Genomic DNA, 56,853 nt, shown 5'->3' on the forward strand with positions numbered 1-56,853 from the left:
TGCGGTCGGGCAACAGCGGCTCGATCCTGGCCCACTGCGCATCACTCAACGACACACCAGACCAACGATCTGATGATCCGAGAGAAACGGCCTAGGGGGCGAAGCCCCAAAGGGGGTCTGGAGCGAAGTCCCCGGTGGGGGTCTGGGGCGAAACCCCCGACGGGGGTCCCGGGGCGAAACCCCCGGCAGGGTCCCGGGGCAAAGCCCCCGACGGGGATCCGGAGCGAAACCCCCAGCAGGGATCCCGGAGCAAAACCCCCGGCAGGGATCCCGAGGCGAAACCCCGACGGGGATCCCGGGGCAAAGCCCCCGGCAGCGATCCGGGGCCGCAAGCCCCCAGTTTCGGGAAGGGGCGGGTCAGGGGAAAGGTCCGCTGGACAGGGCCTAGGGGCGGCGTTTTTCGGAGGGCGTGGCGCCCGCCCGGCTCAGCCAGCGCCCAGCGCACCCCTCAACCGCTGGGCCCGCAGGACCAGTTCCAGTTCGAAGCGGCGGTCCGGGTCGTCGACATCGTCGCCCCAGAGTTCCCGGATCTGGCGCAGCCGGTAGCGGACCGTCTGGGGGTGTACGCCGAGGCGGGTGGCGACCTCGGGGGCGCCGCCGCGGGTTTCCAGCCAGGCGAGCAGGGTCTCGGCGAGGCGGCGGCCGTGGGCCGGGCCGCAGTGGGTGAGCGGGGCGAGGCAGCGGCGGGCCAGGTCGTCGATGAGCTCCTCGGGCTGGAGCAGGACCAGGGCCTCGGTGTGTTCCGTGCAGGACAGGACCTCGCCGGAGGGCAGCAGCTCGCGCTCCATCAGGCCGACCGCGGCCTGAGCCCAGCGCAGCGACTTGGCCGCGTCGGCGAGCGGCACCGGCGGGCCGATGGCGCCGGACCAGCCCGCCATGGACCGGCGAAGCAGCTCCGAGCGGCCCGCGGCGTCCGGTTCGGGGACGACCATGCGGGGCTGTTCCGGCTCCATGTCGAGCAGGACATCCTGTCCGACGGCGGGTGCGACGGCCTCCCGGGCGGGCCGCAGGAGCACCCCGACGGCGACCCGGGCGGGCAGCGGCCAGCCGATCCGGGCGGCCCGTTCCCGGAGGGCCTCCGTCGGGTCCGTGCGGTGCTCGGCGAGCAGCAGCTCCATCAACTTGCGCTGCAGACGGAGGCGTTCGCCCGCACGTCGGGCCGCGGCCTCGGCGTAGCCGCGTACGGATTGATCCACCAGGCCGTCCAGATACTCGAAGCCCGCCTCGGCCAGCTCGTACATGGCGGGTGGCGGGATCTCCACCTCCTGGCCGAGCTCGGCCAGGCGCCGCCAGGCCAGGCGTACGCCGAGCCGGTAGACGGCCTGGAGCGAGTCGAGGGTGCGGCCGTGCAGGCCCTCGCCGCGGCCGAACTCCTGGAAGACCTCCGGGTGGTAGCGCGGCCGGTCCTCGGAGAGCGCGAGCTGCTGGACGAAGCCCTCCAGTGCGCGGCGGATGCCGATCAGGGCCATGGGCTCGCCGGAGTCGTCGAGGACGAGCGGCAGCTGCGGGTGCTCACGGCGGATCTGGCGCAGGATGTCCTCGGCGAGCTGGGGCACCTCGTCCATGGCGAGGGCCGCGAACCGCTGGATCTTGAGCCGGGAGACCTCGCGCCAGGCGGAGCGGGCAGCGGAGGGGGCAAGGTGGGCCGCGCGCATCCTCGTCAACGCTCCTGCTGCGCCGTCTCGTAGGTGATCAACGGTGTGTTGGGCTGTTCCGGGGTGGCGTTCAGGAGCGCCACGATGCCGACGGCCGCGCCCACGGCGAGGGCGGCGGCGCAGGCCGCGGTGAGCGCGGCGGCGAGCAGTCTGTGCATGGCGGGGTCAGCCTCTCTGCTGCGGCTCAATGGATCCTTGGTCATGGATCCTTGGTCATGGATCGCTGGTCAACGGATCCCTGGTCAACGGATCGTTGCGGATGACTGTGATCACTTGTCACGGCCGACCCCACTCGGCAATGGCCCAGTGTTGGCCTTCCATTGACAGCGCGTCAAGAGTGCGCCTAAGTTCCCGGGCCACGGTGCGTGTTCCCGCGGTGAGTTCGCTCGGTGGTTCCGTCCGGTGAGTTCCTTCGGTGGTTCTTCACTCAGGTCGCCACGAGCCCTTGGAGTGCCCTCATGCGCCGTACCGCCTCGCCGCTGTCTCTGATCCTGTTCGGCGTCGGCGTCTTTCTGCTCGTCCTGGCCCCGATGCTGGCGTGGTACGTCGAGCCACGCGCCAAGCGCACCCCGGTGGACGTCGACCAGACCACCGTCTTCACCGGCCGGGGCTCCTACTTCGACACCGACAAGGTCAAGACGGTGCACGACAAGCACCTCACCGTGACCCGGCAGGTGCGCGGCGACGTCGCGGACAGCACCAAGGAGCACGCGGTCTGGGACGTGTCCACCTCGGTCGACCCGGACAAGTCGCTGCCCGCGGCCGACCCGCACGACTCGTTGCAGTGGACCACGGAGCGCTGGGTCACCGACCGGAAGACCAACCGGCCGGTGCACTGCTGCGACGAGGAGCCCTACTTCGAGGGCGAGGCGTACCTGAAGTTCCCGTTCGACGTGGAGCGGCGCTCGTACCGCTGGTGGGACAACACCCTTGGTGCGACCGTGCCGTTGAAGTACCGCGGCGTGGTCGAGGTCCACGGCTACCCGGGGCTGCGCTTCACCGGCACCGTGAAGGCCACGAAGACCGGGACGCGGCAGGTGCCCGGCCGGCTCGTGGGGTCGAAAGCTGCCCAGGTCCTGGCCGAGGAGTGGTACGCCAACCACGGCATCGAGCTGGTCGCCGACCAGCGCACCGGCCGGATCATCTACGCCCAGATCGGCCCCCGCAAGACGCTCCGCAAACCGGGTTCCGACAAGGACGCCGTGGTGCTCCTCGACAGCGAGAAGATCGCGTTCACCGAGCGGACACAGAAGCAGCAGGTGGCGCTCGCGGACAACGACAGCGGCCGCCTCAAGCTGGTCGGCGAGACGCTGCCGCTCGGGACCGCCGGGCTCGGCCTGCTGCTCGCGGCGGTGGGGAGCGTTCTCGTCGTACGGGGACGAGTGCGGCCAACCGACCAGGAACACTCCACGATGTGATGACGCGTCAGTGCCAGAAGAGGGGAAAGTTGTCACGCCGGTGAGTAGCCGCAGCGAACAGTGCGGCGAAAACTATCCACCCCCACCGAATGAACACAGCGGATCCACAGCCAGGCACAGGCCCCACAGAACCCCACACCGACCGGCCCGGCACCGGATGACAGCGCACCTCCGCACGGCGGCACCACCTTGCGTACCACCCTGCACGGCAGCACGTTTACGTACGCAGTACCACCCTGCACGCCCGCACAACCGGCACCACCGGCACCACCAGCACCGCAGCACCACCGGAACGCCCAGCACCGCACCCCCCCACAAGTTCCGCACCCCGAGATCGAGTTGGAGCACGAATGCCCCAGCACGTACCTCCACCGCTGCGCACCACAAACCTCCCGGAGGCTCTCCCCCAAGACCCGCCCGGCGCGCTGCCCCAGCAAGGCCCCCCAGGCCCACAGCACCTTCCGCATCCGCGCCGCATCGTGTTCCTCTCCCGCCGCGACCTCGGCAACCCGGCCGCGGGCGGCTCCGAACTCCTCGTCGACCAGCTGGCCGAGGGCCTGACCCGGCGCGGCCACCAGGTCACGCTCCTGTGCGGCGGCCCGGCCGCGTACCGCGACTACCGGGTGGTGTCGGCGGGCGGCGATCTCGGGCACTACTTTCGGGCGCGGTCGGCCTTCGCCCGCCAGGTCGGCGACTGCGACCTGCTCGTCGAGGTCTGCAACGGCATGCCGTACCTCGCGCCGCTGTGGCACGACGGCCCCACGCTCTGTCTGGTCAACCATGTGCACACCGACCTGTGGGGGATGCGCTATCCGGGCCCCGCGGCCCGGCTCGGCAGACGCCTCGAACACTGGGCGCTCTCCGGGGCGCAGCGCGGCAATCTGCTCGTCGCCGTCTCCCCGTCCACGGCCGAGGCGCTGCGCGCCATCGGGGTCCCCGGCGACCGGATCCGCGTGGTGCACAACGGCGTCGACGAGCCGGGACCGCTCGAACCGCGCTCCGAGGAGCCGCTGTTCCTGGCGATGGGCCGACTGGTCGAGTACAAGCGGATCGATCTGCTCCTTCGGCTGTGGGAGCGGGTCAGGCCGGTCACCGGCGGGCGTCTCGTGATCGTCGGGGACGGTCCTGAGCGCGGCCGTCTGGAACAACTCGCCGGTCCCGGCGTGCAGTTCACCGGGCATGTGTCCGAGGCGGAGAAGCACCGGCTGCTCTGCGCCGCCTGGCTGCTGCTCCATCCTTCCGCCGTCGAGGGGTGGGGTCTGGTCGTCACGGAGGCCGCAACGCGTTCGACCCCGGCGATCGGCTTCGACGTGCCGGGCCTGCGGGACTCGGTCGAGGACGGGGTGACCGGGGTGCTCGCGCGCGGCGAGTCGTCCTTCGCCGCCGCCTGGTGCACGCTCGCCCTGTCGACCGAGCGCCGCGAGGCGATGGGCAAGGCGGCCGCGAGCCGGGCCGCGGACTTCCGCTGGGCGAACACCGTGAGCCGGTTCCGCCAGGTCGCCGCCGAAGCGGTCGCCTTCCGGCGGAGGTCGTGAGACATGTTCGCGCATCGCAGGCGCACCGCCACGGGGGCTCCGCCCCCGGACCGCCGGTCCTCAAACTCCCCCACTCTCGGCTCCGCTCGAGCGGGAGGTGCCCCCCGACAGGCTGGTTTCAGGGACCCGTCCCTACGCCGCTCCCTCACCCTGTTCCGCGCCTTCCTGCGCGAGCAGTCCGACCCCGAGCACTGCTACGCGCTACTCGCCCGGGACGCCGCCGACCAGGTCGAGCGGTACGTTCCGCTCGCAGGCCGCACGGTCGTCGACGTCGGCGGCGGCGCCGGGTACTTCACGGCGGAGTTCCGGCGGCGCGGCGCGCAGGGGTTCCTCTTCGAGCCGGACGTACGGGAGTTGGGCGCCAAGGCGCCTGACGGGACGGTCGTCGCGGACGGGTATCTGCTGCCGCTCGCGGACGGCGTCGCCGATGTGGCGTTCTCCTCGAACGTCCTGGAGCACGTCGCCGACCCGGAGACGTTCCTCAGCGAGATGGTGCGGGTCACCCGCCCCGGCGGCCTGATCTACGTCTCCTTCACCAACTGGTACTCGCCGTGGGGCGGCCACGAGTGGGCGCCCTGGCACTATCTGGGCGCCGACCGCGCGAAACAGCGCTTCGAGCGGCGTACCGGCAGACCGGCCAAGCACACCCTCGGCGAGAACCTGCACGCCATCCACATCGGGCCCACCCTGCGCCGGGTGCGGGCCCGCGACGACGTGCGGATCGTCTCGGCCCGATCCCGGTACTGGCCGTTCCTCGCCCAGGGCGTGGCCAAGGTGCCGGGCCTGCGCGAGTTCGCCACCTGGAACCTCCTTCTCATCCTCCGGCGGTGTTCATGACCAGCACGGCCGTCCAGGCCCCGCAACTGCCTCCGCAGACGCCCGACCCGGCCACGGGTACGCGCGCGGGGCCGCCGGAGGAGCCACGCTCGCGGCGGTGGCTGTTCGGCTTCTGGGCCGTGGTGTTCGTGGCGTTTCTCGCGGTGTCGCCGGGCCGGATGACGTTCGAGACCAAGCTGGGCGTGGCCGCCGATCCGTGGAAGTTCCTCGGTGACCTGGGCGAGTTGTGGCACGACCGGGCCGGGTTCGGCGGGATCTTCGACCAGTACATCGGGTACGCCTTCCCGTCGCTGCCGTTCTACGGGCTCGCGGATCTGGCGCAGCTGCCGGTGTGGCTGGCCGAGCGTCTGTGGATGTCGCTGATCGTGGCGACCGCGTTCTGGGGCGCGCTGCGGCTCGCCGAGCGGCTCGGCATCGGGAGTTCGTCGTCGCGGGCGCTCGGGGCGGTGGCGTACGCGCTGTGGCCGACGTTCACCATCGTCGTCGGGTCGACCTCGGCGGCCGCGCTGCCCGGGGCCGTACTGCCGTGGGTGGTACTGCCGTTGACGAACGACCGGGTGAGCGCGCGGGTCGCGGCGCTCCGGTCCGCGCTGATCATCCCGTGCATGGGCGGCGTGAACGCCGCGTCGACGCTGGCGTCGCTGCTGCCCGTCGGCCTGTATCTCCTGTCCCGCCCGGCCGGTCCGCGGCAGCGCAAGCTGATCGCCTGGTGGGTGCCGGGTGTGCTGCTCGCCACCGCCTGGTGGGTCGTCCCGCTGCTGCTGCTCGGCATTCACGGCGAGAACTTCCTGCCGTACGTGGAGTCCGCGCGCACCACGACCGACACCATGTCGGCGACGGAGACGCTGCGCGGCGCCGGGAACTGGGTGGCGTATCTGCACTTCGGCGAGGCCTGGCTGCCGGCCGGGTGGACCGTCGCCACCGGCGGCCTGGTCATCGTCTGCTCGGCGCTCGCCGCCGCGTTCGGCCTGGCCGGGCTCGCGCGCCGCGATCTGCCGGAGCGGCGCTGGCTGGTCCTGACCGTCCTCACGGTCGTCCTGGTCACGATGGCCGGGTACGGCGGGGCGTTCGGGGGGCCGTTCCACGAGACGATGCAGGACTGGCTGGACGGCTGGCTGGTGCCGTTCCGGAACATCTACAAGTTCCAGACGGGCCTGGCGTTGGCGCTCGCGTTCGGGCTGATGCATCTCGTGGGCGTGGCCGCGGTGGCGCGTGGTGCCAGGGCCCGTCTCCCCGATCTCCGTGGGCCCGCGACGCCTGGCACCGCACCCCGCCGCACTGCCGCATCACCCACGTACGCCCAGTACGAGGGCGATACGACAGCACGCCGATGCACGGCACCAGACGCCGCGGGCAGATCCACGAAGACCGGGAAGACGGGCCCTGGGCCGGTGCGCGGGCGGCGGTTCGCGGTGCTCGTCGCGGCCCTGCTCGTGCTGCCCGGGCTCGCGCTGCCGTACGTCAACGGGTCGATCCTCCAGCCGGGCGCGTTCAAGGAGCTGCCCGGGCACTGGAAGTCCACGGCGGCCTGGCTGAAGAAGTACTCGCCGGACTCGCGCGCACTGGTGGTGCCCGCGACCGCGCACGGCATCTACACCTGGGGCTCCCCCATCGACCAGCCCCTCGACGTGCTCGCCGACTCCCGCTGGGCGCAGCGCGACTACGTCCCGTTCGGCACCGCGGGCAACCGGCGCGCCCTGGACGCGGTCGAGCAGGCCCTGCTCACCGGCGGTGAAGTCCCGGGGCTCCAGGACTTCTTGAGCCGCTCCGGGCTGCACTATGTCGTGGTACGGAACGATCTCGATCCGGACCAGCTGGGGTACGTGCCGACGCCGACCGTGAAGCGGACCCTGGAGTCCTCCGGGTACCGGCGGATCACCGGCTTCGGCCCGAAGGTCACCGGCGGCCGGATCGCGGACGACACCCCGGTCCAGGTCGAGGGCCTGTATCCGCGCCAGCAGGCCGTGGAGATCTACGGCCCCGATGAAGACGCTGCCGAGGCACAGCGCCCCGGCCAGGCGGGCCTCAAGCCGGTCGCGGACACGGCCGTGGTCAGCGGCGGCCCCGAGTCCCTGCTGCCGCTCTCCGCCGACCCGACGCTGCGCGACCGCCCGGCCGTTCTGACCGGCGACAACCATCCCGGGCTCGGCAAGGCCCCGCTCCAGGCGGTCGGGGACGGGATGCGCCGCGCCGACACCCGCTTCGGCCTCATCACGTCGAACACGTCGTATCCGTACACACCCGACGAACGGAACCACCCCGAAAGCACCCAGAACCCGGGCGAGCCGCCGAAGCAGATCCTGCCCAAGGGTCTCGACGACATCGAACACCAGACGACGGCCGGGCTGCGCGGCGCGAAGTCCGTGACCGCGTCCTCGTACGGGCACTGGCTGTTCCATCTGCCGCAGTACGACCCGGTGAACGCCTTCGACGGCAACGGGGACACCGCGTGGGCCGAGGGCAGCGCCGCGTCCCCGGACGGCGAGTGGCTGCGGATCGGCTTCGACGGGCCGGTGGAGGTGCCGGACCGGTTCTCGGTGCAGCCACTGCCGCAGAACGGGGTGCGGCCCGCGCCCACCAAGGTGCGGGTGGAGACGGAGCGCGGCAGCGCCGTGTCGAACCTCCAGCCCAACGGGCAGCCGCAGCAGATCAACTCCCCCAGGGGCAGCACCCGTTGGCTGAAGCTCACCATCCTGGACACCGAGTCGCCCCGGCCCGGCCTGTCCGGCGCCGGATTCGCGGAGGTGTCCGTTCCTGATGTCCAGGTGACCCGGCTCCTCGACCTGCCCAAGGACGCCGAGCGCACGGGGAGGGCCCAAGACACCGATGCCGCGACGGCCACCCGCTACTCCCTGCACCGCTCGGCGGGCGCGGGCGGCCTCGACCCGACCGGTGCTGTGTTGTCGGCATACAGCCTGCACCGCCGCTTCGACACCGCCGCCCCGGACACGTACGACCTGACCGCCAAGGCGGTGGCCGTGCCCGGCGAGGCGCTCGACAAGCTGCTGTACGACGTGGCGCCGCAGCCGAAGAAGCGGCTCACCGCGACCGCCGACGCGACCGGCGGGCTCGGCCGCAACCTGTCGCCGCGCAACCTCACGGACGGCGATCTCACCACGGCCTGGATCGCGGGCGGCACCGGCAACTCGGCGGTGATCCACCTGCGGTGGCCCGACAAGAAGCCGGTCGGCGAGATCGTCCTCGCGGCGGCCGGTGGTCTGTCGGCGCGGCCCGAGAAGGTGGAGATCAGCTCCCCGGACGGCGCGGCCACCGCGGGCGTCGACGAGAACGGCCTGGCCCGCTTCGAGCCGATCACCACGGACCGCCTGGACATCACCATCACGAAGACGGCACCGCTGACCCTGCACAACCCGTTCGCCGACGCCAAGACGCAGCTCCCCGTCGGCCTGACCGAGGTCTATCTGCCCGCCCTGGCCGAGTACCGCACCGAGCAGCCCGACCCGGACCGCACCTTCGACCTTGCCTGCGGCGAGGGCCCGCCGCTCGCGGTCGACGGCACGCTGCACGCCACCCGCGTCAAGGGCACGGTCGGCGACCTGCTCGAACGGCGCCCCGTCGACGTGGAGTTGTGCGCGGGCGAGCAGAAGAACGGCCGGGTGAACCTGGGGGCGGGCACGCACACCGTGGAGGCGGGTGACGACGGCCCGCTCGCGGTCACCGATGTGACGCTGACGCGGGGTGAGGTTCCCGAACTCTCCGGTTCTGAACGGGACTTGACGGTACGCGACTGGGCGGGCGATCGCCGCGAACTGTCCGTCGAGGCGGGCCCGGCCTCGTATCTGACGATGTACGAGAACGCCAACGACGGCTGGAAGGCCACCCTCGACGGCGAGAAGCTCACCCCGGTACGGCTCGACGGCTGGCAGCAGGGCTGGCTGATCCCGGACGGCGCGAGCGGCACCGTGAAGCTGGAGTACGAACCGGCCCGCACCTACGAGGCCGGGCTCATCGGGGGCGGTGTGGCGGTGCTGCTCCTGGTGGGGCTCGTGCTCTTCCGGCGGCGTGCGGATGACCGCCGTCAAAGCACAGCCGCGGCCGCCGGTCCGGCTCCGGCGCCGCCCGCGCCCGGACTGCTGCTCGGCACGGTCGCCCTGACGGCCGTGGGCGTGGCGGTCGCCGGATGGTTCGCGGCGCTCGTGCCGGTGCTCGCGGTGGTGGCCTGGCGGCGGCGCGGCCTGCTCGTACCGCTCGCGTTCCTGGCGATGGCCGGGGCGGGGATCGCCGCGGCGCTCGGGGCCGGGGGTGCGGTGACGGCGTCCGCCGGGGCGTTCTCCGCGACGGCTCAACTCCTCGCGGTGGGCGGGCTGTTCGCGGCGCTGGTTTCGGGGCGGCTCGAGGGTGAGCGGGAGGTTGCGGCCCCTGTGGGCGGTGGCGCGACGGGCGAGCCCGGTGGCTCCGGTGCCGCCGAGGGGCCGCCACCGCCGTTGCCGCCGGACGCGCCCGGTGCCGTACCGCCTTTGCCTCGGCGGCAGCGCATTCAAGCCCGGAGTGGGCCCACCGTCTCGGCACGCGGGCCGGACGCCGCCCAGCCCGACCCGCCGACCACGCCGATACCTGTACCGCGTCGCCCGAGGCTCCGGCCGACCCCGCCGACAACCGACGGGGAAGCCGAGGGCCCGGAGGCGAACGAGCCGCGGGAGGGAACTTGAACCCTCCCCCAACTGAAGCAGGGGGCTTCCTGGCTCAGGAAGCCCCGCAGGTCAGCGACCGGCAAGGTCTTACTCCCTCAACACCAGCCGGGTTGGAACCAGCCCGGTTTGGCAGAGCAACGCTCTGGGTGCGCCGTCTTGGTTCTCGATCGGCGCGTGTACGGAGCTTGGTTCTCGCACCGCACGTCGGTCAGCTTAGCCGATGGAAGGAGACTCGGTGACGGCACTCGAACACCCCGCACCACAGCGGCACGGCGACGACGGCCCCGGCAGCCCGGTGCTTCGTGTCCCTTTCCCCGTGGTGGACGAGATCGCCCGGCACTGCCTCCAGGAGGACGAGCCGGAGACCGTCCACATCGAGGTGCACCTGAGCGGGCGCGTCGACGTGGACCGGCTCACCCGCGCCTTCACCGAGGCTCTCAAGCGCCACCCCCGCATCCTGATGCGCGAGGCGCCGGGCCGCTGGTACCGGCGGCGCTACGAGTGGGAGCTCACGCCCGGGCCGGACGTGCCGGTCGTCTCCGTGCCGGAGCCCGGCGCGGACGCCCTGAAACGGGCCCGCGTCCGTGCCCTGGCCGAGGCGCCGCCGCTCTCGCTGTCCCCGCCGGTGCGCCTGGAGGTGGTGCGGGACCCCGCACACGCCGAGGGCTGCGTGCTGTTCCTGGTCATCAACCACACCGCGCTGGACGGCCCGGCCTGCCTGCGCGTCCTCGCCACCGCGGCCGAGCTGTACGGCGGCCGGGACAACGCACCGGCCCCGCCCCCCGCCCGCACCGCCGAGGCCCCGGACACCCCGGTCGACCTGCCGTCCTCCTGGGCGCCGCCCGCGCACATCGCCCCCGGCACGCCGGAACCCTCCCCGGGCAACGGCATGCTGATCGCCGAACTGCCGGTGCCGAGGCGGCCGAAGGGCGCCCCGTACACCGTCAACGACCAGCTCATGGTCGCCACCGCGCTGACGCTCGCGCACTGGAACCGGGAGCGCGGCAGGCCGCCCGGACCCATGCGGATCACCATGCCCGTCGACGACCGGCCGCGCGACGCGCGCATGCCGATCGGCAACGGCACCCGGCTCGTCGAAGTCCCGTTCACGGCCGAGGAGTTGGACGAGGAGGTGAACGAGGAGCGGATTCCTCACCTGCTGCGCGTCACCTCCCTGCGCACCCGCGCCCTCAAGGCCCTGGACCGGCCCCAGCTCGGCCGCGGCGCCGCGCTCCTGACGACACCGGTCCTGCCGGTCGGGCTGCGTGCGGCGGTCACCCGGGGTGTGCGCCGGGCCGCCGCGCCGTGGACCTCCACGACGCTGCTCAGCAACATCGGCCGGGTTCCGTACCCGCTGGACTTCGGCGACGCGGGCCGCGCCCACGCCGTGTGGTTCTCGGCCCCGGCCCGGGTGCCGCGCGGCCTCACGGTGACCACCGCGTCCACGGCGGGCCGCCTCCACCTAGCGCTGCGCTGGTCGCGGACGCTGCTCGGGCCCGCCGACGGGGCCCGCCTGCGCGATCTGTTCGCGCACCACCTGCGGGCCACGGACCACGACGCGACGGAAGGCGAGCGCCGATGACCGCCACCGGCACCAGCGACACCACCGGCACGGCAACGTCCGACCGGCCCCCGGGCCTGCGCGACTTCTACGAGAACCCGGCCGTCCCGGTCGCCTCCGGCGACGCCCGCTCGCTGCGCCAGGCCCGGATGCTCGCCGCCGCCCTCGGCCCGGCCCGCTCCTCCCCCGCGACCGTCCTGGACATCGGCTGCGGCGACGGCACCGCGGCCCGTACCGCCGCGCCGCTGCTCGCCGGGCACCGGGTGATCGGCGTCGACTGGTCGCAGGACGCGCTGCGCCGCGCCCGCTCCCATCTGTCGTACGTCGTACGCGGTGAACTCACCGACGGCGGCCTGCCGCTGGCGACCGGCGCGGCGGACGCGGTCCTGTTCAGCGAGGTCATCGAACATCTCGTCGACCCGGACGGCGCCCTGGACGAGCTGCGCCGCGTGCTGCGCCCCGGCGGCCATCTGCTGCTCTCCACGCCGAACCTGGCCGCCTGGTACAACCGCGCCCTGCTGCTCGCCGGGGTGCAGCCGGTGTTCTCCGAGGTGAGCCTGCGCGGCATCCACGGACGCCCCGGCACCGAGGTCGTGGGCCATCTGCGCCTCTACACCGCCCGCGCGCTGCGGGAGTTCCTGACGGCCTCCGGCTTCGAGGTCGTACGCATGGCCGGGGCCCCCTTCCACGGCGTACCGAGACCCCTGCGGCCCCTGGATCGCCTGGCCTGCGCACGGCCAAGTGCCGCCTCCATCCTGCTGGTTCACGCCCGCACCCCGGCTCGCGGGAGCTGACGGTGTGGTGGGGTGTGGCGGCGGCACTCCTGGCGAACGCGCTGTCCAGCCTCGGTTTCGTCCTGGAGAAACGCGCCCTGGGGTCACTTCCGGCGCTGTCGACGCGCCGCCCGCTGACCCTGCTGCGGCACGTCCTCGGCTCGCCGCTGTGGATCGGCGGCTCGCTGGCGCTGCTCGCCGGGTTCGGGGCGCAGCTCGCCGTCTACCGGACGCTGCCGATCGCGGCGGCGCAGGGCCTCTTCGTCTCGGGTTTGGTCTTGCTCGTACTTCTCTCATCCGTCCTGCTCGGCGAGGAGACCTCGGGCCGGGAGCGGTACGCGCTCGCGGCGATCCTCGCCGCGCTCCTGATGGTGGTGCTCTCCCTGGACGAGTCCGCCGACAAGGTCAGCCTGCACGCGCCGCCCGCCCTGATCCTGCTCGTCTGCGTGCCATCGCTCGCGCTCGGCGTCTGGCTGTACGCCGCCGCCGAGCGCCGCGCGAAGCGGCAGCACCGGCTGCCGACGAACGGCGCCGCGTACGGGGTCGCCGTCGGACTGCTCTACGGCGTCAGCTCGCTGGCGATCAAGGGGATATCGAGCGCGCTGACGCATCTCACGGAGGCGGGTCTCACGGCGGGCCTGGGCCCGGCACTGCGGGACCTGTTCACGTCCCCGTACCCCTATCTCCTCCTCTTCACCTTCCCCTTCGGCCTGGTCATGTCGCAGGCCGCGCTCCAGCGCTCCCGGGCCTCGCTGATCGTGCCCGTGTGTACGACGGTGACGTCCCTGTTCACCGCCGTGCTCGGCACGGTCGCGTTCGGCGAGGCGCTGCCCGAGGAGCCGGTGCGGCTCGCGCTGCGGCTGGCGGGCACGCTGCTCGCCGTAACCGTGCTGATGGCACTCCCCCGCCACGACCCGAAATCCAAACCCTCTACAGAGACCCAACCCCCCGCATCTCCCAAGGAGTTGACCTCTCCATGAACGCCGACGACCCACTCCTGAAGATCCTCGCCTGCCCCCTGGACAAGGGCCGCTTGCTCCTGATCGCGGATGACGGGCCTGACGGGCCTGACGGTCCCACGCCCGAACCGGCGCTCTACAACCCCCGGCTGCGCCGCCGCTACCCCATCGTCGACGGCATTCCGCAACTGCTCCCGTCCTCCGGCGAGCAGGTGCCGGAGGAGGAGCACGAGCGCCTCCTGAAGCTCATGGAAGCCGACGGCACGACCCCGGAGGCGATCGAGACGTCATGACGCTCGCCGCTCGCATCGGCCCGCTGCTGCCCGCCCGGCTCGTCGGCGCGCTGGCGGCGTGGGTGTATCCGCGCTTCGAACCCGAACTGGCCCGGCTCGACGACTTCTGCCCGCCCGACTGCGACACCGCGCTCGACGTCGGCGGCTGGTACGGCCCTTGGTCGCGGCGGCTCGCCGCCCGCTCGCGCCGGGTGCTCGCCGTGGAACCGGTGCCGCACCTGGCCCGGCACCTGGCGGCGGCCACGCCCGGCAACGTCCGGGTGGTCGAGGCCGCCGCCACGGACCGCCCGGGCACGGCCCGCCTCTGGCTGCCGCCCGGCGACCGGGGCGACCGGGGCGTCTCGTCCCTGGTACGCCGGGACATCCACGGCCGCGCCCTGGACGTGACCTGCCTGACCCTGGACGCCCTGGGCGCAGGCGACATGGACAATGCCGGGTCCGGCCGGGTCGACTTCATCAAGATCGACGTGGACGGCAACGAACTGCCCGTCCTCCGCGGCGCCGCCCGCCTCCTGGACCGGGACCGCCCGGCCCTGATTGTCGAACTGGAGGCTCGAATCCAGCCGTTGGCCCCGGTGGTACGGCACCTGGCGGGCCACGGCTACCGGGGCTGGGTGCTGCCCGAGCGGACCTGGGTGCCCCTGGACGACTTCGACCTGGAGCACCACCAGAAGGGCACGGCCCACGTGGCGCAGCGCGGACTCCTGCGCCGGGTCGGCCCGTTCGCGGGTCCGCGCTACGTCAACTCGGTCCTGTTCCTGCCGGACGGGCGGCGGCCCGGCCGGCAGGAGCGGCGGACTCCCGCTGGGGCTCGGGCTGCTACCTGGGGCATTCCTTCCACGCCCAGTGGTACACCGTCGAGATATCACCGTCCGTCGAGTCCATCGTCATGAACGACGTCTTCGACGGGTCGGACGTCCCCGCGTCCACGCGCAGCTCGGTGTTGATGTTGAAGTTCCGCTCTTCGCCGCACGGCTTCCACACCAGCTGCGCCCAGTCCGTCTCGTCCGTGGCCTGCCAGTTGTCCCCGTACGGCCCGTCGAAGGAGTGCGAGATCGAGCCCGTTTCCGGTGACCCCTGGAAGTAGTACGAGGCCTTCTCGGTGCCCTTGGCGCCGGGCTGGAGCGAGGCGAAGCCCCGGTAGTCCGCGCTGGCGATCGCGTACGTGAAGCCCTGCGGCACGTGCACGATCAGGTTGAGCTGGCAGTTCTTGCGGAAGTCGGTCGGGGACGAGGAGCCGCCCGCCTGGGCCAGGTAGTCGCTGTAGGTCACGGTGAAGGCCGTGTTGTCCTCGGAGACGGCCACCGCGGCGGTGCCCTTCGGACAGCCCGAGCCGTTGACCGTGGCGATCTCGATCACGATCTTGTCCGGGGGCGGATTGGTGATCCCGGACGACTGCGCCGAAGCCATGCTCGACGCGGGCAGCGACGCGGCGAACAGAGCGGCTGTAGCGCCGCTCACGAAAAGTCCACGAGCCATGTTTCTCCCATTCCGGTGCATAGGGCCCGGACGGCCCGCCTGTACGGGGTACTTGGGCAGGGGGCAGCGTCAGGGGCGGGGGGTGGTGCAGAGGGAATGGAGCCGAGGTGCTGACCGGCCCCGCCGGAACGTGCATCGGCGGCACCGGACAGCCCGGATGGTACGGACCAGATCGGTTCCCGCCCAGGGCGAAGACCGGCCATTCCTGGGGGCTTCGCCCCGACCCCCGTGAACGGGGCTACAGCGCGATGCATGTCCGTACTGACAGGCTGGGCGCCACCACCGGATACCAGGACGCACAGGCAGGAGTGACGAAGCTTGAGTTCCGCACACGCGCCCCTCTTCCCCGGCCTCGCCCCGGGGGCGCCGGGTGGCGACCGCCCCGCCCTGCGCTTCGGCGAGCGCTCCCTGACGTACGCCGAACTCGCCGCCGCGGCCCGCGCCCTGGCCGCCGGGCTCGCCCCTGGAGAGCGGGTCGCGCTGTGGGCGACGCCGAGCCTGGAGACCGCCGTCGGCACGGTGGCCGCGCTGCTCGCCGGGGTACCGGCCGTGCCCCTGAACCCGAAGAGCGGCGAGCGGGAGCTGGCGCACATCGTGGCGGACAGCGCCCCCGCGGCCGTGCTCGCCGCGCCGGGCGATGAACTGCCCGCGGCCCTGGGCGCGTTGAAGCGTACGGATATCGCGGTAGGCGCACCCGTCGCCGCCGACCGCTATGGAGCCGGACCGGAACCCGGACCGGAACCCGACCCCTCCTCCCCCGCCCTCATCGTCTACACCTCCGGCACCACCGGCCCGCCCAAGGGCGCCGTGCTGCCCCGTCGGGCGATCGCCGCCACGCTCGACGCGCTCGCGGACGCGTGGGCGTGGACGGGCGACGATGTCCTCGTGCACGGCCTGCCGCTGTTCCATGTGCACGGCCTGATCCTCGGCATCCTCGGCCCGCTGCGGCGCGGCGGCTCGGTGCGGCACCTTGGCCGGTTCTCGACGGCGGGCGTGGCCCGCGAACTGGGCCCTGTCTCCCCGGGCGGCGGCACGATGCTGTTCGGGGTGCCGACGATGTACCACCGCATCGCCGAGGCCCTGCCCACCGAACCGGACCTGACCGCCGCCCTGTCCGGGGCACGGCTCCTCGTCTCCGGGTCGGCGGCGCTGCCCGTGCCGGTGCACGAGCGGATCGCGGCGGCGACCGGGCGACATGTGATCGAGCGGTACGGGATGACCGAGACCCTGGTGAACACGAGCGTGTGGGCGGACGGCACACCCGGCGCCGACACGGGCACGGTGGGGGTACCCCTGTCGGGCGTGGACCTGCGGCTCGTGGACGAGTCGGGCGCGGTACTGCCGGAAACGGCGGGACCGGAGGAGATCGGCGAGATCCAGGTCCGGGGCCCGAACCTGTTCACCGAGTATCTGAACCGGCCGGACGCCACGGCCGCCGCGTTCACCGCCGACGGCTGGTTCCGCACCGGGGACATGGCCGTCCGCGCGTCCGGCGGCGCCGTCCGCATCGTCGGCCGCAAGGCCACCGACCTGATCAAGAGCGGCGGCTACAAGATCGGCGCGGGCGAGATCGAGAACGCCCTGCTCGCGCACCCCGGAGTCCGCGAGGCGGCGGTCACCGGGGAGCCGGACGAGGACCTGGGCGAACGCGTCGTCGCGTGGATCGTCCCGGCCGACCCCCAACAACCCCCGTCCGCCGACGACTTGGCCGACCATGTCGCCGCACAACTCGCCCCGCACAAGCGACCGCGCGCCGTACGGTTCCTGGCCGAGCTGCCCCGCAACGACATGGGCAAGATCATGAAGAGGTCCCTCCATGCCTGAGCCGCAGCGACGCCGGTCCGCCCGTGCGGCCCTGGCCCTCGCCGTCGATCCTGGAAGCTTCACCGAACTCCGGCCGCACGAGGCCGAGTTCCCTGCCCGTACCGGGTCGTCGGCGGACGGACCGCTCGCCTGGCAGGGATACGGCGACGCGCGCGCCCGTGCCACCGAACGCACCGGCGAACAGGAGTCGGTGGTCTGCGGCACCGCCACCATCGGCGGCACGGAAGCCGTCCTGATCTCCTTCGAGTTCGGCTTCCTCGGCGGCTCGCTCGGCGAGCGCACCGGCGACCGCCTGGTGGCCGCGCACACCCACGCCCGCGCGCACGGCCTCCCGGTCGTCTCGCTGATCGCCACGGGCGGCAGCCGGATGCAGGAGGGCATGCGGGCGCTGACCCAACTCCAGCGCGTGGCGGGCCAGTCCGCGCGTACGGCGGCGGCCGGGCTGCCCCAGCTCGCCGTGCTCCGCGACCCCACGACCGGCGGCGGCTGGGCCACACTCGGCGCCGGGGCCGACCTGATCCTGGCCCTTCCCGGCAGCCAGATCGGCTTCGCGGGGGCGCGGGTGCGTCCGCCGGACGCGGACCCGGCGGCGTACACGGCCGAGGCCCAGCTCGCGGCGGGCGCGGTCGACGAGGTCGTACGACCGGAAGAGCTGCACACGGCGCTGGCGCTGCGGCTGCGGTTGCTGGGCGGCGGCGATCCGGTGGCGCCCGATACGGAACCCGCACCCCCGCCGCCTGCCCTGGGCACGGCAGCGGGGCTCCCGGCCACCGGCTGGGAGGCGGTCACCCGAGCCCGCGCCCCCGAACGCCCCCGCGCCGAGGCCTACTTGGACGCGTACTTCACCGACCGCGCACCCCTGAGGGGCGACCGATGCGGCGGTGTCGACGACGGGATGCTCTGCGGGTTCGGGCTGCACGAGGGGCGAAGCATCGCGTACGCCGCGCAGTGCGGGACCGCGACGAGCCCGGCCGGGTACCGTACGGCGGCCCGCCTGATCCGCCTGGCCGGACGCCTGGGCATCCCGGTCCTGACGCTCGTGGACACCCCCGGCGCCGCGAACGGCCCCGAGGCCGAACGGTCCGGCGCGGGCGCGGCGATCGCCGACCTGTTCGCGGCGGTGGCGGCCGCGCCGGTCCCCGTCACGTCCCTGCTGATCGGCGAGGGCGGCTCGGGCGGCGCGCTCGCGCTCGCCGCGCCGGACCACCTGTGGGCCACCCCGGACAGCTACTTCTCCGTGATCGCCCCGGAACTGGCGGCAGCCATCCTGAAGCGCCCTGCGGACCGGACCCGGGCCACCGCCGAGCACCTACGCCTGCGCCCACAGGACTTGGTGGAGCTGGGGGTGGCGCGGGGAGTGGTGGGGCCCGCTTCCAGCCCGTCCGGCGTTTGAGGACGAGCGCTCCCCCAAGCTCTCAACTGCGTTCGAGCAGGGAGGTACCCCCCTGCGCGATGAAAGCGGGGGTCCGGGGGCCGCAGGCCCCCGGAGCCTCCGGAGGATTTCGGGAAGGGGCGGGGAGGGGCTTAACAACGCCCCCGATAAGCCACCCGCGACAACGGACCGGTCGGCTCCGGGGCGAGGGCACGGCCCCGCAGATGCCCGAGCGCCGCGTCGACGCGTGCCGAGCGGAGCGACTCGTGGTTGGGGGTCAGGACCCGCATCTCCTCCGCGGCGGCCGCGTACTCCCCGGCGGCCAGGTGCTGGTGGGCCAGCTCGATCCGGATCAGCGCGCGGGAGCGCTGCTCGGCGGGCGGGCGCAGCGAGAGCGACAGTTCGAGGGCGGAGACCGAGCGCCGCCGGTCGCCCTCGGCGCGGTGCATCCGCGCCCGCTGGTAGAGCAGGCCCCCGAAGGGGTACGGGCCGTGCTCGTCGTCCTCGCCGCCGTCGATCCAGTACTCCGCGCCGTCCATGTCCTTGGCCGCCCCGGCACCGTCCCCGGTCACCGCCAGGGCGACCGCGCGCTGGCTGAGCAGGAAGGCCCGGGTCCCGGCCCCGGCCAGATCCCAGCCGGTGCCCACCGCGGCCTCGGCCAGGCCGAGGGCGTCGCGGGCGCGGCCGACCTCCAGGGCGAGCACGCTCATGTCGCGCAGCGCCATCGCCTCCGTCACCGGGTCACCCGCCTCCACGGCAAGCGACCGGGACAGCGCGAGCACCCGCTGCGCCGCGCCGTGCGCCAGCTCGTCGGCCCAGGCCCGGCCGAGCATCCGGCACAGCCGGGCGGCCTTGCCCCGGGCCGCCCCGGACAACTCCGCGACGATCAACTCCCGTGCGGCACGGCCCCCTTGACGCTCGAACACGGCAAGCGCGGCCTCGAGCACGGTCCCGGCCGACGCCGCGACGCCACCGGGCCGCGGCACGGGAACCACCCGTCCCCCGTCCGCGCGGCCGGACCCGATCGAATACGGCGACCCCACCACGCGCCCCGCGCGCCAAGCGGCCCCTTCCGAGCCCCGGTACGACAGCCCGCGCAGTCGGCCGAGCCGCCGCGGATCCCGATGTTCCTGCACGAGTTCGGCCAGCTCACGCAGCGCGCCACTGCGACCGGCCGACCGCAGCCCGCGCGTCCGTACGCCGACCGTGCGCGCCATATCGACCGGCTGCCCACCATCCGGCACCGCGGCAGCCGCCTCACCGCCGTCCGCCCCGGCGGCCCCACGCGTCGTCTCCGGCTCACGCCCCCGGAAGGGAGGGCGCGTCGGCCGCGCAGCGTGCGGCGGATGCTCCTGACGACCCGCGCCCGCTACGCCGTACGCCTGCCCATGGCCGTACATCTGCTCACCGCAGTACGCCGCACCCGTACCGCCGTACGCCTCACCAACGAAGCCACGGCCGTACGCCTCACCGCTCCCCTCACACGTCTCGTACGCCTCATACGCCCCACCGAACCCGTACGACGAACTCGCCGCACCCCCCATGTACGCCGAACCGGAACGAGCCCCGGCCGCACTCAGCGCGACCGCCGAGGCCGCCCCGAACCCCCCGGAAGCGCCACCCGCACCGACGGCCGACCCGCCGGCCCCAGCCGCGCCAACGGCCGCCCCTGTCACCTCACCCTCGTCGAACCCCAGCTCCGCCGACGTAACAGCCCGCCCGAGCCGCTTGCTGAAAACCCGTACAAGGAGCTCACGCGCCGCAGGTCGGGGCCGGGTCCCGGCGAGCCAGTGCGAGACGTTCGACCGGTCGCAGGAGATCGGGATGCCCGCCTGCCCGGCGGCGGCGTTCATTGAGCGGGCCAGTTCGGCGCCGTTCCACTGGGCCTCCTCCAGGCGTGCCCGCAGCCGTGCGTTCGGTGTCCTTCGCGCCCGCATACCCCTCCTCATCGCCGTGCCCGGCCCGCGCGTCCCCGCGGGCCGTCGGTCCCGCCCCGTCTCCCAGATCAGGGCGGGACCGATTTCCCTCTCCCCCCAGAGCCACGTGCACCGCCCCCACGACAGTGGCCGCGGCTCTGTTATCACGCGCGTCCTTCCGTCACCTTCGCCAAGCCGGCCGTCGCGCCGGTTTGACACGGTGTACCGAGGTCGCACGGAGGGGAGATTTCCATCCGGACCGTGACCACATCAACACAGCATGTGACCGAGTTTCAACATCAACGGCCAAAAACCAGTGGGGAGTTGAGCACCCCGCCCAGGGATTGCGGGCCATGGCCGTAACGATGGCTTCCGCAAATGGCCGAAGACAGCCGCTCCCTGACACGACCACAGGACCACCCGCCCCGGACGCCACCCTGGACACCGACCGGACGGTCCGTCACCCCCCGTACAGAACACGACCGCGGACTCCCCGTCAGACGAACCACCCGTGCGGGCGCACCCCGCCCGGCCCATCCCACCGCGCACACCCGTCACGCCGCCCGCACGATGCCAAGAGGGCCGCCGCCCGGCGGCCGCTCCACGGTCTGCGCACTCGGGAGGAAACCGCCATGACCGCCATGACCGCCATGACCGCCAGCCTTGAGCAGCTGTCCCGCTGTCACGTCGCCGTCGACCTGGGAGCCGCCCGGACCCGGTTGTACGTGAAGGGGGCAGGTCTGGTCGTCGACGAACCGAGCTGCGCGGCGGTGAACACCCGCACCGGTTCCCTGATCGCGGTCGGTCAGTTCGCGGAGCGGATGATCGGCCGCACCCCCGACTACATCCGCGTCGTACGCCCGGTCTCCGGCGGCTCCATCGTCGACGTCGAGCTGGCCCGGCGGATGGTCGGCCAACTGCTCGACGAGAAGCTGCGCCGCACCCTGCGCCGCAAGCCCCGGCTGCGCGCCGCGGTCTGCGTCCCGCACGACGCCGACCCGATGGCGCAGCGCGCCGCGAAGGAGACACTGGTCGGCCTGGGCGCGCGCCGCGTGGAGCTCGTGGACACCCTGATCGCCGCGGCGGTCGGCTGCGGCCTGCCGGTGCAGCGCCCGGAGGCCACCATGATCCTGGTGTGCGGGGCGGCCACCACCCAGGTCGCGGTGCTCTCGATGGGCGCGATCGTGACCGCGGAGCGGATGCCGGTGGGCGGTGACTCCATTGACGCGGCGATCGTCCAGCTCCTGCGCCACCAGCACGACATCTTGCTGCCCAGCCAGTCCGTACGCCCGCTGCAGCTGGCCCTGTGCGGCGACGGACTGACCGCGCAGGACTCGGAGTGCACCGAGATCCATGGCCGGGACGTGGCCACCGGGCTCGCCCGCTCCGTGCAGGTGGAGACCGCCGCGGTCCGGGACGCCATCCATACCCCGCTCACCTCGATCCTTGACGGCATCGGCAAGGTCCTGCGCACCTGCCCGCCCGACCTGGTGGCCGACCTCGCGGACCGCGGCATCACGGTGGTCGGCGGCAGCGCGCTCCTGCCCGGCCTCGACCAGATGCTGCGCAGCGCCACGAGCATGCCGGTGACCATCGCGGAGCGCCCGGACACCTGCGCGGTGCTCGGGCTCGGCGCGATGATGGAGGGCCGGATGGCGCCTGCGGATCTGGAACCCCTCCCCGAGTGAGCGCCTCCGGGAAGCCGTTCGGGACGTCCCTCGGGAAGTGACGTACGCCGTGTACATGTCCCTGCAACTCGTCGGTGCCGTACTGATCCTGACGTCGTTCGTCCTCGCCCAGGCGGGTCGGCTGCCGTACGGCTCGGCGGGCCATCTCTGGCTCAACTTCGTCGGCTCCTCGCTCCTCACCATCGACGCGGTGGCCGAGGAGCAGTGGGGTTTTCTCCTTCTTGTGGGGGCCTGGGCGCTTTACGCCCTGCTCGGTCTGGTGAACTGGGCCCGCGGCAGGCCGGTGACCGGCCAGGAGTCCGCGTGACCGACGCGACACCGGCGGGACCGAGGGCGGGGCAGCAGGCATGACGGAACCGGAACCTTCACCAGGAACTTCACCAGGACCTTCACCGGAAGCAGCCGTACCGCGCGCCCCGATGCTCCTGGAGGCCGTGCTCAGCATCACCACCGACCTCGAACTGCGCGCCACCCTCCAGCACTTGGTGGACGCCGCGGCCGAGCTGACCGGCGCGCGGTACGGCGCCCTCGGCGTCCTCGACCCGGAGCTCCCCGCACACCGTCGCCTCACTGAACTCTTCACGACCGGCATGGACGACGCGACCCGCGCGGCCATCGGCCGGCTGCCCAGCGGCGACCAGGGCGTGCTCGGCGCCCTGGTCGCCGACCCGCGGCCGCTGCGTCTGACCGATCTGACGGCCGATCCGCGTTCCTGCGGCATGCCCCCGGGCCACCCGCCGATGCACAGCTTCCTCGGCGTCCCGGTCCGGGTCCGCGACGAGGTCTTCGGGAACCTCTACCTCACCGAGAAGCGCGGCGGCCCCTTCACGCGGGAGGACGAGCAGCTCGTCCGCATCCTCGCCGCCCAGGCCGGTATCGCGATCGGCAACGCCCTGTTGTACGAGTCGGCCCGCACCCGGGAGCGCTGGGTCGAGGGCGCCGCCGCGGTCACCACGGCGCTGCTCAGCGGCGACCCGCCGGATGACGCCCTGATGGTGGTGGCCGAGCAGGCCCGGCGGCTCGCCGACGCCAGCGCCGGGGTGATTCTCCAGCCCACCCCGGAGGGCGGCATGGAGATCGTGACGGCGTCCACGCACGGCGACCCGGCGGCCCTGGTCGGCACCACGATCGCCCCGGGCAGCCCGGTCCTCGAGCAACTCCTGGGCGGCGAGCCCGTGTTCGTCGACGACTCGGCGACCGACCCGCGCATGACGACCCCGGTCCGCAAGCGCTTCGGCCCGAGCATGCTGCTCCCGCTGCGCTGCACCCTGCCGGGCGTCCCGGGCCCGGACGCGGCGGCGGGCAGCCTCGCGCTGCGCGGCGACCCGGCGGCCCCGGGCGCCCTCGACGGGACGGGCGAGACGGGCCGCCTCATCGGCACCCTGGCCCTGCCCCGCGCGCGCGGCGCCCGCGCCTACACGCCGGAGGAGCGGCAGTTCGCCACCCAGTTCGCCTCGCAGGCGGCGCTCGCCCTGGTGCTCGCCGAGGCCCGGCAGCGGCGGGAGCGGCTCGCGGTGTACGAGGACCGCGACCGGATCGCCCGCGACCTGCACGACCTGGTGATCCAGCGGCTCTTCGCCACCGGCATGATGCTGGAGTCCACAAAGCGCCGCGAGCAGGTCCCGGAGGTGGGCGACACCATCGGCAAGGCCGTCGACGAGCTGGAGTCCACCATCCAGGAGGTCCGCACGGCGATCTTCGCCCTGCAGCAGCCCCCGGCCGACCTGCCGACGAGTTTCCGCAGCAAAGTGCTCCGCGAGGCGACGGGCGCCACCCCCGCCCTGGGCTGCCGCCCGTCCACGCACTTCGCCGGCCCGGTCGACAGCCGCATCGACGACCGTACGGCCGCCCGCCTGCTCACCGCCCTGCGCGAGGCCCTGTCCGCGGCATCCCACCGCTGCGGGGTCTCGCAGGTCCGCATCACGGTCGACGCCGGGGCCGTGCTGCCCGACGGCGGCGAAGGCGTACGTCTGACGGTCCACGACGACGGCGACACGGACGCCCCGACGGATCCGGCCGGGGGCACCACGGTCACGTGGCAGGCCCCGCTCTAGTACCCATGCGTGACGGGGCCCGCGGTGGCTCGATGCCGTCGCTCCGCGCCACGTAGCCAGTGACCGAATCCAGGTCCCATCGTTTCTGCAACGAGGGACGGGAGTGGGGCGGGTGGGACTCGAACCCACGGCCGACGGATTATGAGTCCGCTGCTCTAACCGGCTGAGCTACCGCCCCAAAGCGGCGTGTCGCGTACACATGTACGCGCCGTCTGCCGCAGCATAGCCGCTCATTCGATCTCCTGCGTCGGATGGTCGGCTCTGCACACTGGCCACGCCCATGAGGACTGCGCCGACGCATGCGCGGTTCCACCGGAAACGAAAAAGGACCCCGATGGGGTCCCTTTCCGTGAAGCTCTCCCGACTGGACTCGAACCAGTAACCTGCCGGTTAACAGCCGGCTGCTCTGCCAATTGAGCTACAGGAGACCGAGCTCCCCCGACTGGACTCGAACCAGTAACCTGCCGGTTAACAGCCGGCTGCTCTGCCAATTGAGCTACAGGGGATCGACCTGCCGCAGCGACGTCACCTACCGATGTCACCTGCCTGGGGTTTCCCGGGCGGCGCGCGCTCGCTGCGACACATACATTAGCGCAAGCAGGGGGGTGCTCCGCCAATCGGTATCGGGCACGCGCCCTGATCGGACGCCGGCGAAGGGTGGCAGCCATGCGATACAAGCTCACGTTCGTGGCCGGGGTGGCCCTCGGGTACGTGATCGGGGCCCGGGCGGGGCGCGAGCGTTACGAGCAGTTGAAGAAGTCCGCCAAGGAGATCGCCGAGAACCCGGCGCTGCGGAACACCGTGGAGTCCGCGTCGCAGACCGGCCGCGATGCCGCGGGCAAGGCCTTCGAGGCGGTGAGCGCGAAGGTCGGCGACCGGATGCCGGACTCGGTGGCCCAGCGGGTGCGTTCGCTCCGCGAGAAGGACCAGAACGGCGAGGACGACTGGGGCACCAGCAACACCTGACCCCCGTCGAGGACCGTCGGCGGCAGGACTCCGGGAGCCGGGCCCGGCGGCGTAGGGCAAAATCGTCTGCCATGGGGATAGTCGCCGGGCTCGACAGCTCGTCCGAGGCAACACGCATCGTCGTCTGTGACACGGACACCGGTGCCGTGCTCAAGCAGGGTTACGCAGCGCATCCGGGCGGGGGCGAGGGCGTCAAGCCGTCGGATGTGGATCCGGAGGCGTGGCTGCTCTCGCTCGGTGAGGCCGCCGGCGGGGGGCTCCTGGAAGGCGTGCAGGCGATCGGGGTCTCTGCGCAGCAGAACGCCGTGGTTCCGCTCGACGCGCAGGGCGCCACCGTGCGTCAGGCGATGGTCGGCGGCGACAAGCGGGCGCAGGTCGCCGCCGTCGATCTGATCGACGCGCTCGGCGGGCGGGGCGCCTGGGCCGAGGCCGTCGGCGTCGTACCACAGGCGGCGCAGCCCGTGACGAAGCTGCGCTGGCTGGCGCGGAACGAGCCGGAGGCGGCGCAGCGGACCGCGATGGCCCTTCAGGCCCACGACTGGCTGGTGTGGCAGCTGCTCGGGCGGCCCGCGCGGCGCACCGCCGACCGCGGCGGGGCGTCCGGCACCGGCTACTGGTCGGCGGCCACCGGGGCGTACCGCCCGGATCTGGTGGAGCTGGCCGTCGGGCACCAGCTCGGGCTGCCGGAGGTGCTCGGCCCGGCCGAGGCCGCCGGGACCACGCCCGAGGGGCTGCTGATCTCGGCGGGCACCGGGGAGACTCAGGCGGCGGCGTTCGGGCTCGGGATCGGGCCCGGGGACGCGGTGGTGTCGCTCGGCGCGTCCGGGTCCGTGATGGCGGTGCACCACGAGGCGCTGCCGGACGCGCACGGCATGATCACCTCGCTCGCCGATGCGACCGGGATGCATCTGCCGGTGGTGCACACGACCAATGCGGTGCGGGCGCTGCGCGGGACGGCGGAGCTGCTCGGGACCGATCTCGAGGGGCTTTCGCAGCTCGCGCTGAAGTCGACGCCCGGTGCGCACGGGCTCGTACTCCTTCCGTATCTGGAAGGTGAGCGGACGCCGAACCTGCCGCACACCGCGGGGCTGCTCAGCGGTCTGCGGCGGGAGTCGATGAAGCCGGAGCATCTGGCGCGGGCGGCGTTCGAGGGCATGCTGTGCTCGCTCGTGGACGCGCTCGATGTGCTGCGCGGGCGGGGTGTGGAGGTGCGCCGGGTCTTTCTGCTCGGGCCCGCGGCCGAGCTGCCCGCGGTGCAGGCGGCCGCGCCGACGCTGTTCGGGGCGCAGGTCGTCGTCGTACAGCCGGCCGAGTACGCGGCGATCGGCGCGGCCCGGCAGGCGGCCTGGGCGCTCGGCGTCGCGCAGGGCACCCTCGACGCGCAGCGGCCGCCGGCCTGGCAGGGCGCGGAGGCGCAGGTGTTCGAGGTGGGCGAGGAGCTGGCGGTCGGTCAGGCGGTGCGGCAGCAGTACGTGGCGGTGCGGGAGCAGGCGCATCCCGGAGCCTTCGAGTCCGCTTAACCCGTCCGTTTGAGCCGGTCCGCGCGGCCGCAAGGTTCTTGACCGTCGCTTGAGTTATTCGGTTGAGCCTGGGACCGGGACCTGTCGCAGGATGGGGACGAACGTCTGAAACGTTGCCTCCGGCTACTGCGATGGGTATCGCGTGCTCATACGACTCCTGCGGACGCATCTCGCGCCGTACAAGAACTCCATAGGCCTACTCGTGGCACTGCAGTTCCTCCAGACCTGCGCCACGCTCTATCTGCCCACCCTGAACGCCGACATCATCGACCAGGGCGTCGTGCGCGGGGACACGGGTTACATCCTCGGCTACGGCGCGATCATGATCGCGGTCACCGTGGTGCAGGTGGTGTGCAACATCGGCGCCGTGTTCTACGGCGCGCGGACCGCGGCCGCCCTGGGACGGGACGTCCGGGCGGCGATCTTCGACCGGGTGCAGTCGTTCTCGGCGCGCGAGGTGGGGCAGTTCGGGGCTCCCTCGCTGATCACGCGTACGACCAATGACGTCCAGCAGGTGCAGATGCTGGTGCTCATGGCGTTCACGCTGATGGTGTCGGCGCCGATCATGTGTGTCGGCGGCATCGTGATGGCGCTCTCCCTGGACGTGCAGCTGTCCTCGGTGCTCATCGGGGTGGTGCCGGTCCTTGGGATCGCCGTCAGCCTGATCGTGCGGCGCCTTCGGCCGCTGTTCCGCACCATGCAGGGGCGGCTCGACAAGGTGAACCAGGTCCTGCGCGAGCAGATCACCGGCAACCGTGTGATCCGGGCCTTCGTACGGGACGCGTACGAGAAGGAGCGGTTCAAGGGCGCCAACTCCGGGCTGACCGAGGTGTCCCTGGGGACCGGGCGGATACTCGCGCTGATGTTCCCGATCGTCATGACCGTGGTGAACGTGTCGTCGATCGCGGTGGTGTGGTTCGGGGCGCACCGGATCGACGGCGGCGGCATGGAGATCGGGGCGCTCACCGCGTTCCTCGCCTATCTGATGCAGATCGTGATGTCCGTGATGATGGCCACCTTCATGTTCATGATGGTGCCGCGCGCGGAGGTCTGCGCCGAGCGGATCGAGGAGATCCTCGATACGTCGTCCAGTGTGGTGCCGCCCACCGCGCCCGTGCGGGAGCTGCGGCTCCACGGGCAGCTGGAGATCCGCGGCGCCGGGTTCGCGTATCCGGGGGCCGAGGAGCCGGTGCTCAAGGGGATCGATCTGGTGGCCCGGCCCGGCGAGACGACGGCCGTGATCGGGTCGACGGGCAGCGGCAAGTCGACGCTGCTCGGCCTGGTGCCGCGGCTCTTCGACGCCACGGAGGGCGATGTGCTCGTCGACGGCGTGGACGTACGCACCCTCGATCCGGCGCTGCTCGCCCGCACCGTGGGCCTCGTACCGCAGAAGCCGTATCTGTTCTCCGGGACCGTCGCGACCAATCTGCGGTACGGCAATCCGGACGCGACCGACGACGAGTTGTGGCACGCCCTGGAGGTGGCGCAGGCCAGGGACTTCGTGGAGCGCCTGGAGAGCGGGCTCAACTCGCCCATCGCGCAGGGCGGTACGAATGTGTCCGGCGGGCAGCGGCAGCGGCTCGCGATCGCGCGGACCCTGGTGCAGCGCCCGGAGATCTATCTCTTCGACGACTCCTTCTCGGCCCTCGACTACGCGACGGACGCGGCGCTGCGGGCGGCGCTCGCCCGTGAGACCGCCGAGGCGACCGTCGTCATCGTGGCCCAGCGGGTCTCCACCATCCGGGACGCCGACCGGATCGTGGTCCTGGACGAGGGCCGGGTCGTGGGCGCCGGGCGGCACCACGAGCTGATGGACACCCATGAGACCTACCGGGAGATCGTGCTCTCCCAGCTGACGGAAGCGGAGGCAGCCTGATGGCCGGGCCGGCAGGGCGGATGATGGCCGGGGGCGGCCCCGATCAACGGTCGATGGACTTCAAGGGCTCGGGCAAGCGGCTGCTCGCCCAGTTCCGGCCGCAGCGGTTCACGATGTACGCGATGCTCGGCGCCGTCGTGGGGAGCGTGGCGCTCTCCGTGGTCGGCCCGAAGATCCTCGGCAAGGCCACCGACCTGGTCTTCGCGGGCATCGTCGGGCGGAACATGCCCGAGGGCGCCTCCAAGGAGCAGGTGCTCGACGGGATGCGGGAGCGGGGCGAGGGCGGCGTCGCGGACATGCTGTCCGGCGCGGACTTCACGCCCGGCGAGGGCATCGACTTCACCGCGGTCGGTGAGGTGCTGCTGCTCGCGCTCGTCGTGTTCCTGGGCGCCGGGCTGCTGATGGCGGTGGCGACGCGCCTGGTGAACCGGGCCGTGAATCTGACCGTGTTCCGGATGCGCGCCGACGTACAGGAAAAGCTGTCCCGGCTGCCGCTCGCGTACTTCGACAAGCGGCAGCGCGGCGAGGTGCTCAGCCGCGCCACCAACGACCTCGACAACATCGGGCAGACGCTGCAACAGACGCTCGGGCAGCTGGTCAACTCGCTGCTCACCATCGTCGGCGTCCTCGCGATGATGTTCTGGATCTCGCCGCTGCTCGCGCTCGTCGCGCTGATCACGGTGCCGCTGTCGTTCGTGGTGGCGACCCGGGTGGGCAAGCGGTCGCAGCCGCACTTCGTGGAGCAGTGGAGGTCCACGGGCAAGCTGAACGCGCACATCGAGGAGATGTACACGGGGCACGCCCTGGTGAAGGTCTTCGGGCGGCAGGACGAGTCGGCGGCGGCCTTCAAGGAGCAGAACGAGGCGCTGTACGAGGCCTCGTTCAAGGCGCAGTTCAACAGCGGGGCGATGCAGCCGCTGATGTTCTTCGTGTCGAATCTGAACTATGTCCTCGTGGCCGTGGTGGGCGGGCTCCGGGTCGCGTCCGGGGCTCTTTCGATCGGCGACGTACAGGCGTTCATCCAGTACTCGCGGCAGTTCTCGATGCCGCTGACGCAGGTCGCGTCGATGGCGAACCTGGTGCAGTCCGGGGTCGCGTCCGCCGAGCGGATCTTCGAGCTGCTCGACGCGGAGGAGCAGGAGGCGGATCCCGTACCGGGCGAGCGGCCGGAGCGGCTGCGCGGGCGGGTCGCGCTTGAGGGGGTGTCCTTCCGGTACGAGGCGGACAAGCCGCTGATCGAGGACCTGTCGTTGGCGGTGGAGCCGGGGCAGACGGTCGCGATCGTCGGACCGACCGGCGCGGGCAAGACCACGCTGGTCAATCTGCTGATGCGGTTCTACGAGGTGACCGGCGGGCGCATCACGCTCGACGGGGTCGACATCGCGAAGATGTCCCGGGACGAACTCCGGTCCGGCATCGGCATGGTGCTCCAGGACACCTGGCTGTTCGGCGGGACGATCGCGGAGAACATCGCGTACGGGGCGGCCAAGGAGGTCTCCCGCGAGGAGATCGAGGAGGCGGCCCGGGCCGCGCATGCCGACCGGTTCATCCGGACCCTGCCCGACGGGTACGACACCGTCATCGACGACGAGGGCACGGGCGTGAGCGCGGGCGAGAAGCAGCTGATCACCATCGCGCGGGCGTTCCTGTCGGACCCGGTGATTCTCGTGCTCGACGAGGCGACGAGTTCGGTGGACACCCGGACCGAAGTGCTCATCCAGAAGGCGATGGCACGGCTCGCTGACGGTCGTACGTCCTTCGTGATCGCCCACCGGCTCTCCACGATCCGGGACGCGGACACGATCCTGGTGATGGAGGACGGGGCGATCGTCGAACAGGGCAACCATGAGGCGCTGTTGGCGGCGGACGGGGCGTATGCGCGGCTGTATCAGGCGCAGTTCGCGGCGGCGGTGGCCGAGGTGGACTGAGCGGTACGGCGGGATTACGGCGTCGACTTGTCGACCACGCAGAAGCGGTTGCCCTCGGAGTCCGCGAGCACGACGAAGTCGGCGTCCGGCGGGTACTGCCAGCCCATGACCTGTACCGCTCCGGCGGTCAACAGGCGGTCCACTTCCGCCTGTTGGTCGTCGGCGTACAGGTCGATATGGACCCGCGGCCGCGCCTCGGCCGGAGACTCGCTGGTCTGCAGGGCCAGGTGCGCGCCGGACGCACCCTCCGGCGGCACCAGGACCACCGAGTCCTCGATGGGCCCGGGATCACGCGGTACGTAGCCGAGCGCCGCGCTCCAGAAGGCGCAGGCACGTCGGATGTCCGTCACTCCAAGGACGGTCGTTCCCAAGGTCAGCATCGCTCCAGCCAACCACGGAGGCCCCGGCTGTGGCGGTTACGCGTCAGGTGTGTGTCAGTCGAGGTAGCCCCGCAGCTGGTCCGCGAAGGCGTGGTCGCGGAGCTTGTTGAGGGTCTTCGACTCGATCTGGCGGATGCGTTCGCGGGTGACGCCGAAGATGCGGCCGATCTCCTCCAGGGTGCGCGGGCGACCGTCGGCCAGGCCGTAGCGGAGCTGCACGACCTTGCGTTCGCGCTCCCCGAGGGTGGAGAGGACCGCCTCCAGGTGCTCACGGAGCAGCAGGAACGCCGCCGACTCCACGGGGCTCGCCGCGTCACCGTCCTCGATGAGGTCGCCGAGCGCCACGTCGTCCTCCTCGCCCACCGGGGCGTGCAGGGAGACCGGCTCCTGGGCGAGGCGCAGGACCTCGCTGACCCGCTCGTGGCTCAGGTCGAGATGCGCGGCGACCTCTTCGGGCGTGGGCTCGTAGCCCCGCTCCTGGAGCATGCGGCGCTGCACCCGGACCACCCGGTTGATCAACTCCACTACGTGGACGGGCACCCGTATGGTGCGGGCCTGGTCGGCGAGCGCGCGGGACATGGCCTGGCGGATCCACCAGGTGGCGTACGTCGAGAACTTGAAGCCGCGCGCGTAGTCGAACTTCTCCACGGCCCTGATCAGGCCGAGGTTGCCCTCCTGGACGAGGTCGAGCATGGTCAGTCCGCGGCCGACGTACCGCTTGGCGACGGAGACCACCAGGCGCAGGTTCGCCTCGATCAGGCGGCGCTTGGCCATCCGGCCCATTACCACCAGCTTGTCCAGATCCAGGGCGAGTTGGGTGTCCAGATCGGGGGCGCGGCGGAGCTTCTCCTCGGCGAACAGACCGGCCTCCACGCGGCGGGCGAGCTCGACCTCCTCGGCGGCCGAGAGCAGCGGGATGCGGCCGATCTCGCGCAGGTACTGGCGGAACAGATCGGACGAGGGGCCGCCGAGGTCGGGCCGCAGGGTGCGGGGCGGCTCCGGCGCGTCGGGGGGCTCCTGGGCCTCCGACGGCTCGTCGGCAGGGTCGGGCGGGCCCGGCGGGTCGGGCACCAGCCGTGCGCCCTCCGGCGGTACGGGCAGGACCTCGGGGTGGTGGACCACCCGGGTCTGCGGCGGTACTGCCGTGATCACGTCGGCGTCGGCGGCGTCGGCGCCGCCGTCACCGTTCTCGTCAGCGACTGCGTTGGCCGTGTCGGCCGTGTCGCCTGCGTGTCGCTGGGTCAACGTCCGGGTCTGGGTCTGCACGGGGGCGACCTCCAGGGTGATCGCTGCCGCATCAGGGATGTGCGGCAGCGCTACGTCAGGGGCGGTGTCGGCGGCCGCGCCGCCGTCCGTCCCGTGTTCGATGAGCGGATCCGCGGTGTCGCCGGGCCCACGCCCGGTGGGCCGGCCGCGCTCCGAGGACTCAGGCACCGCCCCCAGTGTGGGGTACGACACATCTCTGCCACGAGGGGCATGCGGTGACTTTTTGAGTCCGGTCCGTGACCGCGCGGTTACCCACTCCGTAAACCCGTATACGGGTTCGGGTGCCGTCCCCCGCAGGGGTGACGTATGCCTACAGGGCGGCCGCGCCGCGCTCCCTGAGGGATCTGCCGTACTGCTGGAGGACCCACAACTCGTTCTGCGCGGCGGCCAGTTGTTCCGGGTCGCCGTGCTGCCCGAGGCGGGCGAGGCTGCCCTGGAGATCGCGGACGCGGCGGTCGACGGCGCGCAGCCGGACCTGGACGAGCTGTTCGCCCGCGTACACCTCGTCGACCGTGCGGCGCAGGATCGCCTCCACGGCCAGCTCGGTGACCATGGCGCGCACCAGGTCGTCAGGCGCGGCCTCCCTGACCCGGGTGAGATAGCCGGAGGGGTCCTGGATGCCGGGCTCGGCGCCGCCCGCGTACTCGATGGCCGTGCGCACGGCGGCGTACGGCGGCGCGGTGAACTCGTCCGCGCCGTACGCGTCGAAGGCCGGGGCGACCAACTCGGGGCGCTGCAGGGCGAGTTTGAGCAGCTCGCGCTCGGTGCGGTGGGCGGGGCTGCGCAGGTTGAGCGCCGGACCGCTGGGGGGCCGGGGCGTTTCGGCGTACGCCTGCGGGGTCTGGTTCCTGGACGGCCCTGCGGGGCCTCGGCCGCCGCGCTCGCGGGCCCAACGGGCCAGCTGGGCCACGCGCTTGACCACGAACTGGGTGTCCAGAATGCCGAGCATCCCGGCGAGCTGGACGGCGACCTCGTGCTGCGCGGCGCTGCTCTTGATCCTGGCGACCACCGGCGCGGCCTCGTCGAGGGCGGCGGCGCGGCCCGCCGGGGTCTCCAGGTCGTACCGGGCGACGATCTGGCGGAGCGCGAACTCGAAGAGCGGGGTGCGGGGTTCGACCAGGTCGGCGACGGCCTCGTCGCCCTTGGCGAGGCGCAGCTCGCAGGGGTCCATGCCGTCGGGCGCGATCGCGATGTATGTCTCGGCGGCGAACTTCTGGTCGTCCTCGAAGGCGCGCAGGGCGGCCTTCTGCCCGGCCGCGTCGCCGTCGAAGGTGAAGATCACGCGGGCCGAGCCGTTGTCCATGAGCAGGCGGCGCAGGATCTTGATGTGGTCGCCGCCGAAGGCCGTACCGCTGGTGGCGATGGCGGTGGTGACCCCGGCGAGGTGGCAGGCCATCACGTCGGTGTAGCCCTCGACGACGACCGCGCGGGAGGTCTTGGCGATCTCCTTCTTGGCGAGGTCGATGCCGTAGAGGACCTGGCCCTTCTTGAAGATCGGGGTCTCGGGCGTGTTCAGATACTTCGGGCCGTTGTCGTCGTCGCGGAGCTTGCGGGCGCCGAAGCCCACCACGTCGCCCGCGACGTCCCGGATCGGCCACATCAGGCGGCCGCGGAAGCGGTCGATGGGGCCGCGGCGGCCCTCCTGGGAGAGGCCGGAGAGGGTGAGCTCCTTGTCGCTGAAGCCCTTGCCGCGCAGATAGCGGGTGAGGTGGTCCCAGCCCGCCGGGCTGTACCCGACGCCGAAGTGCGCGGCGGCGGCCTGGTCGAAGCCGCGCTCGGCGAGGAACTTGCGGCCGATCTCGGCTTCGGGGCTGCTGTCCAGCTGCTCGACATAGAACTGCGCGGCGATCTTGTGGGCCTCGATCAGGCGGATGCGCTCGCCGCGCTGGTGCGTGGGGTTGTACCCGCCCTCTTCGTACCGCAGCGTGATGCCCGCCTGGGCGGCGAGGCGCTCGACCGTCTCCGAGAAGGTGAGGTGGTCGATCTTCATCACGAAGGCGATCGTGTCGCCGCCTTCCTGGCAGCCGAAGCAGTGGAAGAGCCCCTTGCTCGGGCTGACCTGGAAGGACGGGGACTTCTCGTCGTGGAAGGGGCACAGGCCCTTCAGGTTGCCGCCGCCCGCGTTGCGCAGTTGCAGGTACTCGGACACGACGGCGTCGATCGGGACCGCGTCCCGTACCGCCTTCACGTCCTCATCATTGATCCTGCCGGCCACGCGCCAAGTCTACGGTGGCGCTCTGACACCCCGACCTGCCCCGTGATCTTTTCCGGCCGGGGGTCCGGGGGTTGTCCCCCGGGAAATGCAGCACGGGCCACGTGTGACAGTCCTGTCAGGTGTCCAGGAGGCTCTCCAACGGGACCGTGGGATCGGCCAGGCGTTCCTGGTTCGGGCGGGCTCCGGTCTTGATCAGGTCCTGGATGGGCCCGGTCACGTCCCAGACGTTCACGTTCATGCCCGCGAGCACCCGGCCCTCGGCGAGCCAGAAGGCGATGAACTCGCGCTTGCCCACATCGCCGCGGAGCACCACTTGGTCGTACGCGCCCGGGGGTGCCCAGCCCGAGTACTCCAGGCCCACGTCGTACTGGTCGGAGAAGAAGTACGGCACCCGGTCGTACGTCGTGTCCTGGCCGAGCATGGCGCGGGCCGCCGACGGGCCGCCGTTGAGGGCGTTGGCCCAGTGCTCGACGCGGAGGCGGCGGTCGTGCAGCGGGGTGTCCCGGTAGTGGGCGAGGGGGGCGGCGGCCACGTCCCCGGCCGCGTAGATGTCCGGGTCGGAGGTGCACAGGCGGTGGTCGACCGCGATGCCGCCGCCGTGCTCCCGGTCGACCAGGGCGAGCCCGGCGGCCTCGGCGAGCGCGGCGCGCGGGGCGGCGCCGATGGCGGCGAGCACGCCGTGCGCGGGGTGTTCGTCGCCGTCGTCGGTGCGGGCGGCGAGCACCATGCCGTCCTGCCCGGTGATCTCGGTGAGGCGGGCGCCGAAGTGGAACCGGACGCCGTGCTCCCGGTGCAGATCGGTGAAGAGCCGCCCGACCTCGGGCCCGACCACCGCGTGCAGCGGGGTGGGTTGCGGCTCGACGACGGTGACCTCGGCGCCGTACTCGCGGGCCGCCGCGGCGACCTCGAGGCCGATCCACCCGGCACCGGCGATCACCAGGTGGCCGTTGTCCCGGCCGAGGGAGGCGAGGACGCCCTTGAGGCGCTCGGCGTGCGCGATCCGGCGCAGGTGGTGCACGCCCGCGAGGCCGGTGCCCGGAATGTCCAGGCGGCGCGGCTCGGCGCCGGTGGCGAGAAGCAGCTTGTCGTAGCGGACGACGGTGCCGTCGCCGAGACGGACCGTCTTGCGGTCCCGGTCGATGGCGACGGCGGGCAGTCCGAGGTGGAGCTCGATGTCGTGCTGCGCGTACCAGGCGGGGTCGTGCACGAAGACGCTGTCGCGTTCCTCCTTTCCAAGGAGGAACCCCTTGGAGAGCGGCGGCCGTTCGTAGGGGTGATCGCGCTCGTCACAGATGAGGATCACTCGGCCGGTGAACCCCTCGGCGCGAAGGGTTTCGGCCGCCTTGGCCCCGGCGAGCCCGCCACCGACGATGACGAACGTCTGATCCGCGTCGACCACTTGATGCCTCCTCACAACCTTGCCGCCACGTGCGGGGCGCCCGCGTGTGACTCCCTCGCCATCTGCGAGCGTCCCGCACGGAGCGTAATGGGGGAAGGGGCCGGGCGGCGGACGTGGCTCGATCACACCACGCCGGGCGGCGGGTACCGGTCAGGTCCTCTCCCTCGGATCAGCCCGGCGCTTCGGACGACGGTGCTGGTCGTGTGGCCCGAGCGGGGTCTGGTGCGCTCCGCCGCTACGCGGCTCCGCCTCGCCTCTTTGATTCATCCTTTGGATGGCGAGCAGCAGCTGCAAGGCGGAGGATTGAGTCGACGCGGAGCGTCGGCGATTGACGACAACGCTGCAGATGGGCGTGCCAGACCCCGCGTCGCCGGGATGATCCGAGGGAGAGGGCCTAGTCGCGGCGGCCGGTGAGCCGGGCGTGCAGGGAGCGTGCGGAGGCGTCCGTCAGGGCGGCGATCTGGTCCACGACCACGCGCTTTCGGGCCAGGTCGTCGGGCGCGGCGTCGAACAGGGCCCGGAACTGCGGCTCCAGGCCCTCCGGTGCGCGGGCGGTGAGCGCGGCGGCGAGTTCGGCGATGACGACACGCTGGTCGGCACGGAGCCGTTCCTGCTCGTCACGCTGCATGACATAGCGGTCCGCGACGGCCTTCAACACCGCGCACTCATGGCGTGTTTCGATCGGTACGACGAGCTCGGCGGTATAGCGCGTGAGCCTGCCGTTCCCGTACGTCGCGCGCGTGGCGCCCTCGGCGGCAAGACAGAACCGGCCGATGAGCTGGCTGGTGGCGTCCTTGAGGCGGGCCTGCGCGACCGCGGTGCCGTCGTAGCCGTGCGGCCACCACTCCTGGTCGAGGAGCCGGTCGAGGGCGGCGGCGAGCTCGGCCGGGTCGGTGTCCGCGGGCACATAGCGGCCGAGGGCGACGGCGAAGATGTCCCGCCGCTCGGGCTCCGCGTGCAGGCAGTTGGGGTCGATATGGCCCGCGTGCAGGCCGTCCTCGACATCGTGCACCGAGTACGCGACATCGTCGGACCAGTCCATGACCTGCGCCTCGAAGCAGGCACGGTACGCGGGGGCACCCTTGCGGATCCACCCGAACACCGCCCGGTCGTCCTCGTACACGCCGAACTTCCGCGACTGCGGGTCGGTGGGGTGACCGCCACGCGGCCAGGGGTACTTGGTGGCGGCGTCGAGGGCGGCGCGGGTGAGATTGAGCCCTACGCTGACGGGTTCGCGGGAGGCTTCGTCCCGTACGAAGCGCTTGGGTTCGAGGCGGGTGAGGAGCCTGAGGGAGTGCGCGTTGCCCTCGAAGCCCCCGCAGTCCTCGGCGAATTCGTTGAGCGCCTGCTCGCCGTTGTGCCCGAAGGGCGGGTGCCCCAGGTCGTGCGCGAGGCACGCGGTCTCCACCAGATCCGGATCACAGCCGAGCGAGGCACCCAGCTCCCGGCCCACCTGCGCGCACTCCAGGGAGTGGGTCAGGCGGGTGCGCGGACTGGCGTCCCACGCCAGACTGCGCGCCCCGGGCGTGACGACCTGCGTCTTCCCTGCCAGGCGGCGCAGCGCGGCGGAGTGCAGCACGCGGGCGCGGTCACGCTGGAAGGCGGTACGGCCGGGACGCTTGTCGGGTTCGGGGGCCCAGCGCTCGGTGGCGGCGGGGTCGTAGGGGGCCAGGTCTTCGTACGGGGCCGGGGTGGCTTGCGGTGCGGTGCCTTCCATTTCATCGACAGTAGCCGCTGACCACTGGGGCATGGGGTTCGGCTGCGTCCGGCCTGGGCCGGGGGCCGCTCAGGGCAGGTCCGATGGGTCCTGCTCAGCCCGCGACGGCCAGGTGGGAGTGCGCTGCGGTCTGCGTGGCCACGGCATCGTCGTACCGCCGAAGGAGCAGTCGTACGACGGCGGGGTGCGTGCCCAGCGGGGCCGACGCGAGCCAGGGTGCCGCGGCCGCGGATTCGGCGGCGAACCGCCCGGGCGCGGTGAAGTACGAGGCGACCGCGACCCGGTCACGCCCCCGCGCGGCAAGCGTCCGTACGGCCTCGGGCACGGTCGGCGCCGCGGCGGACGCGTACGCGGGTTTCACCGGAACCCCGAGGCGGCGGGCGAGCGCCGCGGCGGTGCGCCGGGTGTCGGCGATGCCCTCAGGATCGCTGGACCCGGCGGCCGCGAGGACGATGCCGCTGCGCCGCCGCACCGGCTCAGGCAGCCGCCCGCCCGGCCAGCCCGCCTCCACAAGGCGTGCGTGCAGCGCCTCGGCGAGCAGCGGGTGGGGCCCGAGCGGGGCGGCGATACGGGTCTCGAGGTGCGGGGCGGCCGCGGCGGCCTCGGGCAGGTCCTGTTTGATGTGGTAGCCGCGGCTGAGGAGCAGCGGAACGAGGACGGCGCGGCCCGGGTCGAGGTCACGGAGGGTGTCGCCGAGCAGCGGCTCGTTGAGCTCGATATGGCCGAGGCGTACGGGCAGGCCGGGGCGTTGCGCGCGGAGGCGGTCGAGCAGTGCGGTGACCGTGGCCAGGGTGCGCGGGTCGCGGCTGCCGTGGGCGACGAGGACGAGAGCCGGGGCGGGGGCTGTCGGGGCGGGGCGCGGGCGGCTGCGGCCGCTGAGGTCGAGGCGGCTGAGGCGGCTGTCGAGCTCGCTGGTGATCCGGTCCATCAGCTGGGCCGCGCTGGCGTGGGCGTCCTGGTCGTCTCTGGGAGCCGTCATGCACCAAGGCTGGCCTGCGGAGGTTGCCAGCGGATTGCACGGTGATGTCGGTGGGTTTCCTCTGGGCTCACCAGGAGGCGGTGCGCACTGTGACCGGACTGTGGCGGGACCGCGGGGGCGTTGTCAGTGCCGTCACTTACGGTGAGATGCACGAGGTGGGGATTGAGGCAGCGAGGCGACGGGGGCGTGATGGACGTACGGGGGTGGCTGTCGAGGGTGCGGCCGCCGCGGGAGTGGCTGCCGCGGACGCGGCGCGGGCGGCGGCGGGCCGTGCAGGCGCTGATGCTGGGCTGCGTCCTTGCGCTGCTGCCGGCGACCTGGACACACGCGGTGACCGAGGGCCGGGTGGGGACGGTCGCGCAGGCGCCGCGGGAGCGGGTCGCGGTGGTGTTCGGGGCGGGCCTGTGGGACGGCGAGCCGTCACCGTATCTGGCGCACCGCCTGGACGCGGCGGCCGAGCTGTACCACGCGGGCCGGATAGAGGTCGTCCTGGTCACGGGGGACAACGGCCGGGTGGAGTACGACGAGCCGGACGCCATGCGCGCCTATCTGACCGAGCGCGGCGTGCCGGACCGGCGGATCGTCAGCGACTACGCGGGCTTCGACACCTGGGACTCGTGCGTCCGGGCCAAGAAGATCTTCGGCGTGGACCGTGCGGTCCTGATCAGCCAGGGCTTCCACATACGCAGGGCGGTCGCGCTGTGCCAGGCCGCGGGCGTGACGTCGTACGGCGTCGAGGTCGCCGAGGCACACGACGTGACCTGGTACTACGGCGGCGTGCGAGAGCTGTTCGCCTCCGGGAAGGCGGCGCTGGACGGGGTGTTCAAGCCGGACCCGCGGTTCCTCGGGGAGCGGGAGAACGGGGTGCGGGAGGCACTGGCGTCACGGCGGTGACCGTGACGGGTGGCCTGTGACCGGTTTTGCCGTGTCGCCGGTTTTGCCGGGGGCTGAGTGCCTTGACCGGTGGCCGAGGTCTGCGCTTGTCCGGTGGCCGAGGTCTGCGCTTGACCGGTGGCCGAGGTCTGTCCTTCTCCGGTGGCCGAGGTCTGCCCTTGTCCGGTACCGGCTGGCACACTGACGCGGGCGTGCGCGATATGCCGAATAGTTATATGGGGCACGGGAGTTGAGGCGGAGCCGGAGCCGGAGAGGGAGTGAGCCAGGGCCATGTCCACCGACGTGAACAGCGCCGAGCCCGAGCAGGCCAAGCGCGCCAAGCAGGCCGAGCGACGGGGTACCGATCTGGGCGGCAAGGTCGTCGTGATCACCGGGGGTGCCCGGGGTCTGGGCGCGGCGACGGGCCGCGCCGTGGTCGCCCAGGGCGGCAGGGTGGTCGTCACCGACGTCCTGGCGCAGGAGGGCGGGGCCACGGCGGCCGAACTGGGCGACGCGGCGCGGTTCTTCCGGCACGACGTCACCAGCGAGGCCGACTGGCGGGCCGCGCTCGACTTCGCGGTGGCCGCGTTCGGGCGGGTGGACGGCCTGGTGAACAACGCGGGCGTGGCCACGGGGCAGCTGCTCGAGCAGGAGACCGTCGACGACTTCCGGCAGGTGATCGAGATCAACCTGGTAGGGGTCTTCATCGGCATCAAGGCGGCGATACCCGTACTGCGGGAGCACGGCGGCGGCTCGATCGTGAACATCTCCTCGGCCGCCGGACTCACCGGGCTGCCGCTCACGGCGGGGTACGGCGCGTCGAAGTGGGGCGTGCGCGGCCTGACGAAGATCGGCGCGGTGGAGCTGGCCGAGGCCCGGATCCGGGTGAACTCGGTGCACCCCGGGATGACGTACACCCCGATGACCGCGGACCTCGGCATCCGGCCGGGCGAGGGCGGCTACCCCGGCACTCCGATGGGCCGGGTCGGGATCCCGGAGGAGATCGCGACGGCGGTGACCTTCCTCCTCTCGGACGCGGCGAGCTATGTGACGGGGGCGGAGCTGGCGGTGGACGGGGGGTGGACGGCTGGGCCGACGCTTCGGGCTCTGACCGGCGTGTGACCGTCGTCCGCCATGCCGCCCCGCGCCGGGGCGCCGCCTGCGCAGCCCGCGCCGGGGTAGCCGGGCCGTCCGTACGCGCACCCGGCGCCGGGGTGCCGCTGCGCCCACCCGTGCCGCCCTGCGGCACGACTGCCCGCAGCGGCGCGGAGCTGCGTGCGGGCCAGGCCCGGGGTACCTCACTCCCGCGGATGCGGCTTCGCGAGGTCGGGTTACCTGGCGTGTAACACACGGCTCCGCCAGGCGTAACACGGGCGACGCACGCTGAAGGGTATGCACTCCACTGTCACGCCCACGCCCACCCACTGCCCGTACTGCGCCCTGCAGTGCGGAATGGGGCTCGCCCCGGATCCCGCCGCGGCGGGCGGGCTCGCCGTGGTGGAGCGCACGGAGTTCCCGGTGAACCGCGGAGCGCTCTGCGGCAAGGGCCGCACCGCGACCGAGGTGCTCTCCTCCCGCGTGCGTCTGACCGAGCCGCTGATCAGGTCCCGCGCCACGGGCAAGCTCGCGTCGGCCACCTGGGAGGAGGCCCTGGACCGGATCGCCGAGGAGCTGCTGCGGACGCGGGTGGACCATGGCCCGGACGCGTGCGGGGTGTTCGGGGGCGGGGGCCTGACGAACGAGAAGGCGTACAGCCTGGGCAAGTTCGCGCGGGTGGTGCTCGGCACTTCGCAGATCGACTACAACGGTCGGTTCTGCATGTCGTCCGCGGCGGCCGCGCACCAGCGGGCGTTCGGCCTCGACCGGGGGCTTCCGTTCCCGCTCGAGGACATTCCGCGTACCGGGTGCGTGATCCTCGTCGGGTCCAACCTCGCCGAAACCATGCCGCCCGCGCTGCGCTATCTGACGGAACTGCGGGAGAACGGCGGCACGTTGATCGTCATCGACCCGCGCCGGACCAAGACCGCCGAGCAGGCCGATCTGCATCTGGCGCCGCGGCCCGGCACCGATCTGGCCCTGGCGCTCGGTCTGCTGCATCTGGTGGTCGCGGAGGGGCGGACGGACGAGGCGTACATCCAGGAGCGTACGACCGGCTGGGAGGAGGCGCGGGCGGCGGCCATGGCGCACTGGCCGGAGCTCGTGGAGCGGGTCACCGGGGTGTCCGTTCCGGAACTCCGCGAGGCGGTACGGATGTTCTGCGCGCCCGAGCACGCGATGGTGCTCACCGCGCGCGGGCCCGAGCAGCAGGCGAAGGGCACGGACACGGTCGGCGCCTGGATCAATCTGTGCCTCGCCACCGGGCGGGCCGGGCGACCGCTGTCCGGATACGGCTGCCTGACCGGGCAGGGCAACGGCCAGGGCGGACGCGAACACGGGCAGAAGGCCGACCAGTTGCCGGGCTACCGCAAGTTGACGGATCCGGCGGCGCGGGCGCACGTCGCCCAGGTGTGGGGCGTGGACCCGGCGTCGCTTCCGGGGCCCGGGCGGAGCGCGTACGAGCTGCTCGACGCGCTCGGCACCGATGTGCGGGCGCTGCTCCTGATGGGCTCCAACCCGGTCGTGTCGGCGCCGCGCGCCGCGCATGTGGAGGAGCGGCTGCGGTCGCTGGACTTCCTGGCCGTCGCGGACGTGGTGCTCTCGGAGACCGCGGAGCTGGCGGACGTGGTGCTTCCGGTGACCCAGTGGGCGGAGGAGACCGGCACGACGACCAATCTGGAGGGCCGGGTGCTGCTGCGCCGCCGGGCCATCGACCCGCCTCCCGGGGTACGCAGCGACCTGGAGGTACTGCACGGGCTCGCGGACCGGTTCGGCGTGGCGAAGGGGTTCCCGACGGACCCGGAGGAGGTCTTCGAGGAGCTCCGACGCGCCACGGCCGGGGCACCCGCGGACTACTCGGGCATCACGTACCGTCGGCTCGCCGAGGAGAACGGGGTGTTCTGGCCGTGCCCGGAGGGAGCGACTGGCTTGCCAGGGACGGGAGTTGACCACACAGGCAGTACGGCCAATACAGGCAGTACGGGCAGTACAGGCAGTACAGGCAGTACAGGCAGTACGGGCAGTACGGGCAGCACCGTCGGCGCCGTTGGTGCGGGCAGTGAGGACGGCGAGGACGGTGAGGACGCCGCGTTCGACGCGGGGCCGGACGACCCCGCGGGGGACGAGGGCGGTGGCGGGGTGCACCCCGGGACGCCCCGGCTGTTCCTCGACCGGTTCGCCACCGAGGACGGGCGGGCGCGGTTCGTTCCCGTCGTGGACCGGGCCTCGGCCGAGGAGACGGATGCCGAGTACCCGGTGTTCCTGACCACCGGGCGGGTGGTCGCGCAGTACCAGTCGGGTGCGCAGACCCGCCGGGTGGCCGAGCTGAACGCCGCCGCGCCCGGGCCCTTCGTACAACTGCATCCGCAGCTCGCCGAACGGCTCGGTGTGGCCGAGGGCGAGGACGTCGCCGTGGTGTCCCGGCGTGGCCGGGCCGTCGCGCCCGCGCGGATCAGTGCGGGGATCCGGCCGGACACGGTCTTCATGCCGTTCCACTGGCCGGGCGCGGGCCGGGCCAACACACTCACGAACCCCGCGCTCGACCCGGTCTCGAGGATGCCGGAGTTCAAGGTGTGCGCGGTCCGGGTGGAGGCCGCAGGGGCCGCCTAGGTTTCTTTCCCCTACCCCGCCCCTTCCCGAAAGCTGGGGCCCGCGGCGAAGCCGCTGATGGATGCAGCGCCCCCAGGCCCCGTTCATCGCGCAGGGGGGTACCTCCCTGCTCGAACGCAGTTGAGAGCTTGGGGGAGCGCTCGTCCTCAAACGCCGGACGGGCTGATTAGGGCTGCTGTATGAGCCAGTTGTCGCCCGGGATGCGCTTGCCATGAGCCCGAAGGCGGGCCGCGACCCGAGGCGCCGCCACGTACACCCAGGCGCGCACCGGGGTGCCCGCGCGGAGGACGGGGCGGGCGATGCGCTCGTAGTCGTTGTGCGGGTCGCCGGGTGCGTAGTCCTCCAGGCGGTCGAGCTCCGCGAGCAGCGCGGCGTACTGGCCGGGCAGTGCGGTGATCAGCTCGCCGTGGACCGGGCCGTCGCCGGGTGACTCGACGGCGTACGGATAGCCGGGCCCCTCGTAGAGGATGGCGTCCTCGAGCAGGCCGGGCTCCTCGGCGGCCACCCGGCCGCGCAGGAAGAGGGCGTGGTTGTGCTCCCCGGGGCGCAGGGTGCCGTAGACGAAGAAGGGCAGCTGCGGCTCGTCGCTCACGCGGGCCCCTCCGCGGTCTCCTCCGCGGTCTCCTCACGTACCCAGTCCAGATACGCGGCGCTGCCCCGTACCACCGGAGTCGCGATGATCTCCGGGGTGTCGTAGTCGTGGGCCTCGGTGAGCCACCGCTCCAGCTCCGGGAAGCGGGCCTCGGTGGTCTTGAGCAGCACCTGCCACTCCTGGTCCGTCTCGATGGCGCCCGCCCAGCGGTAGACGGAGGTGACCGGGCCGGAGATCTGCGCGCAGGCCGCGAGCCGTGCGTCCACCGCGCCGCGCGCGAGCGCCTCGGCCTTCTCGGCGGCGTCGGTGGTCGTGAGGACGGTCAGTACGACGGGCCCGGGGCGAAGGTCCTGATTCATCTCTCTCCTCGCTGTATCCGTACGTCTGTTACATAACGTCCGGATTTCCGTGATGCATGGTCCCTAGCTTCGATTCTGGTGGCCGACTCCTTGCCGAATCCCCGGCAGTCCCCCGGCAGTCCCCCGGTCGGCCACCACCTCTTTCCGCACCTCGGCTTTCCGTAACTCGGCTTGCCGCTACTGATGACAGGGACGGCGCCGCCATGATCTACCGTTCCCGGCTCGCGCTCGGCGCCGGCCTCGCGGTCACGGCCGCCGTCGTCCTCACCGGCTGCGGCAACCCCAACGGACTGGCCGCGGGCGAGCCCGCGCCCTCCGTCGCGGTGCAGCCGAGCCCCGCCGCGGTGTGGCCGTCGTGGTCGGGCGCGTCACCCGAGTCGCCGGGCGCCGACACCACCGCGCACCAGCCGCCGCCGGAGCCGCTGCCCGCGGCCCTGAAGGTGCCCGAGGGCGGGCTCGGCAAGCTGAAGGTGCGGGACCTCCTGCGCGCCGACAGCCGGATGCGCCCGTACGCCGATCGCCCGCTCATCCACGAGCCGGGCCGCTCCGGCATCCGGCCGCCGAAGCTCGTGGACCTGACCGGCGACGGTGCCGACGAACTCCTCGTCGCGGTGGACACGGAGTCCGGCTCCACCGTCCTTTCCGGCTACCGGGAGCAGAACGGCCGGGTCGTTCCGATCCTTTACGCGCGCGGGAAGCGCGTCGCCATCGAGACCGTGGGCGCCGACCTGGTGCTCCGCAGCCCGTGCGCGAACGGCGCGGAGCAGGCCGTGCGGTACCGCTGGGACGGCTCCCGAATGGTGACGATGAGCGACACCAAGACGTACACCAAGCCGGACGACGCTCCGTCCTCGCCCGCCCCCAAGCCCACCCGTACGTCCGCGCCCAGCGGTACGTCCGCGCCCGCCCGTACGTCCGCGCCCCCGTCCGGACCGGCGGTGGACGACTGATGGGCCGCGCCCCGTTCCGTGGGCGGCCGGTGCTGCCTGCGGGTTTGCCGCGCAGGGCGCGGCGCGCCGTCCACCGGCTCAACGGGCTCGGTCTGCGCTGGAAGATCGCGGCGCTGCTCGCCGCGGGCTGCGCGCTGGTCGCGCTGACCATCGGCCTGCTCATCCACCACGCCCGCTACGAGCAGGTGGGCTCCGCCGCCCGCAAGGAAGCCGTCGCCGAGTTGGTGCGGGTGCGGCAGCTGTACGAGGTGACGGGCCAGGTCGACCAGGACGGCAGCGAGGCCGCCATCGACAGCCCCGACCTGCCCGCACCGCTGCGGCAGGCGGCGCTCGCTGATCGCCGTACGACCTATCTGGACATGGACGCGCCCGAGCCCTCGGTCTGGGCCGCGCGCCCGATCGGCAACCGGGTGCTCTCCGTCCGCACGCCGCTGACCGCACAGCGCAACGATCTGGTCGAGCTGGACAGCCAACTGCTCGCCTGGGGCACCGTGATCGTCGCCCTGGCCGCGCTCGGCGGTGCCGCCCTGGCCAGCCGGGTGAGCCGGGACCTGCGCACGGCCGCGGCCACCGCGCGCCGGATCAGCGACGGTGACCTGGGCGCCCGGATCGACCACCCGCGGCCGCCGCGCACCCGGGACGAGGTGGCCGAACTCGCCGGCGCCGTGGACACCATGGCGGGGAGCCTGCAGCGGCGGATCGAGGCCGAGCAGCGGTTCACGGCGGATGTCGCGCACGAGTTGCGTACGCCGCTGACCGGCCTGCACACCGCCGCCGAACTGCTGCCGCCGGGCCGCCCCACCGAGCTGGTGCGGGACCGGGTTGCCGCGCTGCGCACCCTCACCGAGGACCTGCTCGAAGTGGCCCGGCTCGACGCCCGTATCGAACAGCCCGACCTCGATGTGCACCCGCTGGGGCGCCTGATCGAGGGGATCGTCACCGGCCCCGGCACCCGCACCAGCTCCGAGGCCGAGGCCGGGGCCAACTCCGAGGCCGACGCCAATTCCGAGGCCAACTCCAACACCAACTCCAACACCGACGCCAACACCGACACCGACACCGACACACTCGTACGCACCGACGCCCGCCGTCTCGAGCGGATCCTCGCCAACCTCGTGGCGAACGCCCGTAAGCACGGCTCCGAGCCGATCGAGGTGTACGTCTCCGGGACCTCGGTCACGGTCCGCGACCACGGCCCCGGCTTCCCGGAACAACTCCTGCACGCCGGGCCGCAGCGGTTCCTCACCGGCGCCCGGGAGCGTGGTCAGGGCACCGGGCTCGGCCTGACCATCGCGGTCGGCCAGGCCGAGGTGATCGGCGCCCGGGTCACGCTGCGCAACCTGGAGGAGGGCGGGGCCGAGGCGACAGTGACCCTGCCGGGGGCCTGAACGAATCCGGGCCGGGCCCGTCCTCAACCCCCGTACGGGCGCGCCTCCTTCGCCTCCCGCAGGGCCAGGGCCCACCAGGCCAGCCGGTCCAGGAGCGTGTCGGCGGCCGCGGCCGCGGCTGCCGGGTCCTTGTGGTTGCCGTCGCCGTCGAAGAGCTCACCGGCGTTGTGGAAGGAGACGGTGTCCCGGACCGTCACCGCGTGCAGTTCGGCGAAGACCTGCCGCAGGTGCTCCACGGCGCGCAGGCCGCCGGAGATGCCGCCGTAGGAGACGAACGCCACCGGCTTGGCCTGCCACTCGGCGAAGTGCCAGTCGATGAGGTTCTTCAGCGGGGCCGGGTACGAGTGGTTGTACTCGGGCGTCAGGACCACGAAGGCGTCCGCGGCCGCCAGCTTCGGGGAGATCTCGGCGAGCGCGGCCCGCTCGGCCTCGGACGGGGTGGCGAACAGCGCGGCCGGTGGCGCGGCCGCCCCCAGGTCGACCACGTCCACCTGGAGCCCGGCCCGCTCCCGGACCCGGGACAGGAACCAGTCGGCGACCACGGGCCCGAAGCGGCCCTCCCGGTTGGAACCGACGATCACGGCGACCCGGACGGGCCGCACGGACGTGGACTCGGCGGCGGCACGGTCGGTCCGGGGCGCGTCCAGAACAGCCGTCGCGGAAGCAGTGGCCGCGGAAGCAGTGCTCGTAGCAGCGCCAGTCGTAGAAGCGCCGGTCGTAGAAGCGCCAGTCGTAGAAGCAGCGGTCGAAGAAGCAGCAGTCGTAGAAGTCATGTGCCACAGCCTGATACTTAAACGATGGTTTAAGTCAAGCTATGCTGCGGGACATGACTCAACTCGCCTGGAACGCAAAGGAAGCCACCGTCGGCGAGCTCGCCGAGCGCAGCGGCGTGGCCCCCTCCGCGCTGCGCTTCTACGAGCGCGAGGGGCTGATCACCAGCCGCCGCACCTCCGGCAACCAGCGCCGGTACAGCCGCGAGACGCTGCGCCGGGTCGCCTTCATCCGCACCTCGCAGCGGCTCGGCATCCCGCTCGCGACCATCCGCGAGGTGCTCTCGCTGCTGCCGGACGACCGCACGCCGACGCGCGAGGACTGGGCCCGGATCTCCGAGTGCTGGCGCGAGGACCTGGACCGGCGCATCCGCACCCTCCAGCGGCTCCGCGACCACCTCGATGACTGCATCGGCTGCGGCTGTCTCTCCCTGAGCCACTGCGTCCTGTCCAACCCCGGCGACGAGCTGGCCTCGCACGGCCCGGGCCCGCGCCGCCTCATCGAGGACTGAGCGCGCACGCAGCACGGGCGCGGAGATCCGGTTGCTGCGGTCACCCGTTCACAGGCGTGCCGCGGCACTTCGGGTTCCGGGCCACGGCACTGCGGTGACCTGCTGGAATGCCACTCCCGGGGCACCGGGATGCGCCGTTTCACGGAAGTGCTGAGGTTCCATCAGCAGGCGTGGCGCGGCGAGTGGCATTTACCTCGGTAGCAAGGGCAAGGCCGACGCAGCGGCACATGGGGGTGCCGCGGGCCGCGCTCTCTCGGAGGAACTGACATGCGCACCGCCACCCGCCTGCTGACACGCGCCGCGCTCGGCGTCGCCGTTTCGGTCTGGCCGGCCCTCGGGCCCGTGGCCGGGGGTTCGCTCGCCCACGCCGCGGACCCCACCCCCGACGCCGGGCTGGAGGTGTACCCGGCGAGCGTCACGCCGGGCGGCGAGGTCACGGTGAACACGCTCGCCTGCGGGGCGGACGGCAGCGCGTCCGGGAACGCGAGCGCGGTCGGCGCGGGCACGTTCAAGCTGACGCCCGGCACCCATGAGGAGGTCGTGGTCGGCACGTTCAAGGTGCCGGCGGCCGCCGCGCCCGGGACGTATGCGATCCGGGCGACATGCGACTCGGGCCCGGAGGTCGCCGGCGACCTGGTGGTCACCCTCACGACCTCCGGGAAGCAACAGGTGCCCCCGAAGGGACATGTGAAGACGGGGGTCGGCGGAGCGCTCGGCCCCGACCCCGTACAGACCGCGGCGGGTGTGGCGGCCCTGGCCGCCGCCGCCGCTGGCGGTACCTGGCTCCTGCATCGCCGGGCGAGCGGCGACGGGATCTGACGGACATCCTCCGCTGTCCACCGGTACCGCCGGCCCCGCCCCCTTCGGCCGGTCCACACGGCGCGAGGGGGGACGGGGCGCGGCCCCAGCCCTCAAGGGGACCCCATGCCCGAACAAAGCGGCCGCACCCTCAGCATCGCCATAGGCACCCTCACCACCGTCGCCCTCTGCGTCGGCAGCTGGCTGCTTGCGCTCGGCACCAGCGATCACGCCCCGCCCCAGCCGTCGCGGGCCCAGGCCGCGGAGCGCCCCGCCTCGCACCGTTCCGCCGCGCGGCAGGAGCCCCCGGTCCCCGCGCTGCCCCCGTCGCCGCCCGCCCGGCTGCGGATCGCGTCCCTCGGCGTGGACGCCCCCATGACCGGGCTCAGGCTCCAAGCGGACGGCAGCCTGGAGGCGCCGCCCGCCGAGCGCCGTAACCTCGCCGGTTGGTACGAGGCGGGCACCACGCCGGGCGCGCGCGGCACGGCGATCGTCGCCGGGCACGTCGACAACGCCGAGGGCCCCGCGGTCTTCTACGACCTCGGCGCGCTCCGGAAGGGCCGGGCCATCGAGGTGGACCGGGTGGACGGGCGGACCGCCGTGTTCACCGTGGACGCGGTGGAGGCGTACGACAGCCGCGCCTTCCCGAACGACAAGGTGTACGGCGCGGCGTCGCGCCCCGAGCTGCGGGTGATCACCTGCGGCGGCGGCTTCTCGAACAAGACCGGCTATCTGGGCAACGTGGTGGTTTTCGCCCACCTGACCGCGACCCGCTGATGGCACAGCGGCCAGCGCCCCTCAGGCAGCCTGGAACGCGACCCACTGCTCGTACGCCAGGTTGGCCACGAGCGCGAAGACCACCGTCAGGAGCACCACCCGTACGAAGCCGCTGCCCCGGCTGAGCGCGGTGCGGGCGCCGAGCATGCCGCCCGCGAGGTTGAACACCGCCATGAGGGCGGCCAGCTGCCACAGGACCGTGCCCTGCCAGGCGAAGGTCGCGAGGGCGCCCGCGTTGGTGCAGACGTTGACGATCTTCGCGGTGGCCGAGGCCGCCACCAGGTCGAGGTGGAGCACCGCGGTCAGGGCGAGCACCAGGAAGGTGCCGGTGCCGGGCCCGATCAGGCCGTCGTAGAAGCCGATGCCGAGGCCCGCGAGACCGATCGCCGCGAGCTTGCGGCGTCGCGAGACCGGCCCGGACGCGGGCTCCTGGGTGCCGAAGGACGGCTTGAGGATGACGAAGGCCGCGACACCGAGCAGCACCACCAGGATCACGGGCTTGAGCACCTCGGTGCTCATTCCGGCCGCGAAGAACGCGCCGCCGGTCGACCCGGCGAGCGCCGCGAGCCCGATGCGCACGGCCGTCCGTACGTCCACGGGCGCCTTGCGGGCATACGTCACGGCCGCGCCGGTCGTCCCGACGATGGCCACGGCCTTGTTGGTGCCGAGGGCGTACGCGGCCGGGGTCGAGGAGGGCAGGCCGAGCAGCAGCGCGGGCAGCAGAAGCAGTCCGCCGCCGCCCACCACGGCGTCGATCCAGCCCGCCGCGGCCGCGACGAGGCAGAGCAGAACGACCGTGGTCAGCGCTATGTCGGGCATGATCGCGACCCTACGGAGACGGTGCGTGCTCCGTCCATCGAGTTCGGGCAACGTCACATGCGTGCGGCGTCACGCCCGTACGGAGGTCAAGGGGCCGCCCGGGGCTCGGGGTTGGTGGCCGGGAGCCGGTCCGGGGCGGGCGGGGACGCCGGGTCCACGGTGACCGCGAGCAGCGTGGCGGCGAGCGCGCTGGCGGAGGCGAGTCCCGCGGCGAGTCGGCGGCGGGCCCGGAGCGTGGGGCCCTGGGCGGGGACGGGCTTGCGGTGGCGGGCCATGACGGGGTGCCCCCTCAGAAGGCTCGGACGGCTGGGACGGCTGGGTCGGCTCGGTCGGCGGACGGCTGGGGCGGCTGGGACGGCTCAGAAGGCTCGGTCGGCTCAGAAGGCGAAGTTCTCGGTGTGTATACCTTCTTCGGGGACCCCGGCCCGTACGAGTGCCGTGATCGCCGCGGCCGCCATGCCGGGCGGGCCGCACAGGTAGACGTCGTGCTCGGGCAGGTCGGGGACGAGGTTGCGGAGCGCCTGCGGGGCCAGGGGGTCGAAGGCGGCGGCGGAGGGACCGAGCAGGAAGTGCAGGCCCGCCCCGCGGGACGCGGCGATGGTCTCCAACTCGGCGCGGAGCACGACCTGTTCGGCGCTGCTTGCCCGGTAGAGCAGGGTGAGATCGCCGGGGTCGCCGGGCAGCGTCTCGAAGAGCGCCCGCATCGGGGTGATGCCGACGCCACCGGCGAGCAGCAGCACCTTGCGCTGTCTCCGCTTGTCCGCGGTCAGGGCGCCGAACGGTCCGGTGGCGAGGACCCGGGTGCCGGGCCTGAGGCGGCGGATGCGGCGGGTGTGGTTGCCGCGCACCTTGACGGTGATGCGCAGGGTGTCGTCGCGTACCGGCGCGGAGAGCGAGAACGGCAGCGCCGTGTGCCAGAGCCCGGGCTGGAGGAACCGCCAGCGGAAGAACTGCCCGGGCTGTGCGCGCAGTGCGTCGAGCCCGATGCCCTGCATCACGACGGAGACGACGCCCGGGCCCTCCGCGCGGACGTCGAGGACGCGCAGGCTGTGCCGGAGCGCCTGCCGTACGGGAACCACGAGCCGGTACCAGACGAGCAGTACGGCGACGGTGGCGTGCAGCAGCGCCCACACCCATACGGCGAGCACGCTGCCCGCGATGTCCGGCCCGGCGAGCTGGTGCGCGAAGGCGAGGCCGGTGCCGAGGTAGCTGAGCAGGTGGACGGCGCGCCAGGTCTCGTGCGGGATCCGGCGGCGTACGGCGCGCGCGGAGCTGATGCCGACGGCGGCGAGCAGGGCGGTGCCGAGCGCGGCGGCGGCCAGGCCCGGATAGCCGAGCAGGTCGACGGCGGAGGTCAGCAGGTCGCGGCCGGTGTGGACGGCGTATCCGCACAGGGCGAGTACGGCGTGCGCGACGCAGAGGGAGAGCACCCAGCGGCCGCCGAGCGCGTGCCGCCGCGCGAGCCGGTCGGCGCCGACGCCATGCTCGACGGCGGGGACGCGGGCCATGAGGAAGAGCATCACGAGGACGCCGTATCCGGCGAGCAGCCCGGTGAGGTGCGCGCCGGTGGCGAAGACGGCGTCGAGCCGCGCGGAGTACCGGGCCTGCACCGCCCAGAGCCCGGTGACGGCAGCGCCGCCCGCCGCCAGCGCGGCGCGGAGGGCCCGGGGGTCGATGCGGATCGGCTGGACTGACCGCTGTGGGCAGTCGTTCCGCAGGGCGAGTGGGGTCTCCCCTGCTCGAACGAAGTTGAGAGCTTGGGGAAGGGTGGGCACAGCCCCCGGTGCCGGGTGCGCATCCGGTCGACCTGCGGTGCACCGCTGCTCCAGATACGCGGAGAGCGCAGGGTAGGCAGTGAGTTCGGAGTCGGCGGCTTCGGTTGTCACGCCCGAGAACATAGAGGCTGAGCAGCCCGGAAAATACCTGGTCAGCGGCGTACGCGAGATCCTTAAGGTCCCCTTGAGGAACCCCTCAAGACCGATTAAGCAAGCGGGCCGCCACAAGCACGTCCGTACTCCCCTCACACCCGACCCCCGCCCCCGCTGAGCGCAGCGTTCCGTGCGGGAAACAGTGGTGATGCCACCGGGTAACACCGGCACCGCACGCTGCGGAGCATGGGTTCACAGATCGTGGTGATCGGAGCGGGCACCGCCGGCACCCGGCTCGCGCAGCAGCTCGCGGCGGCCGGGTCGAACGGCGGCGACCGCCCCCGCGTCACGCTCCTCGGCGAGGAGGAGCACGCCCCGTACAACCGCGTGCTGCTCGCCGAGGTGCTCTCCGGGCGTTACGGCCCCGACGTCATCGCGCTCCCCGACCCGGCCGCCGCCCCGGACGGACCGGTCCGCCGGATCCGCGCCCGGGTCAGCCGGATCGACCGCGAGGCCAGGGTCGTGCACTGTGACGACGGCGGCGCCGTCCCGTACGACACGCTCGTCCTGGCGTCCGGCTCGAACCCCGTGCTTCCGCCGCTGCGCGGACTGTTCCACGGGCTGCCCGAGGGCGTGCACGCGTTCCGCACGATGGACGACTGTCTGGCCCTCTCGCGCGAGGTGCGCGAGGGCAGCCGGGCCGTCGTGATCGGCGGCGGGCTGCTCGGCGTCTCGGCGGCCCGTGCCCTCGCCCAGCGCGGCGCCCAGGTGGTCCTCGCCCAGCAGGGCGAGCGCCTCATGGAGCGCCAACTGGACGACCGAGCGAGCGCGTTGGTGCGGGAGCATCTCACCGGACTCGGCGTGGAAGTGCACACCGAGTGCCGGGTCCGAGCCGTGCGCTCCGATAACGACCGCGTCGACCGGGTCAGCCGGGTCGAGCTGGCCGACGGCTACTCGCTCGGCGCCGATCTGGTGGTGCTCGCCTGCGGGGTGCGGCCGCGCACCGGGCTCGCCCGGGACGCGGGACTCGACGTGCGGCGCGGCATCGTCGTCGACGACGAGCTGCGCACCAGCGACCCGCACATCCGGGCCATCGGCGACTGCGCCGAGCACGCGGGCCAGGTGTACGGGCTCGCGACCCCCGCCCTGGAGCAGGCCGACGCCCTGGCCGCGCTCCTGACCGGCCCGGACGCCCCGGGATACACCGGTACCCGCTCTCTGACCCGCCTCACCCTGAACGGCACCGGGCCGCTCGACCTCGCCACCTTCGGCGAGGCCGAGCCGCTCCCCGGCGATGACGTGGTCCGTCTCGCCGACGCCACGCGCGGGACGTACCGCCAAGTCGTCGTACGCGACGACCGTCTGGTCGGCGGCGTCCTGCTCGGCGAGCTCTCCGCCGTCGGAGCGCTCGCCCGGGCCTGGCAGGCCGACGAACCACTGCCTGCGGGCCCGAGCGCCCCGCTGCTCCACCTGCTCACCCACGACGGAGGCTCCTGATGTCCACGACCGCACTTGTGGCGACCGACCCCCGCCCCGCGAACGCCGCACCCGGCTCGCCCACCATCGTCCTCGTCGGCCACGGCATGGTCGGCCAGCGTTTCCTCGAAGCGCTCGCCGAGCGCGGCCTGACCGCCACGCACCGCGTGGTCGTACTGTGCGAGGAGCCGCGTCCGGCGTACGACCGCGTCCAGCTCACCTCGTACTTCTCGGGCCGGACGCCCGAGGACCTGTCGATGACGGACCTGGCGTTCATCGAGAAGCACGGGATCGAGCTGCGCCTCGGCGACCCGGCCGAGACCGTGGACCGCGAGGCGCGCAAGGTGACCGCCCGGTCCGGCCTGACCGTCGACTACGACGTCCTCGTCCTGGCCACCGGCTCCTACCCGTTCGTGCCGCCGGTGCCGGGCAAGGACGCCGAGGGCTGCTTCGTCTACCGCACCATCGAGGACCTGCTCGCGATCGAGGAGTACGCCAAGAACGCCACCACCGGCGCCGTGGTGGGCGGCGGGCTGCTCGGCCTGGAGGCGGCGGGCGCGCTCAAGGGCCTCGGACTGAGCACGCACATCGTGGAGTTCGCGCCCCGCCTGATGCCCGTACAGGTCGACGAGGGCGGCGGTGCCGCACTGCACCGCACCATCACCGACATGGGCCTCACGGTGCACACCGGCACCGGCACCGAGCGGATCGCCGCGGGCGACGACGGCCGGGTCACCGCGATGACGCTGTCCGACGGCTCCGAACTCGCCACCGACATGGTCGTGTTCAGCGCGGGCGTACGCCCCCGCGACCAGCTGGCCCGGGAGTGCGGGCTGCCCGTCGGGCAGCGCGGCGGCATCACGGTCGACGAGCACTGCCGCACCGAGGACCCGGCGGTGTTCGCGATCGGCGAGTGCGCGCAGGCCGTCGACGGCCGGGTGTACGGCCTGGTGGCGCCCGGCTACGAGATGGCGGAGACGGCGGCCGCCGCGATCGCGTCGGGCCCGTCCGCGAACCCCGCCCTGTCGTTCACCGGCGCCGACATGTCGACCAAGCTGAAGCTGCTCGGCGTGGACGTGGCGTCCTTCGGTGACGCGCACGGCACCGCCGAGGGCTGCCTCGACGTCGTGTACGCCGACTCGCGCTCCGGCACGTACAAGAAGCTGGTCGTCGGCGCGGACGGGAAGCTGCTCGGCGGCATCCTGGTCGGCGACGCGGAGGCGTACGGCACACTGCGGCCGCTCACCGGCACCGTGCCGCCCGTCTCCCCGGAGCAGCTGGTGCTTCCGGCGGGCGCGGGCGGCCCGGCGCAGCTCGGCCCGGCCTCGCTGCCCGACGAGGCGGTCATCTGCTCCTGCCACAACGTCACCAAGGGCACCATCCGGGGCGCCGTCACCGAGCACTCCTGCACGACCGTGCCCGAGGTGAAGAAGTGCACCAAGGCCGGTACCGGCTGCGGCAGTTGCGTAAAGGTCCTCGGGCAGCTGGTCACCGCCGAGCTGGAGGCGAGCGGCGTCGAGGTCGACAAGGGCCTGTGCGGCTGCTTCGGACAGACCCGGCAGGAGCTGTACGAGATCGTGCTCGCGCTGCGCATCACGACGTACCGCGAACTGCTCGACACCTACGGCCGCGAGGCGACGCGCGGCAGCGACGGCTGTGAGATCTGCAAGCCCGCGGTCGCCTCGATCATCGCCTCGCTCGCGCCGACCCTGGGCGCGGACGGCTATGTCCTGGACGGCGAGCAGTCGGCGCTGCAGGACACCAACGACCACTTCCTGGCGAACCTCCAGAAGAACGGCTCGTACTCGATCGTGCCGCGGATCCCCGGCGGTGAGATCACCCCGGAGAAGCTGATCGTGATCGGTGAGGTGGCCCGCGACTTCGGGCTCTACACGAAGATCACGGGCGGTCAGCGGATCGATATGTTCGGCGCCCGGGTCGACCAACTGCCGCAGATCTGGGCGAAGCTGGTGGACGCGGGCTTCGAGTCCGGGCACGCGTACGGCAAGGCCCTGCGCACCGTGAAGTCCTGCGTGGGCCAGACCTGGTGCCGCTACGGCGTACAGGACTCGGTGCGGATGGCGATCGACCTGGAGCTGCGGTACCGGGGCCTCAGGGCGCCGCACAAGCTGAAGTCGGCGGTCTCCGGCTGCCAGCGCGAGTGCGCCGAGGCGCAGTCCAAGGACTTCGGCGTGATCGCCACGGCGAACGGCTGGAACCTGTACGTCGGCGGCAACGGCGGCGCGACGCCGCGCCACGCCGACCTGCTCGCCCAGGACCTCTCGGACGCCGAGCTGATCCGCCTGATCGACCGCTTCCTGATGTTCTACATCCGTACCGCCGACCGCCTGGAGCGCACCGCGTCCTGGCTGGAGCGGATCGAGGGCGGTCTGGAGCACGTACGGGACGTGGTGGTGCACGACTCGCTCGGCATCTGCGCCGGCCTTGAGGCCCTGATGGCCGCGCACGTCGCCCACTACCGCGACGAGTGGGCCGAGACCCTCGACGACCCGGAGCGCCTGGCCCGCTTCGTGTCCTTCGTGAACGCGCCCGACGTGCCCGACCCGACCGTGAAGTTCGTCCCCGAGCGCGACCAGATCAAGCCGGACCTGCCGCTCCTGTCGATCGGCAGCCGCCCGCTGGAAGGAACCTCTGTCTGATGACCACGGCAACGCTCACTGGTACTGATGTACTCCAACTCAGCGTCGACGGCGACTGGTTCACCATCTGCCCGCTCGACCGCCTCACCCCCGGCCGGGGCATGGCCGCCCTGCTGCCGGACGGCCGCCAGGTCGCGCTCTTCCGGGACCGGGCGGGCCGCGCTTACGCGATCGACAACCGTGACCCATTCACGGGGGCGGCGGTCCTCTCCCGGGGGCTCATCGGCTCCACGCCCGAGGGCGCCGCATTTGTGGCCTCGCCCCTGCTGAAGCAGCGCTTCGAGCTGGCGACCGGCCGGTGCCTGGACGACGAGACCGAGTCGGTCACGGCGTACGAGGTGCGCGTATCACCCCTAGAAAATCTTGACTGAACGTTCCAGATAGGGCTACGTTCTTCGCGTGGCCAGGACCAAGGAATTCGACCCGGACGCCGCGCTGCAGTCAGCCCTCGAGCTGTTCTGGCAGCGCGGCTACGAGGCGACCTCGATGGCGGACCTCGTCGAGCACCTCGGCATCGGGCGCGCGAGCCTCTACGCGACCTTCGGGAACAAGCACGAGCTGTACCTGAAGGCCCTTGAGCGGTACGCGCAGACACGGAGCCCGGCGACGGTGCGGGAGCTCTCCCAGGCGGGACCCGTACTGCCGGCCCTGCGGGCCATGATCCGGCGCTACGCATCCGAGGCCACCGACGACGCGGTACGCACCAAAGGCTGCCTGATCACCAACTGCGCGGCCGAAGTGGCCGCGCACGACACGGACTCGGCCCGCCGGGTCGAGCTCAGCTGGGAGCACCTGGAGACGGCCATGCACTCCGCGCTCGTCCGGGCGCAGGCGGAGGGCGAACTGGCCGAGGGCCGCGATCCGCTGGCGCTCGCCCGGATGCTGCTCGTCCTGCTGCAGGGCATGCGGGTCGTCGGCAAGGTGTCGGGCGACCCGGCGCGCGTGCGGGACGCGGGCGAGCAGGCGCTCCGGCTGCTCGACTGAGCCGTTCCGCCCACCCGCGGACCTTTCCGGAGAACTCTGCCACCGGCGGCGCTTTTTGCT

At 72.6% G+C, this 56,853-nt stretch carries 46 protein-coding genes and 3 tRNA genes; 30 read left to right on the plus strand and 19 right to left on the minus strand.

Features of this window, described 5'->3' with window-relative positions:
• Positions 1-425: 425 nt before the first annotated feature.
• Positions 426-1,655: a PucR family transcriptional regulator gene (locus tag ACWD10_RS14860; protein WP_451090775.1), complete on the minus strand. Its 1,230-nt coding sequence runs from the start codon at positions 1,653-1,655 to the stop codon at positions 426-428.
• A 5-nt stretch (positions 1,656-1,660) separates the two neighbouring features.
• Positions 1,661-1,858, minus strand: a complete 198-nt coding sequence (locus ACWD10_RS14865; protein ID WP_451091098.1) for a hypothetical protein — start codon at positions 1,856-1,858, stop codon at positions 1,661-1,663.
• Positions 1,859-2,113: 255 nt separating this feature from the next.
• Between ACWD10_RS14865 and ACWD10_RS14870 the strand changes: the two genes are divergently transcribed.
• The 9 genes from ACWD10_RS14870 (at position 2,114) to ACWD10_RS14910 (ending at position 14,576) form a co-directional block, all read left to right on the plus strand.
• The gene (locus ACWD10_RS14870; RefSeq protein WP_451090777.1) at positions 2,114-3,073 is read left to right on the plus strand and encodes a DUF3068 domain-containing protein; all 960 of its coding nucleotides are present in this window, start codon (positions 2,114-2,116) and stop codon (positions 3,071-3,073) included.
• A 350-nt stretch (positions 3,074-3,423) separates the two neighbouring features.
• On the plus strand, positions 3,424-4,608 hold the full coding sequence (locus ACWD10_RS14875; protein ID WP_451090779.1) for a glycosyltransferase family 4 protein: 1,185 nt from the start codon (positions 3,424-3,426) through the stop codon (positions 4,606-4,608).
• A gap of 3 nt (positions 4,609-4,611) precedes the next feature.
• Positions 4,612-5,445 carry a class I SAM-dependent methyltransferase gene (locus ACWD10_RS14880; protein WP_451090781.1) on the plus strand — a complete coding sequence of 278 codons (834 nt, stop codon included), beginning with the start codon at positions 4,612-4,614 and terminating at the stop codon, positions 5,443-5,445.
• Positions 5,442-10,115, plus strand: a complete 4,674-nt coding sequence (locus ACWD10_RS14885) for an alpha-(1->3)-arabinofuranosyltransferase domain-containing protein (protein ID WP_451090783.1) — start codon at positions 5,442-5,444, stop codon at positions 10,113-10,115. Before ACWD10_RS14880 ends, ACWD10_RS14885 begins: the two co-directional genes overlap by 4 nt.
• A gap of 217 nt (positions 10,116-10,332) precedes the next feature.
• Positions 10,333-11,679 carry a condensation protein gene (locus tag ACWD10_RS14890; RefSeq protein ID WP_451090785.1) on the plus strand — a complete coding sequence of 449 codons (1,347 nt, stop codon included), beginning with the start codon at positions 10,333-10,335 and terminating at the stop codon, positions 11,677-11,679.
• Entirely contained in the window at positions 11,676-12,452 is a 777-nt protein-coding gene (locus tag ACWD10_RS14895) for a class I SAM-dependent methyltransferase (RefSeq protein WP_451090787.1), read from the plus strand. The genes ACWD10_RS14890 and ACWD10_RS14895 overlap by 4 nt, the downstream gene beginning before the upstream one ends.
• Positions 12,453-12,466: 14 nt before the next feature.
• Entirely contained in the window at positions 12,467-13,411 is a 945-nt protein-coding gene (locus ACWD10_RS14900) for a hypothetical protein (protein WP_451090789.1), read from the plus strand.
• Entirely contained in the window at positions 13,408-13,683 is a 276-nt protein-coding gene (locus ACWD10_RS14905) for a Trm112 family protein (RefSeq protein WP_451090791.1), read from the plus strand. The genes ACWD10_RS14900 and ACWD10_RS14905 overlap by 4 nt, the downstream gene beginning before the upstream one ends.
• Positions 13,680-14,576 (plus strand): FkbM family methyltransferase, encoded by an 897-nt coding sequence (locus ACWD10_RS14910; RefSeq protein ID WP_451090793.1) that lies wholly within the window; start codon positions 13,680-13,682, stop codon positions 14,574-14,576. Before ACWD10_RS14905 ends, ACWD10_RS14910 begins: the two co-directional genes overlap by 4 nt.
• On the opposite strand, the gene ACWD10_RS14915 is transcribed toward ACWD10_RS14910, so the two are convergent.
• Positions 14,503-15,162 (minus strand): DUF4360 domain-containing protein, encoded by a 660-nt coding sequence (locus ACWD10_RS14915; protein WP_451090795.1) that lies wholly within the window; start codon positions 15,160-15,162, stop codon positions 14,503-14,505. The genes ACWD10_RS14910 and ACWD10_RS14915 overlap by 74 nt on opposite strands.
• Before the next feature lie 318 nt (positions 15,163-15,480).
• On the opposite strand from ACWD10_RS14915, the gene ACWD10_RS14920 reads away from it, so the two are divergent.
• Positions 15,481-16,986 carry an acyl-CoA synthetase gene (locus ACWD10_RS14920; RefSeq protein WP_451090797.1) on the plus strand — a complete coding sequence of 502 codons (1,506 nt, stop codon included), beginning with the start codon at positions 15,481-15,483 and terminating at the stop codon, positions 16,984-16,986.
• Positions 16,979-18,379 carry a carboxyl transferase domain-containing protein gene (locus tag ACWD10_RS14925; protein ID WP_451090799.1) on the plus strand — a complete coding sequence of 467 codons (1,401 nt, stop codon included), beginning with the start codon at positions 16,979-16,981 and terminating at the stop codon, positions 18,377-18,379. The genes ACWD10_RS14920 and ACWD10_RS14925 overlap by 8 nt, the downstream gene beginning before the upstream one ends.
• 131 nt (positions 18,380-18,510) lie before the next feature.
• Here the strand turns inward: ACWD10_RS14925 and ACWD10_RS14930 are convergent, their stop codons facing one another.
• Entirely contained in the window at positions 18,511-20,295 is a 1,785-nt protein-coding gene (locus ACWD10_RS14930; RefSeq protein WP_451090801.1) for a hypothetical protein, read from the minus strand.
• Between the two features lie 629 nt (positions 20,296-20,924).
• On the opposite strand from ACWD10_RS14930, the gene ACWD10_RS14935 reads away from it, so the two are divergent.
• The 3 genes from ACWD10_RS14935 to ACWD10_RS14945 are packed head-to-tail and all read left to right on the plus strand — an operon-like array spanning position 20,925 to position 24,016.
• Positions 20,925-21,962 carry a rod shape-determining protein gene (locus tag ACWD10_RS14935; RefSeq protein ID WP_451091076.1) on the plus strand — a complete coding sequence of 346 codons (1,038 nt, stop codon included), beginning with the start codon at positions 20,925-20,927 and terminating at the stop codon, positions 21,960-21,962.
• A 55-nt stretch (positions 21,963-22,017) separates the two neighbouring features.
• Entirely contained in the window at positions 22,018-22,269 is a 252-nt protein-coding gene (locus ACWD10_RS14940; protein ID WP_451090803.1) for a CBU_0592 family membrane protein, read from the plus strand.
• A gap of 40 nt (positions 22,270-22,309) precedes the next feature.
• Complete coding sequence (locus tag ACWD10_RS14945; RefSeq protein WP_451090805.1) at positions 22,310-24,016, plus strand: sensor histidine kinase; 1,707 nt, start codon at positions 22,310-22,312, stop codon at positions 24,014-24,016.
• A 104-nt stretch (positions 24,017-24,120) separates the two neighbouring features.
• Here ACWD10_RS14945 and ACWD10_RS14950 read toward each other — a convergent pair.
• From ACWD10_RS14950 to ACWD10_RS14960, 3 genes are all read right to left on the minus strand, one after another.
• A tRNA-Ile gene (locus ACWD10_RS14950) sits at positions 24,121-24,194 on the minus strand.
• 177 nt (positions 24,195-24,371) lie between these two features.
• Positions 24,372-24,444: transfer RNA gene (locus ACWD10_RS14955), tRNA-Asn, on the minus strand.
• Between the two features lie 5 nt (positions 24,445-24,449).
• Positions 24,450-24,522 (minus strand) — tRNA-Asn (locus ACWD10_RS14960).
• A gap of 160 nt (positions 24,523-24,682) precedes the next feature.
• On the opposite strand from ACWD10_RS14960, the gene ACWD10_RS14965 reads away from it, so the two are divergent.
• The 4 genes from ACWD10_RS14965 (at position 24,683) to ACWD10_RS14980 (ending at position 30,306) form a co-directional block, all read left to right on the plus strand.
• A complete protein-coding gene (locus tag ACWD10_RS14965) occupies positions 24,683-24,982 on the plus strand; it encodes a YtxH domain-containing protein (RefSeq protein ID WP_451090807.1) in 300 nt (99 codons plus the stop codon).
• 71 nt (positions 24,983-25,053) lie between these two features.
• Positions 25,054-26,502: an FGGY family carbohydrate kinase gene (locus tag ACWD10_RS14970; protein WP_451090808.1), complete on the plus strand. Its 1,449-nt coding sequence runs from the start codon at positions 25,054-25,056 to the stop codon at positions 26,500-26,502.
• Positions 26,503-26,644: 142 nt separating this feature from the next.
• The gene (locus ACWD10_RS14975) at positions 26,645-28,378 is read left to right on the plus strand and encodes an ABC transporter ATP-binding protein (RefSeq protein WP_451090810.1); all 1,734 of its coding nucleotides are present in this window, start codon (positions 26,645-26,647) and stop codon (positions 28,376-28,378) included.
• Positions 28,378-30,306 (plus strand): ABC transporter ATP-binding protein, encoded by a 1,929-nt coding sequence (locus ACWD10_RS14980; RefSeq protein WP_451090812.1) that lies wholly within the window; start codon positions 28,378-28,380, stop codon positions 30,304-30,306. The genes ACWD10_RS14975 and ACWD10_RS14980 overlap by 1 nt, the downstream gene beginning before the upstream one ends.
• 14 nt (positions 30,307-30,320) lie before the next feature.
• Here ACWD10_RS14980 and ACWD10_RS14985 read toward each other — a convergent pair whose 3' ends face one another.
• The 6 genes from ACWD10_RS14985 to ACWD10_RS15010 form a co-directional block, all read right to left on the minus strand.
• Complete coding sequence (locus ACWD10_RS14985) at positions 30,321-30,686, minus strand: VOC family protein (protein WP_451090814.1); 366 nt, start codon at positions 30,684-30,686, stop codon at positions 30,321-30,323.
• Positions 30,687-30,740: 54 nt separating this feature from the next.
• Positions 30,741-32,120, minus strand: a complete 1,380-nt coding sequence (locus ACWD10_RS14990) for an RNA polymerase sigma factor (RefSeq protein WP_451090816.1) — start codon at positions 32,118-32,120, stop codon at positions 30,741-30,743.
• A 142-nt stretch (positions 32,121-32,262) separates the two neighbouring features.
• Positions 32,263-34,167 carry a DNA primase gene (gene dnaG / locus ACWD10_RS14995; RefSeq protein ID WP_451090818.1) on the minus strand — a complete coding sequence of 635 codons (1,905 nt, stop codon included), beginning with the start codon at positions 34,165-34,167 and terminating at the stop codon, positions 32,263-32,265.
• 115 nt (positions 34,168-34,282) lie between these two features.
• Positions 34,283-35,566, minus strand: coding sequence for an NAD(P)/FAD-dependent oxidoreductase (locus ACWD10_RS15000; protein ID WP_451090820.1), 1,284 nt, complete (start codon positions 35,564-35,566; stop codon positions 34,283-34,285).
• A gap of 394 nt (positions 35,567-35,960) precedes the next feature.
• Positions 35,961-37,283, minus strand: coding sequence for a deoxyguanosinetriphosphate triphosphohydrolase (locus ACWD10_RS15005; RefSeq protein WP_451090822.1), 1,323 nt, complete (start codon positions 37,281-37,283; stop codon positions 35,961-35,963).
• Between the two features lie 94 nt (positions 37,284-37,377).
• On the minus strand, positions 37,378-38,262 hold the full coding sequence (locus ACWD10_RS15010) for a sirohydrochlorin chelatase (RefSeq protein ID WP_451090824.1): 885 nt from the start codon (positions 38,260-38,262) through the stop codon (positions 37,378-37,380).
• Positions 38,263-38,451: 189 nt separating this feature from the next.
• On the opposite strand from ACWD10_RS15010, the gene ACWD10_RS15015 reads away from it, so the two are divergent.
• The 3 genes from ACWD10_RS15015 (at position 38,452) to ACWD10_RS15025 (ending at position 42,840) form a co-directional block, all read left to right on the plus strand.
• Entirely contained in the window at positions 38,452-39,156 is a 705-nt protein-coding gene (locus ACWD10_RS15015; protein ID WP_451091078.1) for a SanA/YdcF family protein, read from the plus strand.
• A gap of 270 nt (positions 39,157-39,426) precedes the next feature.
• Positions 39,427-40,257 carry a glucose 1-dehydrogenase gene (locus tag ACWD10_RS15020; RefSeq protein WP_451090826.1) on the plus strand — a complete coding sequence of 277 codons (831 nt, stop codon included), beginning with the start codon at positions 39,427-39,429 and terminating at the stop codon, positions 40,255-40,257.
• Positions 40,258-40,527: 270 nt separating this feature from the next.
• Positions 40,528-42,840, plus strand: coding sequence for a molybdopterin oxidoreductase family protein (locus tag ACWD10_RS15025; RefSeq protein ID WP_451090828.1), 2,313 nt, complete (start codon positions 40,528-40,530; stop codon positions 42,838-42,840).
• 166 nt (positions 42,841-43,006) lie between these two features.
• On the opposite strand, the gene ACWD10_RS15030 is transcribed toward ACWD10_RS15025, so the two are convergent.
• A complete protein-coding gene (locus tag ACWD10_RS15030; protein WP_451090830.1) occupies positions 43,007-43,432 on the minus strand; it encodes a gamma-glutamylcyclotransferase family protein in 426 nt (141 codons plus the stop codon).
• Positions 43,429-43,791, minus strand: a complete 363-nt coding sequence (gene cutA / locus ACWD10_RS15035) for a divalent-cation tolerance protein CutA (RefSeq protein ID WP_451090832.1) — start codon at positions 43,789-43,791, stop codon at positions 43,429-43,431. Before cutA ends, ACWD10_RS15030 begins: the two co-directional genes overlap by 4 nt.
• Before the next feature lie 203 nt (positions 43,792-43,994).
• On the opposite strand from cutA, the gene ACWD10_RS15040 reads away from it, so the two are divergent.
• A complete protein-coding gene (locus ACWD10_RS15040) occupies positions 43,995-44,741 on the plus strand; it encodes a hypothetical protein (protein WP_451090834.1) in 747 nt (248 codons plus the stop codon).
• Positions 44,741-46,129, plus strand: coding sequence for an ATP-binding protein (locus ACWD10_RS15045; RefSeq protein ID WP_451090836.1), 1,389 nt, complete (start codon positions 44,741-44,743; stop codon positions 46,127-46,129). The genes ACWD10_RS15040 and ACWD10_RS15045 overlap by 1 nt, the downstream gene beginning before the upstream one ends.
• A 23-nt stretch (positions 46,130-46,152) precedes the next feature.
• Here the strand turns inward: ACWD10_RS15045 and ACWD10_RS15050 are convergent, their stop codons facing one another.
• Positions 46,153-46,731, minus strand: coding sequence for an NADPH-dependent FMN reductase (locus ACWD10_RS15050; protein WP_451090838.1), 579 nt, complete (start codon positions 46,729-46,731; stop codon positions 46,153-46,155).
• Positions 46,732-46,955: 224 nt separating this feature from the next.
• On the opposite strand from ACWD10_RS15050, the gene soxR reads away from it, so the two are divergent.
• The 3 genes from soxR (at position 46,956) to ACWD10_RS15065 (ending at position 48,986) form a co-directional block, all read left to right on the plus strand.
• Positions 46,956-47,411 carry a redox-sensitive transcriptional activator SoxR gene (soxR, locus tag ACWD10_RS15055; protein ID WP_451090840.1) on the plus strand — a complete coding sequence of 152 codons (456 nt, stop codon included), beginning with the start codon at positions 46,956-46,958 and terminating at the stop codon, positions 47,409-47,411.
• 267 nt (positions 47,412-47,678) lie between these two features.
• On the plus strand, positions 47,679-48,230 hold the full coding sequence (locus ACWD10_RS15060) for a hypothetical protein (protein ID WP_451090842.1): 552 nt from the start codon (positions 47,679-47,681) through the stop codon (positions 48,228-48,230).
• Between the two features lie 105 nt (positions 48,231-48,335).
• Positions 48,336-48,986: a class F sortase gene (locus ACWD10_RS15065; protein ID WP_451090844.1), complete on the plus strand. Its 651-nt coding sequence runs from the start codon at positions 48,336-48,338 to the stop codon at positions 48,984-48,986.
• A gap of 21 nt (positions 48,987-49,007) precedes the next feature.
• Here the strand turns inward: ACWD10_RS15065 and ACWD10_RS15070 are convergent, their stop codons facing one another.
• The 3 genes from ACWD10_RS15070 to ACWD10_RS15080 all read right to left on the minus strand — a co-directional run bounded on the left by ACWD10_RS15070 (position 49,008) and on the right by ACWD10_RS15080 (position 51,703).
• Positions 49,008-49,805, minus strand: coding sequence for a sulfite exporter TauE/SafE family protein (locus ACWD10_RS15070; RefSeq protein WP_451090846.1), 798 nt, complete (start codon positions 49,803-49,805; stop codon positions 49,008-49,010).
• 86 nt (positions 49,806-49,891) lie between these two features.
• Positions 49,892-50,080 carry a hypothetical protein gene (locus ACWD10_RS15075; RefSeq protein ID WP_451090848.1) on the minus strand — a complete coding sequence of 63 codons (189 nt, stop codon included), beginning with the start codon at positions 50,078-50,080 and terminating at the stop codon, positions 49,892-49,894.
• A gap of 102 nt (positions 50,081-50,182) precedes the next feature.
• Positions 50,183-51,703, minus strand: a complete 1,521-nt coding sequence (locus tag ACWD10_RS15080; RefSeq protein WP_451090850.1) for a ferredoxin reductase family protein — start codon at positions 51,701-51,703, stop codon at positions 50,183-50,185.
• Between the two features lie 216 nt (positions 51,704-51,919).
• On the opposite strand from ACWD10_RS15080, the gene ACWD10_RS15085 reads away from it, so the two are divergent.
• From ACWD10_RS15085 to ACWD10_RS15100, 4 genes are read left to right on the plus strand one after another with little or no spacing between them, the layout of a single operon-like run.
• A complete protein-coding gene (locus ACWD10_RS15085) occupies positions 51,920-53,170 on the plus strand; it encodes an NAD(P)/FAD-dependent oxidoreductase (RefSeq protein WP_451090852.1) in 1,251 nt (416 codons plus the stop codon).
• Complete coding sequence (nirB, locus tag ACWD10_RS15090) at positions 53,170-55,809, plus strand: nitrite reductase large subunit NirB (RefSeq protein WP_451090854.1); 2,640 nt, start codon at positions 53,170-53,172, stop codon at positions 55,807-55,809. Before ACWD10_RS15085 ends, nirB begins: the two co-directional genes overlap by 1 nt.
• Positions 55,809-56,180: a nitrite reductase small subunit NirD gene (gene nirD / locus ACWD10_RS15095; RefSeq protein WP_451090856.1), complete on the plus strand. Its 372-nt coding sequence runs from the start codon at positions 55,809-55,811 to the stop codon at positions 56,178-56,180. The genes nirB and nirD overlap by 1 nt, the downstream gene beginning before the upstream one ends.
• Positions 56,181-56,208: 28 nt before the next feature.
• Positions 56,209-56,793 carry a TetR/AcrR family transcriptional regulator gene (locus tag ACWD10_RS15100; protein ID WP_451090858.1) on the plus strand — a complete coding sequence of 195 codons (585 nt, stop codon included), beginning with the start codon at positions 56,209-56,211 and terminating at the stop codon, positions 56,791-56,793.
• Positions 56,794-56,853 lie beyond the last annotated feature (60 nt).

The organism is Streptomyces sp. NPDC002851, from assembly GCF_053591935.1.

What these genes read in the sequence shown, in the direction of transcription:
- ACWD10_RS14925 (WP_451090799.1), top strand. Translation starts at nt 16,979, where the DNA reads ATGCCTGAGCCGCAGCGACGCCGGTCCGCCCGTGCGGCCCTGGCCCTC.
- ACWD10_RS14935 (WP_451091076.1), top strand. Translation starts at nt 20,925, where the DNA reads ATGACCGCCAGCCTTGAGCAGCTGTCCCGCTGTCACGTCGCCGTCGAC.
- ACWD10_RS14940 (WP_451090803.1), top strand. Translation starts at nt 22,018, where the DNA reads ATGTCCCTGCAACTCGTCGGTGCCGTACTGATCCTGACGTCGTTCGTC.
- ACWD10_RS14870 (WP_451090777.1), top strand. Translation starts at nt 2,114, where the DNA reads ATGCGCCGTACCGCCTCGCCGCTGTCTCTGATCCTGTTCGGCGTCGGC.
- nirD (WP_451090856.1), top strand. Translation starts at nt 55,809, where the DNA reads ATGACCACGGCAACGCTCACTGGTACTGATGTACTCCAACTCAGCGTC.
- ACWD10_RS15005 (WP_451090822.1), bottom strand. Translation starts at nt 37,283, where the DNA reads ATGGAAGGCACCGCACCGCAAGCCACCCCGGCCCCGTACGAAGACCTG.
- soxR (WP_451090840.1), top strand. Translation starts at nt 46,956, where the DNA reads ATGACTCAACTCGCCTGGAACGCAAAGGAAGCCACCGTCGGCGAGCTC.
- ACWD10_RS15060 (WP_451090842.1), top strand. Translation starts at nt 47,679, where the DNA reads ATGCGCACCGCCACCCGCCTGCTGACACGCGCCGCGCTCGGCGTCGCC.
- ACWD10_RS14885 (WP_451090783.1), top strand. Translation starts at nt 5,442, where the DNA reads ATGACCAGCACGGCCGTCCAGGCCCCGCAACTGCCTCCGCAGACGCCC.
- ACWD10_RS14980 (WP_451090812.1), top strand. Translation starts at nt 28,378, where the DNA reads ATGGCCGGGCCGGCAGGGCGGATGATGGCCGGGGGCGGCCCCGATCAA.
- ACWD10_RS15040 (WP_451090834.1), top strand. Translation starts at nt 43,995, where the DNA reads ATGATCTACCGTTCCCGGCTCGCGCTCGGCGCCGGCCTCGCGGTCACG.
- cutA (WP_451090832.1), bottom strand. Translation starts at nt 43,791, where the DNA reads ATGAATCAGGACCTTCGCCCCGGGCCCGTCGTACTGACCGTCCTCACG.
- ACWD10_RS15045 (WP_451090836.1), top strand. Translation starts at nt 44,741, where the DNA reads ATGGGCCGCGCCCCGTTCCGTGGGCGGCCGGTGCTGCCTGCGGGTTTG.
- ACWD10_RS14875 (WP_451090779.1), top strand. Translation starts at nt 3,424, where the DNA reads ATGCCCCAGCACGTACCTCCACCGCTGCGCACCACAAACCTCCCGGAG.
- ACWD10_RS15065 (WP_451090844.1), top strand. Translation starts at nt 48,336, where the DNA reads ATGCCCGAACAAAGCGGCCGCACCCTCAGCATCGCCATAGGCACCCTC.
- ACWD10_RS15085 (WP_451090852.1), top strand. Translation starts at nt 51,920, where the DNA reads ATGGGTTCACAGATCGTGGTGATCGGAGCGGGCACCGCCGGCACCCGG.
- ACWD10_RS14865 (WP_451091098.1), bottom strand. Translation starts at nt 1,858, where the DNA reads ATGACCAAGGATCCATTGAGCCGCAGCAGAGAGGCTGACCCCGCCATG.
- ACWD10_RS14985 (WP_451090814.1), bottom strand. Translation starts at nt 30,686, where the DNA reads ATGCTGACCTTGGGAACGACCGTCCTTGGAGTGACGGACATCCGACGT.
- ACWD10_RS15070 (WP_451090846.1), bottom strand. Translation starts at nt 49,805, where the DNA reads ATGCCCGACATAGCGCTGACCACGGTCGTTCTGCTCTGCCTCGTCGCG.
- ACWD10_RS14905 (WP_451090791.1), top strand. Translation starts at nt 13,408, where the DNA reads ATGAACGCCGACGACCCACTCCTGAAGATCCTCGCCTGCCCCCTGGAC.
- ACWD10_RS15015 (WP_451091078.1), top strand. Translation starts at nt 38,452, where the DNA reads ATGGACGTACGGGGGTGGCTGTCGAGGGTGCGGCCGCCGCGGGAGTGG.
- ACWD10_RS14860 (WP_451090775.1), bottom strand. Translation starts at nt 1,655, where the DNA reads ATGCGCGCGGCCCACCTTGCCCCCTCCGCTGCCCGCTCCGCCTGGCGC.
- ACWD10_RS14880 (WP_451090781.1), top strand. Translation starts at nt 4,612, where the DNA reads ATGTTCGCGCATCGCAGGCGCACCGCCACGGGGGCTCCGCCCCCGGAC.
- ACWD10_RS14965 (WP_451090807.1), top strand. Translation starts at nt 24,683, where the DNA reads ATGCGATACAAGCTCACGTTCGTGGCCGGGGTGGCCCTCGGGTACGTG.
- ACWD10_RS14930 (WP_451090801.1), bottom strand. Translation starts at nt 20,295, where the DNA reads ATGCGGGCGCGAAGGACACCGAACGCACGGCTGCGGGCACGCCTGGAG.
- ACWD10_RS14910 (WP_451090793.1), top strand. Translation starts at nt 13,680, where the DNA reads ATGACGCTCGCCGCTCGCATCGGCCCGCTGCTGCCCGCCCGGCTCGTC.
- ACWD10_RS14895 (WP_451090787.1), top strand. Translation starts at nt 11,676, where the DNA reads ATGACCGCCACCGGCACCAGCGACACCACCGGCACGGCAACGTCCGAC.
- ACWD10_RS15080 (WP_451090850.1), bottom strand. Translation starts at nt 51,703, where the DNA reads ATGTTCTCGGGCGTGACAACCGAAGCCGCCGACTCCGAACTCACTGCC.
- ACWD10_RS15010 (WP_451090824.1), bottom strand. Translation starts at nt 38,262, where the DNA reads ATGACGGCTCCCAGAGACGACCAGGACGCCCACGCCAGCGCGGCCCAG.
- ACWD10_RS14915 (WP_451090795.1), bottom strand. Translation starts at nt 15,162, where the DNA reads ATGGCTCGTGGACTTTTCGTGAGCGGCGCTACAGCCGCTCTGTTCGCC.
- ACWD10_RS15020 (WP_451090826.1), top strand. Translation starts at nt 39,427, where the DNA reads ATGTCCACCGACGTGAACAGCGCCGAGCCCGAGCAGGCCAAGCGCGCC.
- ACWD10_RS14945 (WP_451090805.1), top strand. Translation starts at nt 22,310, where the DNA reads ATGACGGAACCGGAACCTTCACCAGGAACTTCACCAGGACCTTCACCG.
- ACWD10_RS15075 (WP_451090848.1), bottom strand. Translation starts at nt 50,080, where the DNA reads ATGGCCCGCCACCGCAAGCCCGTCCCCGCCCAGGGCCCCACGCTCCGG.
- ACWD10_RS15025 (WP_451090828.1), top strand. Translation starts at nt 40,528, where the DNA reads ATGCACTCCACTGTCACGCCCACGCCCACCCACTGCCCGTACTGCGCC.
- nirB (WP_451090854.1), top strand. Translation starts at nt 53,170, where the DNA reads ATGTCCACGACCGCACTTGTGGCGACCGACCCCCGCCCCGCGAACGCC.
- ACWD10_RS14970 (WP_451090808.1), top strand. Translation starts at nt 25,054, where the DNA reads ATGGGGATAGTCGCCGGGCTCGACAGCTCGTCCGAGGCAACACGCATC.